Source organism: Bradyrhizobium japonicum USDA 6 (genome assembly GCF_000284375.1).
Taxonomy (GTDB): domain Bacteria; phylum Pseudomonadota; class Alphaproteobacteria; order Rhizobiales; family Xanthobacteraceae; genus Bradyrhizobium; species Bradyrhizobium japonicum.
The window spans coordinates 7,117,455-7,173,824 of record NC_017249.1; the positions used below are offsets into that span (position 1 = coordinate 7,117,455).

52 protein-coding genes (1 of these 52 cut by a window edge) are annotated in these 56,370 nt (G+C 64.3%); 18 read left to right on the forward strand and 34 right to left on the reverse strand.

Features of this window, described 5'->3' with window-relative positions:
- From BJ6T_RS33340 to BJ6T_RS33350, 3 genes are all read right to left on the reverse strand, one after another.
- Positions 1-5 carry the 5' end (the start) of an ABC transporter permease gene (locus BJ6T_RS33340; protein WP_014496981.1) on the reverse strand. It extends 805 nt beyond the left edge of the window, so only the first 5 of its 810 coding nucleotides appear in the window; its start codon is at positions 3-5; the stop codon falls past the left edge of the window.
- 361 nt (positions 6-366) lie between these two features.
- Positions 367-1,074 carry a TetR/AcrR family transcriptional regulator gene (locus BJ6T_RS33345; protein WP_014496982.1) on the reverse strand — a complete coding sequence of 236 codons (708 nt, stop codon included), beginning with the start codon at positions 1,072-1,074 and terminating at the stop codon, positions 367-369.
- 153 nt (positions 1,075-1,227) lie between these two features.
- Complete coding sequence (locus BJ6T_RS33350) at positions 1,228-2,076, reverse strand: VOC family protein (protein ID WP_028169756.1); 849 nt, start codon at positions 2,074-2,076, stop codon at positions 1,228-1,230.
- A 206-nt stretch (positions 2,077-2,282) separates the two neighbouring features.
- On the opposite strand from BJ6T_RS33350, the gene BJ6T_RS33355 reads away from it, so the two are divergent.
- Together BJ6T_RS33355 and rbsK are read left to right on the forward strand one after the other, a co-directional pair.
- Positions 2,283-3,176, forward strand: coding sequence for a sugar kinase (locus BJ6T_RS33355; protein ID WP_014496984.1), 894 nt, complete (start codon positions 2,283-2,285; stop codon positions 3,174-3,176).
- A 19-nt stretch (positions 3,177-3,195) separates the two neighbouring features.
- Positions 3,196-4,101, forward strand: coding sequence for a ribokinase (rbsK, locus tag BJ6T_RS33360; protein ID WP_014496985.1), 906 nt, complete (start codon positions 3,196-3,198; stop codon positions 4,099-4,101).
- A 164-nt stretch (positions 4,102-4,265) separates the two neighbouring features.
- On the opposite strand, the gene BJ6T_RS33365 is transcribed toward rbsK, so the two are convergent.
- On the reverse strand, positions 4,266-5,486 hold the full coding sequence (locus BJ6T_RS33365) for an NAD(P)/FAD-dependent oxidoreductase (RefSeq protein WP_014496986.1): 1,221 nt from the start codon (positions 5,484-5,486) through the stop codon (positions 4,266-4,268).
- 242 nt (positions 5,487-5,728) lie between these two features.
- On the opposite strand from BJ6T_RS33365, the gene BJ6T_RS33370 reads away from it, so the two are divergent.
- Both BJ6T_RS33370 and BJ6T_RS33375 read left to right on the forward strand, forming a co-directional pair.
- A complete protein-coding gene (locus BJ6T_RS33370; RefSeq protein ID WP_014496987.1) occupies positions 5,729-6,523 on the forward strand; it encodes an enoyl-CoA hydratase/isomerase family protein in 795 nt (264 codons plus the stop codon).
- Positions 6,520-7,101, forward strand: coding sequence for a histidine phosphatase family protein (locus tag BJ6T_RS33375; RefSeq protein ID WP_014496988.1), 582 nt, complete (start codon positions 6,520-6,522; stop codon positions 7,099-7,101). The genes BJ6T_RS33370 and BJ6T_RS33375 overlap by 4 nt, the downstream gene beginning before the upstream one ends.
- Here BJ6T_RS33375 and BJ6T_RS33380 read toward each other — a convergent pair.
- The 4 genes from BJ6T_RS33380 to BJ6T_RS33395 form a co-directional block, all read right to left on the reverse strand.
- A complete protein-coding gene (locus BJ6T_RS33380; protein ID WP_014496989.1) occupies positions 7,094-8,434 on the reverse strand; it encodes a TRAP transporter large permease in 1,341 nt (446 codons plus the stop codon). The two genes, BJ6T_RS33375 and BJ6T_RS33380, sit on opposite strands and share 8 nt — an antisense overlap.
- Complete coding sequence (locus BJ6T_RS33385) at positions 8,431-9,009, reverse strand: TRAP transporter small permease (protein WP_014496990.1); 579 nt, start codon at positions 9,007-9,009, stop codon at positions 8,431-8,433. Before BJ6T_RS33385 ends, BJ6T_RS33380 begins: the two co-directional genes overlap by 4 nt.
- Before the next feature lie 153 nt (positions 9,010-9,162).
- Complete coding sequence (locus BJ6T_RS33390; protein ID WP_028169757.1) at positions 9,163-10,158, reverse strand: TRAP transporter substrate-binding protein; 996 nt, start codon at positions 10,156-10,158, stop codon at positions 9,163-9,165.
- Between the two features lie 61 nt (positions 10,159-10,219).
- Positions 10,220-11,938, reverse strand: coding sequence for an IlvD/Edd family dehydratase (locus BJ6T_RS33395; RefSeq protein ID WP_039229569.1), 1,719 nt, complete (start codon positions 11,936-11,938; stop codon positions 10,220-10,222).
- 172 nt (positions 11,939-12,110) lie between these two features.
- On the opposite strand from BJ6T_RS33395, the gene BJ6T_RS33400 reads away from it, so the two are divergent.
- Positions 12,111-12,797, forward strand: a complete 687-nt coding sequence (locus tag BJ6T_RS33400; RefSeq protein WP_014496993.1) for a GntR family transcriptional regulator — start codon at positions 12,111-12,113, stop codon at positions 12,795-12,797.
- A 16-nt stretch (positions 12,798-12,813) separates the two neighbouring features.
- Here BJ6T_RS33400 and BJ6T_RS33405 read toward each other — a convergent pair whose 3' ends face one another.
- From BJ6T_RS33405 to BJ6T_RS33415, 3 genes are all read right to left on the reverse strand, one after another.
- On the reverse strand, positions 12,814-13,272 hold the full coding sequence (locus BJ6T_RS33405) for a MaoC/PaaZ C-terminal domain-containing protein (protein ID WP_014496994.1): 459 nt from the start codon (positions 13,270-13,272) through the stop codon (positions 12,814-12,816).
- A gap of 99 nt (positions 13,273-13,371) precedes the next feature.
- Positions 13,372-13,749 carry a hypothetical protein gene (locus BJ6T_RS33410; protein WP_225894998.1) on the reverse strand — a complete coding sequence of 126 codons (378 nt, stop codon included), beginning with the start codon at positions 13,747-13,749 and terminating at the stop codon, positions 13,372-13,374.
- A 32-nt stretch (positions 13,750-13,781) separates the two neighbouring features.
- The gene (locus BJ6T_RS33415) at positions 13,782-14,045 is read right to left on the reverse strand and encodes a GlsB/YeaQ/YmgE family stress response membrane protein (RefSeq protein ID WP_028169758.1); all 264 of its coding nucleotides are present in this window, start codon (positions 14,043-14,045) and stop codon (positions 13,782-13,784) included.
- 193 nt (positions 14,046-14,238) lie between these two features.
- Between BJ6T_RS33415 and BJ6T_RS33420 the strand changes: the two genes are divergently transcribed.
- Together BJ6T_RS33420 and BJ6T_RS33425 are read left to right on the forward strand one after the other, a co-directional pair.
- On the forward strand, positions 14,239-15,144 hold the full coding sequence (locus BJ6T_RS33420) for a transglutaminase family protein (protein WP_014496997.1): 906 nt from the start codon (positions 14,239-14,241) through the stop codon (positions 15,142-15,144).
- Between the two features lie 31 nt (positions 15,145-15,175).
- Complete coding sequence (locus tag BJ6T_RS33425) at positions 15,176-16,006, forward strand: potassium channel family protein (RefSeq protein ID WP_014496998.1); 831 nt, start codon at positions 15,176-15,178, stop codon at positions 16,004-16,006.
- A gap of 68 nt (positions 16,007-16,074) precedes the next feature.
- Here BJ6T_RS33425 and BJ6T_RS33430 read toward each other — a convergent pair whose 3' ends face one another.
- Positions 16,075-16,899, reverse strand: a complete 825-nt coding sequence (locus BJ6T_RS33430; RefSeq protein ID WP_014496999.1) for an NAD-dependent epimerase/dehydratase family protein — start codon at positions 16,897-16,899, stop codon at positions 16,075-16,077.
- A gap of 91 nt (positions 16,900-16,990) precedes the next feature.
- On the opposite strand from BJ6T_RS33430, the gene BJ6T_RS33435 reads away from it, so the two are divergent.
- A complete protein-coding gene (locus BJ6T_RS33435) occupies positions 16,991-17,959 on the forward strand; it encodes an SMP-30/gluconolactonase/LRE family protein (protein WP_014497000.1) in 969 nt (322 codons plus the stop codon).
- A 267-nt stretch (positions 17,960-18,226) separates the two neighbouring features.
- Here the strand turns inward: BJ6T_RS33435 and BJ6T_RS33440 are convergent, their stop codons facing one another.
- Both BJ6T_RS33440 and BJ6T_RS33445 read right to left on the reverse strand, forming a co-directional pair.
- A complete protein-coding gene (locus BJ6T_RS33440; protein ID WP_014497001.1) occupies positions 18,227-19,657 on the reverse strand; it encodes an aldehyde dehydrogenase family protein in 1,431 nt (476 codons plus the stop codon).
- A 267-nt stretch (positions 19,658-19,924) separates the two neighbouring features.
- The gene (locus BJ6T_RS33445; RefSeq protein ID WP_014497002.1) at positions 19,925-22,288 is read right to left on the reverse strand and encodes a thiamine pyrophosphate-binding protein; all 2,364 of its coding nucleotides are present in this window, start codon (positions 22,286-22,288) and stop codon (positions 19,925-19,927) included.
- Positions 22,289-22,423: 135 nt separating this feature from the next.
- Here BJ6T_RS33445 and BJ6T_RS33450 point away from each other — a divergent pair, with 135 nt between their 5' ends.
- Both BJ6T_RS33450 and ppk2 read left to right on the forward strand, forming a co-directional pair.
- Positions 22,424-22,885 (forward strand): Lrp/AsnC family transcriptional regulator, encoded by a 462-nt coding sequence (locus BJ6T_RS33450; protein WP_014497003.1) that lies wholly within the window; start codon positions 22,424-22,426, stop codon positions 22,883-22,885.
- Between the two features lie 96 nt (positions 22,886-22,981).
- Complete coding sequence (gene ppk2 / locus BJ6T_RS33455; RefSeq protein ID WP_014497004.1) at positions 22,982-23,902, forward strand: polyphosphate kinase 2; 921 nt, start codon at positions 22,982-22,984, stop codon at positions 23,900-23,902.
- 108 nt (positions 23,903-24,010) lie between these two features.
- Here ppk2 and BJ6T_RS33460 read toward each other — a convergent pair whose 3' ends face one another.
- The 11 genes from BJ6T_RS33460 to BJ6T_RS33510 all read right to left on the reverse strand — a co-directional run bounded on the left by BJ6T_RS33460 (position 24,011) and on the right by BJ6T_RS33510 (position 37,584).
- On the reverse strand, positions 24,011-25,090 hold the full coding sequence (locus tag BJ6T_RS33460; RefSeq protein ID WP_014497005.1) for a zinc-binding dehydrogenase: 1,080 nt from the start codon (positions 25,088-25,090) through the stop codon (positions 24,011-24,013).
- A gap of 60 nt (positions 25,091-25,150) precedes the next feature.
- The gene (locus tag BJ6T_RS33465) at positions 25,151-26,092 is read right to left on the reverse strand and encodes a DMT family transporter (protein WP_014497006.1); all 942 of its coding nucleotides are present in this window, start codon (positions 26,090-26,092) and stop codon (positions 25,151-25,153) included.
- Positions 26,093-26,279: 187 nt separating this feature from the next.
- A complete protein-coding gene (locus BJ6T_RS33470; protein ID WP_014497007.1) occupies positions 26,280-27,119 on the reverse strand; it encodes an aldo/keto reductase in 840 nt (279 codons plus the stop codon).
- An 8-nt stretch (positions 27,120-27,127) separates the two neighbouring features.
- Positions 27,128-28,024, reverse strand: coding sequence for an SMP-30/gluconolactonase/LRE family protein (locus tag BJ6T_RS33475; RefSeq protein WP_014497008.1), 897 nt, complete (start codon positions 28,022-28,024; stop codon positions 27,128-27,130).
- Positions 28,025-28,287: 263 nt separating this feature from the next.
- On the reverse strand, positions 28,288-30,987 hold the full coding sequence (locus tag BJ6T_RS33480; protein WP_014497009.1) for a nitrate reductase: 2,700 nt from the start codon (positions 30,985-30,987) through the stop codon (positions 28,288-28,290).
- A 14-nt stretch (positions 30,988-31,001) separates the two neighbouring features.
- Positions 31,002-32,219, reverse strand: a complete 1,218-nt coding sequence (locus BJ6T_RS33485; RefSeq protein WP_014497010.1) for an NAD(P)/FAD-dependent oxidoreductase — start codon at positions 32,217-32,219, stop codon at positions 31,002-31,004.
- A gap of 10 nt (positions 32,220-32,229) precedes the next feature.
- Complete coding sequence (locus BJ6T_RS33490; protein ID WP_014497011.1) at positions 32,230-32,658, reverse strand: globin family protein; 429 nt, start codon at positions 32,656-32,658, stop codon at positions 32,230-32,232.
- A 121-nt stretch (positions 32,659-32,779) separates the two neighbouring features.
- Positions 32,780-34,171, reverse strand: a complete 1,392-nt coding sequence (locus BJ6T_RS33495) for an MFS transporter (protein ID WP_014497012.1) — start codon at positions 34,169-34,171, stop codon at positions 32,780-32,782.
- 336 nt (positions 34,172-34,507) lie between these two features.
- Entirely contained in the window at positions 34,508-35,302 is a 795-nt protein-coding gene (locus BJ6T_RS33500) for an ABC transporter ATP-binding protein (RefSeq protein ID WP_014497013.1), read from the reverse strand.
- A gap of 13 nt (positions 35,303-35,315) precedes the next feature.
- Positions 35,316-36,212: a nitrate ABC transporter permease gene (gene ntrB, locus BJ6T_RS33505; protein ID WP_014497014.1), complete on the reverse strand. Its 897-nt coding sequence runs from the start codon at positions 36,210-36,212 to the stop codon at positions 35,316-35,318.
- Between the two features lie 61 nt (positions 36,213-36,273).
- Positions 36,274-37,584, reverse strand: a complete 1,311-nt coding sequence (locus BJ6T_RS33510) for a CmpA/NrtA family ABC transporter substrate-binding protein (protein WP_014497015.1) — start codon at positions 37,582-37,584, stop codon at positions 36,274-36,276.
- A gap of 673 nt (positions 37,585-38,257) precedes the next feature.
- On the opposite strand from BJ6T_RS33510, the gene BJ6T_RS33515 reads away from it, so the two are divergent.
- From BJ6T_RS33515 to BJ6T_RS46125, 3 genes are all read left to right on the forward strand, one after another.
- The gene (locus BJ6T_RS33515; protein ID WP_014497017.1) at positions 38,258-39,097 is read left to right on the forward strand and encodes a formate/nitrite transporter family protein; all 840 of its coding nucleotides are present in this window, start codon (positions 38,258-38,260) and stop codon (positions 39,095-39,097) included.
- 55 nt (positions 39,098-39,152) lie between these two features.
- Positions 39,153-40,889 (forward strand): bifunctional protein-serine/threonine kinase/phosphatase, encoded by a 1,737-nt coding sequence (locus BJ6T_RS33520; RefSeq protein ID WP_039228398.1) that lies wholly within the window; start codon positions 39,153-39,155, stop codon positions 40,887-40,889.
- Between the two features lie 232 nt (positions 40,890-41,121).
- Positions 41,122-41,415, forward strand: a complete 294-nt coding sequence (locus BJ6T_RS46125) for a hypothetical protein (RefSeq protein ID WP_014497019.1) — start codon at positions 41,122-41,124, stop codon at positions 41,413-41,415.
- 226 nt (positions 41,416-41,641) lie between these two features.
- Here the strand turns inward: BJ6T_RS46125 and BJ6T_RS33525 are convergent, their stop codons facing one another.
- Entirely contained in the window at positions 41,642-42,559 is a 918-nt protein-coding gene (locus tag BJ6T_RS33525; protein WP_014497020.1) for an intradiol ring-cleavage dioxygenase, read from the reverse strand.
- A 162-nt stretch (positions 42,560-42,721) separates the two neighbouring features.
- Between BJ6T_RS33525 and BJ6T_RS33530 the strand changes: the two genes are divergently transcribed.
- Positions 42,722-43,996 (forward strand): serine hydrolase domain-containing protein, encoded by a 1,275-nt coding sequence (locus BJ6T_RS33530; RefSeq protein WP_014497021.1) that lies wholly within the window; start codon positions 42,722-42,724, stop codon positions 43,994-43,996.
- A 42-nt stretch (positions 43,997-44,038) separates the two neighbouring features.
- On the opposite strand, the gene BJ6T_RS33535 is transcribed toward BJ6T_RS33530, so the two are convergent.
- The 3 genes from BJ6T_RS33535 to BJ6T_RS33545 form a co-directional block, all read right to left on the reverse strand.
- Positions 44,039-45,358: a TRAP transporter large permease gene (locus BJ6T_RS33535; RefSeq protein WP_014497022.1), complete on the reverse strand. Its 1,320-nt coding sequence runs from the start codon at positions 45,356-45,358 to the stop codon at positions 44,039-44,041.
- Positions 45,355-45,870 carry a TRAP transporter small permease gene (locus BJ6T_RS33540; RefSeq protein WP_014497023.1) on the reverse strand — a complete coding sequence of 172 codons (516 nt, stop codon included), beginning with the start codon at positions 45,868-45,870 and terminating at the stop codon, positions 45,355-45,357. The genes BJ6T_RS33535 and BJ6T_RS33540 overlap by 4 nt, the downstream gene beginning before the upstream one ends.
- An 81-nt stretch (positions 45,871-45,951) precedes the next feature.
- Complete coding sequence (locus BJ6T_RS33545; protein ID WP_014497024.1) at positions 45,952-46,950, reverse strand: TRAP transporter substrate-binding protein; 999 nt, start codon at positions 46,948-46,950, stop codon at positions 45,952-45,954.
- Between the two features lie 419 nt (positions 46,951-47,369).
- Between BJ6T_RS33545 and BJ6T_RS33550 the strand changes: the two genes are divergently transcribed.
- Together BJ6T_RS33550 and BJ6T_RS33555 are read left to right on the forward strand one after the other, a co-directional pair.
- Entirely contained in the window at positions 47,370-48,827 is a 1,458-nt protein-coding gene (locus BJ6T_RS33550) for a sensor histidine kinase (RefSeq protein ID WP_043900444.1), read from the forward strand.
- A 21-nt stretch (positions 48,828-48,848) separates the two neighbouring features.
- On the forward strand, positions 48,849-49,994 hold the full coding sequence (locus BJ6T_RS33555) for a mandelate racemase/muconate lactonizing enzyme family protein (protein WP_014497026.1): 1,146 nt from the start codon (positions 48,849-48,851) through the stop codon (positions 49,992-49,994).
- A 7-nt stretch (positions 49,995-50,001) separates the two neighbouring features.
- Here the strand turns inward: BJ6T_RS33555 and BJ6T_RS33560 are convergent, their stop codons facing one another.
- The 3 genes from BJ6T_RS33560 to BJ6T_RS33570 form a co-directional block, all read right to left on the reverse strand.
- Positions 50,002-50,466 carry a DoxX family protein gene (locus BJ6T_RS33560; protein WP_014497027.1) on the reverse strand — a complete coding sequence of 155 codons (465 nt, stop codon included), beginning with the start codon at positions 50,464-50,466 and terminating at the stop codon, positions 50,002-50,004.
- 86 nt (positions 50,467-50,552) lie between these two features.
- Entirely contained in the window at positions 50,553-51,911 is a 1,359-nt protein-coding gene (locus BJ6T_RS33565; RefSeq protein WP_014497028.1) for an MFS transporter, read from the reverse strand.
- The gene (locus BJ6T_RS33570; RefSeq protein WP_014497029.1) at positions 51,880-52,947 is read right to left on the reverse strand and encodes an amidohydrolase family protein; all 1,068 of its coding nucleotides are present in this window, start codon (positions 52,945-52,947) and stop codon (positions 51,880-51,882) included. The genes BJ6T_RS33565 and BJ6T_RS33570 overlap by 32 nt, the downstream gene beginning before the upstream one ends.
- Positions 52,948-53,112: 165 nt before the next feature.
- On the opposite strand from BJ6T_RS33570, the gene BJ6T_RS33575 reads away from it, so the two are divergent.
- The gene (locus BJ6T_RS33575; RefSeq protein ID WP_014497030.1) at positions 53,113-53,667 is read left to right on the forward strand and encodes a MarR family winged helix-turn-helix transcriptional regulator; all 555 of its coding nucleotides are present in this window, start codon (positions 53,113-53,115) and stop codon (positions 53,665-53,667) included.
- Positions 53,668-53,687: 20 nt separating this feature from the next.
- On the forward strand, positions 53,688-54,905 hold the full coding sequence (locus BJ6T_RS33580; protein ID WP_014497031.1) for a 3-hydroxybenzoate 6-monooxygenase: 1,218 nt from the start codon (positions 53,688-53,690) through the stop codon (positions 54,903-54,905).
- Positions 54,906-54,943: 38 nt separating this feature from the next.
- Here the strand turns inward: BJ6T_RS33580 and BJ6T_RS33585 are convergent, their stop codons facing one another.
- The gene (locus BJ6T_RS33585; RefSeq protein ID WP_014497032.1) at positions 54,944-55,675 is read right to left on the reverse strand and encodes a cytochrome c biogenesis CcdA family protein; all 732 of its coding nucleotides are present in this window, start codon (positions 55,673-55,675) and stop codon (positions 54,944-54,946) included.
- 207 nt (positions 55,676-55,882) lie between these two features.
- Positions 55,883-56,149, reverse strand: coding sequence for a hypothetical protein (locus tag BJ6T_RS33590; RefSeq protein ID WP_014497033.1), 267 nt, complete (start codon positions 56,147-56,149; stop codon positions 55,883-55,885).
- Between the last annotated feature and the right edge of the window lie 221 nt (positions 56,150-56,370).

The following is a 56,370-nucleotide window of genomic DNA, read 5'->3' on the forward strand; positions in this document are numbered from 1 at the left end:
GCCACGTCTCACTCCCGGCATTCTTCTTCGTTCGGAGGAGAAATTAACTCGTTGGATAAATACTGTCCAGAGCTTTCCCTGTGACGTTTTGTGCCGGTTCCTGACCTCCTCTCGTGTCCTGGACGCGCTGCAGCGCCCTTGCGCTGCTGCGCAGAGCAGGGACCCAGAGGCGCCGTTCGCCGCGGATATATCGGCCCCGGCTCTACAGCGCACCGCTAAGGGGGCGTTGCGCTGCGCCCGGGGCACGAGAGTGCCACACCCTCGTCATTGCGAGCGCAGCGAAGCAATCCAGACTGCCGCTGCGGAAAGATTCTGGATTGCTTCGCTGCGCTCGCAATGACGGAGCAAGGTGCGAGGTCTGCGTCTCTAAACCGTCTGCGCCACCGCGCTGCGCGACTTCGGCGCCTTGGCGATCTCGAACAGCGCGGTCGATCGGCCCGTCAGCGCGGCCAGCACGAGGCCGACCATGTGCGAAAGCCGCTCGTCCTTGGCGTCCTTGGCCAGCAGATCGCGGCCGAAGATCACGCTCAAAGTGGCCGAATTGGAGAGATAGAAGAAGCAGAGCCCCGCGATGGAGATATAGAGCTGCACCGGATCGACCGCGACCTGGAAATCGCCGCTGTCGACGCCGCGCAGCACCACGGTGCGGATCATCTCGACGAAGGGCGAGTGCATCGACTTGACCTTGGTCGAGCGCTTGAGGTGCTTTGCGCGTGCGAGATTCTCGGTCTGGAGCAGCGACAGAAATTCCGGGTTGCGCAGGAAGTAGTTCCAGGTGAACTCGATCAGCCGGCGGATCGCTTCGGGCGGATCGAGATGCTCGAGATCGAGCCCCCGCTCCTCGCTGCGGATCTTGTCATAGGCGCCTTCGAGCACCGCGAGATAGAGCTCGTCCTTGTTGCCGACGTGATAATAGAGCATGCGCTTGTTGGCGCCGGCCTTCGCCGCGATGCGGTCGACACGCGCTCCGGCAAGGCCGTGGGCCGAAAACTCCTGCTTGGCGGCTTCGAGAATGCGCAGCCGCATCCCCTCGGGATCGCGCTGCCATTTCAGAGTTCGCTTTGCCTTCGCCAAACCGGTTGCTCGCTGGGTGCTTACGGTATGCCATGTACCACGCGCCCGCCGTCATTGCGAGCGCAGCGAAGCAATCCAGAGTGCCTCTGCGGAAAGACTCTGGATTGCTTCGTCGCTTCGCTCCTCGCAATGACGGGTGGAGAGAGCGGAGCTTCAACCCGCCGGCTTCGGCGAGCGCTCCAGCAGCACCGTCTGGATCCCGCAGGTGCCGTTTCGCACCGTCATGATCCGCGTGCCCGGCTTGCGGCCGTTGCGCACCTCGGTGACGTCGAGGCCGGCGGCGAGCAGGCGGGCGCGGGTGGCGTCGATGTCGGCGACCCGCCAGCTCAGGCCCCAGAGACGGTCATGCAGGGAATCTCCGCCTGCCACGGGGCGGCGCACCACTTCGACGATGAGGTCGCCGCAGCGGAAGAACATCAGCTGGCCCCAATCCTGGTGCGAGCGGTCCAGTGCGAGATCAAGGCCGAGCCGCGCGCCATAGAGCGCGGCGGCGCGGTCGGAATCCTCGGTGGTGACCACGACGTGGTCGAGCCCATCGATCGGCGCGATGTCGGTCGCAGCCGACAGCGGCCGCTCCTCGGCGAGCTCGAGGAAGAACATGCGCACGCCGCGCGTCAATTCGGTCGCGGCACGCGTGCGTTTCCAGTGCAGGACCGCGCCGCTCTCGACGTCGCTGCTTTCGACCTCGGCGACCGGATCAGGCCTCAAGGCCACCCGCTCCAGCCGCCGGTGCATCTTGCCCATATCTGCGACACGAAAGCACAGGCTGGCGAGCACGCCCTCGCGGTCGTCGAGCAGCGCGCGGATCCGGTCTGCCGCAACGTTAAAGCCGCTCGGCGCCATCAGCTCGATCGTCATGTTCGCAAGCGTGAACAGCACGCGGTCGGCGCCCTCGCCGGAATTCTGCCAGGCCGGCGCGCGCCCGAGCAGCGTCTGATACGCCGCCTTGGCCGCACCGATATCCCTCACCAGGGCGACGACGTGATCGAGGCCGGTGATCATCATTCCCCCTTGATCGACCTGGAACCATGTTCCGAAGGACGGCGTTTGTCCGGGCTTGGCATGGACTGGTGATGGTCGTATTCCGGCCCCATGCCGACCTCAAGCGCTCGGGCGGCAGATTTGCGAATAATTTCAGCTTCCCCAGAGCGGAACCGGTGTTAGAGTAAGCCCGCCGGCCGGACCACCCAGCGCATCACGGACAACCAATGCAGGCTCTCTTTATCGGTCAGACCTATATCGACGTCGTCTTCATCACCGACCACATGCCGACAGGCGACGAAAAGCACGTGGCAACGGACTACGCGGTCTCCTTCGGCGGCAACGCGGTGACGGCGGCGTTCTGCTGCGCCAAGCTCGGCATCGTGCCCGATCTCATCGCCACGGCGGCCAATGACTGGCTGGGGCGCATGTTCCAGGACATGTGCGCGAAATACGCGATCTCGCTGCACGGGCGGAAGGTGAACCAGTCCTCGCTGTCCTTCATCATGCCCAAGGACGGCAAGCGCGCCATCGTCCGCTGCCGCGACGACGAGCACATCCATCCGTTCCCGATGCTCAATCTCGGCGGCTGCCGCGCCCTGCACATCGACGGCCATCAGCCCGATGCCGCGATCCATTATGCAAAGGTCTGCCGCGAGGCCGGCATCCTGACATCGCTCGACGGCGGCGGCCTGCGCACCAACACGCATGAGCTGCTCGCATTCATCGACGTCGCCATCGTCGCCGAACGCCTGTGCGAGCAGATGGACCTGACGCCGGAGAAGATGCTCGACTACCTCAAGAGCCGCGGCTGCAAGATCGGCGGCGTCACCATGGGTGAGAAGGGCCTGCTCTGGTACAATGAAACGGGTGCGGTCGAGGTCATGCCAGCGATGCCGATCCCGCGCGAGCGCGTGATCGACACCAACGGCGCCGGCGACGTCTTCCATGGCGCCTATGTCTATTCCTACCTCGCCCATCCCGGCAAAAGCTGGCGCGAGCATTTTGATTTTGCCCGCGCCGCCTCGACCTTCAAGATCCAGCGCCTCGGCAACGAGGCCGGGCTGCCGACCCTTGTGGACATCGCCAAAGTCAGGCACGAGTTCGAAGTCAGGGTCTAGGGTTTTGTAAGGGCATATCATGGGGCGCGTCTTTATCGCCGGCAGCATCAACATGGATGTGGTGGCGACCGCCGATCGCCATCCCAAGGTCGGTGAGACCGTCGCCGGCCGGCAGGTGCTGTATTTTCCCGGCGGCAAGGGCGCGAACCAGGCCGTCGCGGCGTCGCGACTCGGCGTGAAGACCACGCTGATCGGCCGGCTTGGCAAGGATTCCTTCGGCGCTGAGTTGCGGACGTTCCTCGGCGCGCAGGGCATCGATCTCGGCTCCGTTCGGGACGCCGACACGCATAGCGGCACCGCGATCATCACGGTCGCGGCCTCCGACAACACCATCGTCGTCATCCCCGGCAGCAATGCGCTGGTCGGCGCCGACGATGTCGCGGACGTTCCGCTGGCGAAGGGCGATGTGGCCGTCAGCCAGTTCGAGATTCCGCTGCCGACGATTGCCGCCTTCTTCCAACGCGCCCATAGCGCCGGCGCCACGACGCTGCTCAACCCGGCACCCGCGCAAAAGATGTCCTCCGAGCTGCTGGCGCTCGTCGACATCCTCGTGCTGAACGAGACCGAGCTCGGCTTCCTCGCGGGCGTGGAGCTTGCGGAGGAGGATACTGCGGCGCGCATCATCGAGGTCGCGCGAAAACTTCAGGCGCGCGCGGACCAGACCATCTGCATCACGCTCGGCAAACGCGGCGTGCTCGCGCTGGCAGGCCGCGAGGAGTTCGCGGTGCCCGGTCGCGCGGTGAAGGCGATCGACACCACAGGTGCCGGAGATTGTTTTGTGGGCGCGCTCGCGTCGCAGCTTGCGAGCGGAGTGCAACTGCGTGCCGCACTCGCCTTCGCCAACGCGGCCGCCTCGATCAGCGTGCAGCGGATGGGCGCAGGTCCCTCGATGCCGACGGCTGCGGAAGTGGCGGCTGTTCTGTAGCACGACGCACTTTCTTCACCTCGCCCCGCTTGCGGGGAGAGGTCGGATTGCATCGAAGATGCAATCCGGGTGAGGGGGAGTCTCCACGAGTCGAACGATCACCGTCCCCGTGGAGAGTCCCCCTCACCCCGACCCTCTCCCCGCAAGCGGGGCGAGGGAGAAGATCAGGCCAGCGCGCTCTTCAGGTCGAAGCCTTCATCCGCGGCCTGCTCCGGCGTGATCGAGCGCTCCAGTCCGAACAGCCGGCGGCCGAACATGTGGTCGCCGGCGCGGTTGACCGACTCGATGCCGAGCAGTCTGTCGCCCTTGTAGCAGAACGCCGAGAACGCTTTCTTCGCGGGATCGCCGCGCAGCACGACGCGGTCGTAGCCGGTGGTCAGCCCCGCCATCTGGAGCTTGTCGTCGCCCTGGTCGCTCCAGAACCAGGGATGGCTGTCGTAGGCCTTGCGGTCGCCGGTCAGCCGCGCCGCGAGGCAGCGGGCGTGATCGGTGGCGTTCTGCACCGATTCCAGCCGCTGCGATCCGCCAAAGCGCGGACTGGCGAACAGCGCGCAGTCGCCGATCGCGGAGATGTCAGGATCGGACGTCGAGAGATATGCGTCGACGATGATGCCGGCGGCGACGGGAAGCCCCGCCTCCGCCGCAAGCTCGATGTTCGGCAGCACGCCGACACCGACCACGACGAGGTCGGCCGGCAGATGCCTTCCGTCGCTCAAGGAAACGCCGGTGACCTTGCCGCCCTCCGCCTCGATCGAGGTTGCCTGCACACCGAGGTGAATGCGGATGCCGGCCTCGCGATGGCGCGCCTGAAAATACTCCGAGACCTCCGCCGTCACCGCGCGCGCCATCACGCGCGGGGCGAGCTCGAGCACGTCGACCTCGAGGCCCTTGATCCGCGCGGTGGCCGCGAATTCGAGGCCGATGAAGCCGGCGCCGATCACCACGACACGCGACTTCGACGGCATGATCTGTCGCAGCGCCTCGCTGTCGTCGAGGATGCGTAAGTATTTCACGTCGGGCAAATTCGCATTCGGCAAATCAAGCAGCCGGTTGCGCGCGCCCGTGGCCAGCACGAGGTGGCCGTAAGGCAGCGTCTCGCCGGATGCGAGATGCACCTTGTGGCCGGCGCGATCGATCGACACCGCGCGGCCCGCGATCAGCTCGATCTTCTGATCCTGGTAGAATTTCTCCGGCCGGAACATCAGGCTCTCCGGACCGGCCGAGCCCTTGATATAGGCCTTGGACAGCGGCGGCCGCTGATAGGGCAGATGCGCCTCGTCGTTGATCAGGCAGACGCGATCGGAGAAACCCGCCTGACGCAGGGATGCCGCGACCTGGTAGCCGCCATGGCCGGCTCCGACAATGATCACCGGACCACCCGTCATTGGAACAGCCCATTTCCGGAGACACGAGCGTCACCCATGTCGTCTCCTCTCTCGCTGATATTGGCTTGGCTTGCCCAGGAGGAGCCGGCGCTCGTGTCCGTTCCTAAACGAAGGCGGCCCATTTGAGCCCATCATTCCGTCCTGCGCAAGAGCGGCATGCGGGGCACTGGCGGCCGGGGATTGTCACCCCCGACCTTCTGCGATTTAGTTGCAGCAACGACCTCATGCCGGGGATATTCCAGATGCCAGCTCCCGTCTCCAAACCCGATGATCCCGCCCTGCTGCGGATCGACGGCCCGATCGCAACCATCACGCTCAACCGCCCCGCCGCGTTCAACTCGGTCAACCTTGCAATCGCGCAGAAGCTCGAACAGCTCGCGACCTATCTCGAAGGCGCCGACGACATCAGGGTCGTCGTGCTCGAAGGAGAAGGCCGCGCCTTCTCGGCCGGCGGCGATCTGCAGACCATCGGCGCTGCGGCCGAAGCCGGCACGGTCACGCCGGTCGTCGGCGAGCTGCTGAAGCATTATCACGCCTTCATCGAGATCATCCGGCGCATGCCGAAGATCTCGCTGTCCAGCGTGCACGGCTCGGCGGCCGGCGCCGGCATGGGCCTCGCCTTCGTCACCGATCTCTGCATCGCCGCGGAGGATGCCAAGTTCACGCCGGCCTATGCCAAGATCGGGGTGTCGCCGGACGGCGGCTCGACGGTCGGGATCGTCGGTACGGTCGGATCGCGACGTGCGCTCCAGATATTCCTGTCGGAGGACAATTTTACCGCGCAGCAGGCCTATGAATGGGGCCTGGTTGCGAAGGTCGTCCCCGCTGCGGAGCTGAAGGCCGCCACGCAAAAACTCGCCGAGCGCCTGGCGCAGAATCCGCCGGCGGCGATCGCCGGCACCAAGTCGCTGGTCTACCAGGCCGCGACCACGCCGGTGAAGCAGCAGCTCGATGCCGAGGAGCACAAGATCATCATGGCGATGAACACGGAGGATTTCCGCGTCGCCGTGAATAAATTCACGAGCAAGGGCAAGTGAGCGCGCCGGCACCGGCGCGCTCGTTCTGCGGCCTGCGCCATGGCGCGACCGACTGGAATAGGCAGGGGCTGTTCCAGGGACGAACCGACAACCCGCTGAACGCGGACGGCCTTGCGCAGGCGCACGAGGCCGCGGACATGTTGCGCGGTACCGGCATCAGCCGAATCGTCGCGAGCCCGCTGGTGCGCGCGGCACGAACGGCCGAGATCATCGCGGACGCCATCTCGGTGCCGCTCTCGATCGACGACGGCATCAGCGAGTTCGATTTCGGAAGCTTCGAGGGCCTCCCTGTCCGCGACCTCATGATCAAGCACGGCGTCAACTCGGCGACGGGCCTCGTCTCGATCCTGCCCGCCGACGGCGAAAACTGGGACGCAATGACCGAACGGTCGCTGGCTTGCGTCTCCGCATGGCTCGACCGTCATCCCGACGACGACTTCCTGTTCGTCTGCCACGACGCGGTGATGCAGGGAATGGCGAATTCGCTGTGCGGCAGCTATTTCAAGAACAGCCACGGCACGCCGTTTCGCTACCTCCGCGAAGGCAAGCAATGGCGCGTCGAGCGGCTCGTCACTTAGGACAGATGTAGCCCGTCCCTGCCGGCGATTTGAAGCACCCGACCGACTCCGGCAGCACGTGCTGCGGCAGCCACAGCACCACGCTCGGGAAATAGATCGCAAACGCGATCGTGGCCAGGAACACCACATAGATCGGCAAGGCGGCGCGTAAAGCCTTGGCGAAACTGATGCCGACAAATTTCGAGGCCATCAGCAGCACCAGGCCGTATGGCGGCGTGATCAGGCCGAAGGCGAGCGTGGCGATCAGCACCACGCCCATGTGCACGGCGTTGATGTCGCCGGCCTCGGTCAGCGCGTTGACCAGCGGCATGAAGATGATGATGGTCGGCACCGGCTCGATGAAGTCACCGACCACGGTGAAGAGCAGCACCATCAGCAGCATGATCAGATGCGGATCGTTGCCGGCGATCGAGGTGATCCACTCGGCGATATAGGTCGCACCGCGCAGATAGGCGAGCATCCAGCCGAAGGCGTTGGCGGCGCCGATGGTGATCAGCGGCAGCGAGAAGATCAGGCCGGCGAGACAGAAATCGTACGGGATCTTCCTGATATGCCCGCGGTTGAGCGCGGGGATCACGACGATGACGATCCAGGCGACGGCGACGACGCCGGCTTCCGTCGGTGTGAACCAGCCGGTGAGGATGCCGCCGAGCAGGATCACAGGGATCATCAGCGGCAGGGCAGCATCGCCGGCCGCGAACACGATCTGCCGCAGCGGCGCGCGCGGCTTTCGCAGACCGGACGGGCCGAAGAAATAGCAGTAGATCATCAGGCCGAAGCCGATCATCAGGCCCGGCACCACGCCCGCCATGAACAGGCCGGCGATCGAGACGTTGCCGACGGCGCCATAGACCACCGCCGTGATGCTCGGCGGCACCAGCGCAGCGATGGTCGAGGCAGAAGCGATGATGGCGGCGATGAAGGCGGGCTCATAGCCCTCGCGCTTCATCGGGCCGCCCAGCGCGCGGCTCATCACCGCGACGTCGGCCGTGGTCGAGCCGGACATTTCCGAGAAGAACATGCTGAAGACGACCACGACCTGCGACAGCCCGCCCCTGATATGCCCGACCAGCGACACCGAGAGATTGGCTATTCGCACCACCACATTGGCCGAGCTCATGAGTTCGCCGACCAGCAGGAAAAACGGGATCGCCAGCAGCGCCTCGGAATCGACGCCGTCGAAGATCTTCTGGATGATCGCGGCGAGCGAGACGTCGGACAGGATCGCACCGATGAACACGCCGGCCATCAGCGAGAACGGCACGGGCACGCCGAGATAGCCGAACGACAGGAAGCAGATCGACATCAATGCCAGGACAATTGGTGCGCTCACGGCTGCGCCCTCATCTGCACGTCCGTGATGACGGGCGCTCCGTCCTCTTCGGGCGGCTCGCGATGGTCAAAGCCGTTGCGCAAGCCGTTGACGAGCTGCTCGATGGTGAACAGGCCGATCAGCACGCCGGACAGCGGGATGATCGCATAAAGCGAGGCGATCGGGGTGCCCGATGGCAGGCGAAAACTGCCGAAGCCGCGGAGATAGTTCTGATAGCCGTACCAGACCAGGCAGAAGGCGACGCCGAGCACGACGAGGCGGATGATCACCTCGACGATCAGCCGCGATGTACCGTGCATGGCCTCGGAGATCGCGGTGAGATAGAGGTGGTCATTGCGCCGGGTCGCCGCCGCCGTTCCGATGAAGATCGCATAGATAAACAGCGTCGACGTCACCTCCTGGAGCCACAGCCAGGGATGGCCGATGGTGCGGGTGATGATGTCGGCGGTCACCGACAGCGAGAAGCCGAAGCAGAGCACGCCGCAGAGGATCATCAGCGCAAGTTCGAGCCAGTCGAGCGCGCGCCATTTCAGGTGGCGTTGCCGTTGCACCAGCAGTTTGTCGGCGATGGCCATTGTTGCTCCCGGCTGCAGCTTTCCGTCATGACCGGGCTTGTCCCGGCCATCCACGCACCTGGTGCGGGCTCGAAGGAAGAACGTGGATGCCCGGGGCATCTGGCGCGAAGGCGCGCTTCGCGCTTCCGCCCGGGCATGGCGAATTCGCTGGAACTAATTGACCGACCGGATCAAATTCTTGATCTTCTCGGCATGCGGGCCGAGATCCTTGGCGAGCTTGTCGAGATAGGGATCGGCGATCACCGTAAAACTCTTCTTGTCGACGTTGTCGACGATCTTCACGCCCATCTTCTTCAGCTTGTCGGCCGCGGTGCGCTCGAGGTCGAACGCCTTCTGCGGCTCCTTCGTGCTGATCTCGTTGGCAGCCGCCTGTACCCATCCCTTCTGCTCCGCCGATAGGCTCTGCCAGAGCTTGTCGGAGATGAACACCAGCGCGTTGTTGGCTTCGTGCTCCGTAATGTTGAGGACCGGGGCAACCTCGTAGTGCTTGTTGACGAGGTAGACGTTGATACTGTTCTCGGCGACGTCGACGACGCCGGTTTGCAAGCTGGTGTAGACGCTGCCGAACGGCATGTGCACGGTCTGGGCGCCATAGGCCGGGAACATCATGTCCTCGGTCGCGGTCGCCTGGACGCGGATCTTCAGCCCCTTGATGTCGCCGACATTGTGGATCTCCTTCTTGGAGTACATGTGGCGCACACCCTGCGAGCCGGTCGCGATCACGTGCAGGCCCTGCGTGGTCTCGTCGATCATGGCTTTCAGCGCCTCGAAGACGCGGGGATCGGCGAGGCCTTTGACCACGTGGTTTTCGTCGCGGAACAAATAGTGCAGCGACATGACGCCGGCTTGCGGCGAGATCGTCGCGGTATTGGCGGAGGAGATGATCGAGAACTCGACGTCGCCGGCTTTCACGAGCTGGAGCACCTGCGGCTCCTGCCCGAGTTGCGCGCCCGGATACTGGTCGATGATCATGGTGCCCTTGCTCAATTCCTTGAGCTTGTCGGCAAAGAGGTCGCCCGCGATGGAATAGCCGGTGTTGCGCGGCTGATCGTAGGCAAAGCGATAATGCTTCACCTCCTGCGCCCCGGCCCCGGTGACGAAGAGTACGGCGGCCATGGCCACCAACCCACGCATGGATCGTGCAATCATCGTTTCCCCCTGTTTTATCGCCCGCCGCTTGTGCGGTCTGAGCGCTCGTTCGGGTGGTTCGTCACCCCTTCCCAGTCTGCTTCCCGGTCCTCTGCATGAAATCGAAGTCGCAGCCCTCGTCGGCCTGCATGATGGTCTCGTTGAACAGCCAGGCGTAGCCGCGCCGCGCTTCCTCACGCGGCGCTGCCGGCTTCAATGCGGCACTGCGGCGCTCCAGCTCGGCGGCATCGACCAGCAGCTCGATGCTGCGCTTGGCCACATCCAGGCTGATCATGTCGCCGTTCTTCACCAGCGCCAGCGGCCCGCCGACGGCGGATTCCGGGGTGATGTGGAGCACGATGGTGCCGAACGCGGTGCCGCTCATGCGCGCATCGGAAATGCGCACCATGTCCTTGGTGCCGCTGCGCGCGAGCTTCTTCGGGATCGGCAGGTAGCCCGCCTCGGGCATGCCCGGCGCGCCCTTGGGGCCGGCATTGCGCAGCACCAGCACGTCGTCGGAGTTCACGTCGAGCTCGGGATCGTCGACCCGCAAGGTCATGTCCTCGACGGATTCGAACACCACCGCGCGTCCGGTGTGCTTCAACAATTTCGTGCTCGCGGCCGATTGCTTGATCACGGCACCGCGCGGGGCGAGATTGCCGTGCAGGACGGCAAGGCCGCCTTCCTTCTTGATCGGATTGTCGCGCGGACGGATCGCATCCTGGCCCGGCACGTCCTCCGCATTCGCGACGACATCGCGCAGCGTCTGGCCGCTGATGGTCTTCGCGTCGAGATCGACGAGATCGCCGAGCTGCGCCAGCAATTTTGGCACGCCGCCGGCGTGGTGGAAATGCTCCATGTAATGTTCGCCCGACGGCTTGAGGTCGACCAGCACCGGCACTTCGCGGCCGATCTGGTCGAACACCTCGAGATCGAGGCGGTGGGGCGAGCGGTGCGCCATTGCCGTCAAATGGATCAGGCCGTTGGTCGAGCCGCCGATCGCCTGGAGCACGACCTGCGCATTCCTGAACGAGGCCGACGTCAGCACTTCGCTCGGCTTCGGCCCCTTGGTCTTGGCCATCTCGGCGGCAACCCTGCCGCTCGCTTCGGCGAGGCGAAAGCGTTCGGCATGCGGCGCGGGAATCGTCGCGCTCATCGGCAGCGACAGGCCCATGGCTTCGATCATGCAGGCCATGGTCGACGCCGTGCCCATCACCATGCAGGTGCCGACCGACGGCGCGAGGCGGCCATTGACCGCCTCGATCTCGGCATCGTCCATTTCGCCGGCGCGGTACTTGCCCCAAAGACGGCGGCAGTCGGTGCAGGCGCCGAGCACCTCGCCCTTGTGGTGGCCGACGACCATGGGACCGACGGGAATGACCACGGTCGGCAAATCGGCGCTGATCGCGGCCATGACTTGCGCGGGGAGGGTCTTGTCGCAGCCGCCGATCACGATCACCGAATCCATCGGCTGGGCCCGGATCATCTCCTCGGTGTCCATCGCCATCAGGTTGCGCAGATACATCGAGGTCGGATGCGCAAAGCTCTCGGCGATCGAGATGGTCGGGAACACGAACGGCATCGCGCCCGACAGCATCACGCCGCGCTTGGCGGCTTCGATGATCTGCGGGACGTTGCCGTGGCAGGGATTGTAGTCGCTATAGGTGTTGGTGATGCCGACGATCGGGCGCTCCAGCGCGTCGTCGGAATAGCCCATGGCCTTGATGAACGCCTTGCGCAGGAACAGCGAGAAGCCGGCATCGCCATAGCTCGTCAGACCCTTGCGCAAACCACTCGTCATCATGCCACTCCTCTAGTTGCCATTGTGGTACAGCCTACCCCCCGATTGTCAATAAGATCGGTCCATATTGTCGCAGTTTCTGGCCTGGGACGCCGCTTGTGACACGAATTATTGACAATCTACCCCGTCCCTGCTCCACAAGACGGACCGGCCGAAGCCGGAGGCTGAGGGGATGTCCGACATTCGCACCGCTGAGGCAATGCCGGTCCGGCGCGACGACCCGGACGACGTCGTCGCGCGGCTGGAGGAGGACATCATCTTCGGCCGCCTGCCGCCGGGGGCGCGCCTGACCGAAGACGCGCTGATGTCGCGTTACGGCACCTCCCGCCACTTCGTGCGCCAGGCCTTGGTGGATGCGGAGCGCCGCGGCATCGTCCGCCGCGAGAAGAACGTCGGCGCCACCGTGCGGTTCTACTCGGCCGAGGAAGTCCGGCAGATCTACGAGGTCCGCGAGATGCTGACGCGACAGGCCGCGCTGATGATCCCCCTGCCCGCGCCGCAAGCCCTGATCGACGAACTCTCCGCCTTGCAGCGGGACTATTGCGCGAAGGCCGACATCCGCGACCTGCGCGGTATCCACGAAGCCAACGACGCCTTCCACGTCGCGCTGTTCGCAGCCTGCGGCAACCCCTATCTGGTGCGTTCGCTCCAGGACTACATGAACCTGACCCTGCCGATGCGCGCCAAGAACCTCGCCGATCGCGATGGCCTCGCGCAGTCGCGCCGTCAGCACGAATTGATGATCGAGCTGTTGAAGGGCCGCGACAGCTGGGCGCTGGCACAGCTGTGTGTGGATCACATGCAGTTCAGCAAGGCGGATTATCTGGCGCGGATTTCAGGGGGCGAGGCACGGCAATAAGCTTCGCTTCGACGTCTCAGGAGTTCGGAACCGGCCGGCACGCGACGAGGACTGTGCCGATGCATTGCAGCACGATTTCGCGTTTCTGATTACGGAGATGTATCTGGTTGCGGACGATCCCCCTGTCGGAATGCGACTTGGTTTCGCGCTTCTCCAGGATTGCCACCTCCAGACCAAGCTCGTCTCCGGGGCGCACCGGCGCAGGCAGCCTGAGTTCATCAAAACCGAGCCCGGCCATGACACGAAGCGAAAAGGGCTGTGTCTTGCTCAACAATGAAATGAGGATCGCGAAGGTGTGAGCACTTGATGCCGTCAGCCCCGCAAAAACCGAGCGCGCGGCAGCTTCCTCATCGACATGAAATGGTTGCGGGTCGAACTTCTTGGCAAATTCAATGATCTCGTCCTTCGATACCTGATACGGGCCCGCCGTCCGCAATCTGCCGACCTCAGCCTCGTCGAAATACAGGATGGCCATCAACGCCTCCCAAGCGCTGGCTTGATGTGATGCAACTCTACCCGTCCCGCCGCTCAAGGTCCGCAGATGGCGCGGATCGGCGCTACCGCACATGCACGTTCAGTACCGCCTCAGCAGACCGCGATCCACGCCGGCATCGCCATAGTCGGCGCAGGCCCTTTTCGGATCCCTGACCAAATCCGTCCGGACGCGCCTGAACGTCTTGGCGGCCGCGTCCGAAACCTCGGGACGAAATTTACCGGGATCGTAGCTCTCGCCGTCGCGGGCCTTGATGGCGGCGGCATAGGCGTCGATCATGGCCATCGCGGCCTCGGGGCTGCCGAGCAGCCGGGCGCCGAGCTGAACGCCCCCGGCGCCATCGACCTCGTAACCGTCGCATCGCTGCTCCAGCACGACGGATGCGGTCACGAGCTGGTCAAGGAATGTCGCCTCGGCATCGCTGAGGGCTGCGGCTCGCGCCGGTCCTGAAACGATCATGGCTAGCATTGCGACGGCTGATAGCGTGATTTTCAAGCGCGGCCCTGACGACCCATGACAAGCCCGTACAGGAAGAGGAGGATGATGGCTCCGACGACGCTGCCGATGAACCCGGCGCCCTCCCCGAACCGATACCATCCCACGGCCTGGCCGAGCCAGGTTGCGACGAATGCGCCGACGATTCCCAAAACCGTCGTCAGGATGAACCCCGTGGGCTCGGACTTGTCGCCGGGCATGATGAATTTCGCGACCACGCCGACGATAAATCCAATGATGATCGTCCAAAGGATACCCATGTCCATCGCTCCATTCGGTCGGTTTGCACATCAACGTCTGAAGGAATGCGTGATCGCTTGATGGGCCAGACGATCCCGGGAACGACGTTGATCTAGATCAATGGGCGGAAGCGGCCGGGCCGAAAGCTGGTGCCTGCTCTCTCTTGCGCGGGAAGGCGCTCAATGCGCTCCGCAATGCGAAGCGGATCAGTGCATGGCGATCATTGGCGAGATCACGCACACCACGACCTACCGCTATGCAAAGCCGGTGACGTTCGGCACGCACCGGGCGATGTTCCTGCCGCGGCGCGGCGCCTCGACCCGGCTGCTTCGCTGGTCCGCAGCTACCAGCCTGCCGTCAAAGGTGCATTGGGTCACCGACTCCCGCTCCAATGCCGTCACGGTGATGGACTTCAGCGAACCCGGCAGCGAGCTGACATTCACGTTCAAGGTTCGTGGCGTCTATTTCGGCATCAAGGGTCTGGAGACATTTCCGCTGGAGCCCCGGGCCGAGCAGGTCCCCGTGCAGTACACCCCGGACGAATGGACCGACCTTGCCGGCTACCTGTGCCCGCACGCCGACGATGCAGACGGCAGCCATGCGGCGTGGACCAAGAGCTTCGTTGCCGGCGATCAGGATCGGACCGCCGACGTGCTGCGCCGAATGCTCGGCATGTTTCGCAGCGACTTCAGCTATCGCGGCAGAGATGCCGAAGGCACACAGTCACCCGGCGAAACGCTGCGCACGAAATCGGGCACATGCCGGGACTTCGCCTGGCTGATGATCGAGACCTTGCGCCGGCTCGGCTTTGCCGCGCGCTTCGTCAGCGGCTATCTCTATGATGCGGCGCTCGATGGCGGCGCCGTGGGCATGACCGGCTCCGGCGCGACCCACGCATGGGTGCAGGTATTCCTGCCCGGCGCCGGCTGGCTGGATTACGATCCAACCAACAGTTTGAGCGTCGGCTTCGACCTCATTCCGGTGGCCATTGCGCGGCATCCGGGCCAGGCCGTGCCGCTGACCGGCTCGTGGTTCGGCGATCCCGGCGACTATTTGGGCATGTCGATCAATGTCGCCGTCAACAAGATCGGCGAAATGCTCGATCCTTCGGAAGCGTAGGCTACCGAGATAGGCGCGGCGGTCGCTGACCATGGCATTTTATCGCAACAGCACGAAGAGACATGGGCCGCTCGACGCCGTCGCCGTCCCGTTTGAGGCCCTGAAGGGCAGGATCCGGCAACTTTACGAAGGCGACACGTTCGGCTGCATAAAATTCCGATACGCCCTGCTCGCGCTGGACATCGTCACGGTTCTGTTCATCATCGCGACCTCGTTCCTGCCTCGCAACAGGGCCATCGAGTCCCTCGATGTCGTGTTCGGCGTGCTGATCCTTGCGGATTTCGCCGCACGGATGATCATCAGCCGTCAACCGCTGCATGACCTGGCGCGACTTTCGACCTGGACCGACATCGTCGTCATCATTTCGTTCCTTGCGCCGCTGGCCGGAGAGGCCGGCGGCTTCCTGCGCGCATTTCGAACTTTGCGGCTGCTGCGCGACTACCAAATGGTGGCGCGGCTCCGGATCGACAGCCCCTTCTTCCGGCGAAATGAGGAAGTGGTCTTTGCCGTCGCGAACCTCGGCGTGTTCATCTTCGTGATGACCGGGATCGTCTACGAGACGCAGAAGTCTCACAATCATCAGATCGCCAACTATGCCGACGCGCTCTACTTCACGGTCACCGCACTGACCACCACCGGCTTCGGCGACATCACCTTGCCCGGGACCGTCGGCCGCCTGATCACCGTCGTCATCATGATCTTTGGCGTGACCCTTTTCCTGAATCTCGCCAAGGCACTGCTCGCGCCCTCCAAGGTACGCTTCCCCTGTCCGGTTTGCGCCCTGCAGCGGCATGATGTGGACGCCGTGCATTGCAAAGCTTGTGGCACCGTATTGAACATTCCCGATGAAGGCATGGACTAGGCTGCATGCCGGCGAGTGCCGCGGAGAGGCCCCCTCACCTCATGACCGGGGAGAGGGGGCATGGCATTTCAGCGCTTATTCCAGTCGATGATCCGGCTCGCATCGCCGTCGAACTCGTTGCTGCAGAACGCGCCGCCCTGGTAATGGTCGCCGACCGGATCCGGCTTCAGCTTGGCCTGCTCGGCCATCGCGTGCTCGCGGAAATCCTCGGCGCGGCCGGTGGGGCGATAGCCGAATTCGTAGGCGCGGTGGTTGTCCCACCAGGCCCGCTCGTTGAGGGAGGCGCCGTAGAAGACCTCGAAATGGATGTCGGGATGTTCGAGCCCGATGCGGCAGAGCTGCACGAGGTCGTCGGGCTTCAGCCAGATCGAGAGCCGGCGCTGGTCGAGCGGCATGTCGCCGAAATTGCCGATGCGCAGGCAGGTCACCTTCAGGCCGTGCTTGTCGGCGTAGAGCGCACCGACGGCCTCGCCGAACACCTTGCTGACGCCATAACGACCGTCGGGGCGCGGGGTGACGTCGGTCCCGATCCTGTGGTGGCGGGGATAGAAGCCGACGGCGTGGTTGGACGAGGCGAACACCACGCGCTTGACGCCCTTGCGGTAGGCGGCCTCGAACAAATTGTAGCCGCCGATGATATTGGCCTGGAGGATTTGGTCCCAGGTGCCTTCGACCGAATAGCCGCCGAAATGGATGATGCCGTCGACGCCCTCGCAGATCGCCTCGCACTGCGCGAGATCGGCGAGATCCGCCGCCTTGAATTGTTCGTTCGCGCCGAGATCGGCGGGCGGCTTGATGTCGGAGAGCAGGAGATCCGGATAGATCGGCGGTAGCAGCTTTCGCAGGCTCGTGCCGATTCCGCCCGAAGCTCCCGTCATCAAAATACGCGGCATGTCTTCCCTCGCCTGTGGTGACCGATTTGCGGCCGTAGATAACTGATGCTAGCAGACTTGGACAGAGGGAACGCAACAAAGAGACCTGCACATGAACGATGCATCGTCCCACACTCAAGGCTGGCGACCGGCGACCTATTACCCCGATCCGGCGATAAAAGCACTGGACCCCCGCTTCGAAAAATACTGGCTGAAGCTGTCGGCCGTGGAGCGGCTGGCGACCGGCCTGCGCTGGGCCGAGGGTCCCGTGTGGTTCGGCGACGGGCGGTATCTGCTCTGCAGCGACATCCCGAACCAGCGCATCATCAAGTGGGAGGAGGAGACCGGCGCGGTCTCGAATTTCCGAAAACCCTCGAATTTCGCCAATGGTAACACCAGGGATCGCCAGGGCCGGCTGGTCACTTGCGAGCACGGCGGCCGTCGCGTGACCCGCACTGAGCATGACGGCGAGATCACCGTGCTGATGGATCAATTCAATGGCAAGCGATTGAACTCGCCGAACGATGTCGTTGTTAAATCGGACGGCTCGATCTGGTTCACCGATCCGATCTTCGGCATCCTCGGCAATTACGAGGGCTACAAGTCCGAGCCCGAGATCGACATGAACGTCTACAGGCTCGACCCGGAGACCCGCAAGGCCACCGTCGTCGCCGAGGGTGTGCTTGGGCCGAACGGGCTTGCCTTCTCGCCGGACGAGAAGATCCTCTACCTCATCGAATCCCGCGGCGTGCCGACCCGCAAAATTCTCGCCTATGACGTTTCACCTTCCGGCGACAAGCTTTCGAACAAACGCGTCTTCGTCGATGCCGGCCCCGGCACGCCGGACGGATTCCGCGTCGACATCGACGGCAATCTCTGGTGCGGCTGGGGCATGGGCGATCCCGAGCTCGACGGCGTCGTGGTGTTCGCGCCCGACGGCGTCATGATCGGCCGCATCGCGCTGCCCGAGCGCTGCGCCAATCTCTGCTTCGGCGGCGTCAAGCGCAACCGCCTGTTCATGGCGGCGAGCCAGTCGATCTACGCGCTGTATGTGAACACGCAGGGTGCGTTGGGGGGATAGGCTCTCCACAGCGACGGTCTCGTAGGGTGGGCAAAGCGAAAAGCGTGCCCACCATTCCTTGCCGACTCGTGATGGTGGGCACGTCGCTACGCGCCTTTGCCCACCCTACGAAATCTCTCCTCCGTCATTGCGAGCGAAGCGAAGCAATCCAGAATCTCTCCGCGGAGACAGTCTGGATTGCTTCGTCGCTCCGCTCCTCGCAATGACGGAACAAAAAACGCCGGAGCGGCTTCCCGCTCCGGCGTCTTGTTGTTCAGGCGCTAAAGCTCACGCCGCGTTGAAGCCCGCAACCGCCTTCACTTCGAGGAAGTCCTCGAGGCCGTACTTGCCCCACTCGCGGCCGTTGCCCGACTGCTTGTAGCCGCCGAACGGCGCGGTGCGGTCGTTCGGCACGCCCTGCAGGTTGACGTTGCCGGCGCGGATCTGCCGGCCGACGCGCTTGGCGTCCTCGACCGAAGCACCCGTGACGTAGCCAGCAAGGCCATAGGGCGTATCGTTGGCGATCTGCACCGCGTCGGCTTCGTCCTTGGAGCCGATGATGGTCAGCACCGGTCCGAAGATCTCTTCGCGCGCGATGGTCATCTCAGGCGTGACGTCGGCGAAGATGGTCGGACGGACATAGAAGCCCTTGTTGACGCCTTCGGGCAGGCCCGGGCCACCGGCGACGAGCGTTGCGCCCTCGTCGATGCCCTTCTTGATCAGGCCCTGGATCTTGTCCCACTGGCCGCGGTTGACGACCGGGCCGATGGTGGTGCCTTCGGCGCGCGGATCGCCCGCCTTGGTCTTGTCGGCGACAGCCTTCGCGATCGCGGCGACTTCCTTCATCTTCGACAGCGGCACGATCATGCGCGAGGGCGCGTTGCAGGACTGGCCGGAGTTGTTGAACATGTGCATCACGCCGCCGGTCACCGCCTTCGTGAGGTCGGCGCCTTCGAGAATGACGTTCGGCGACTTGCCGCCGAGCTCCTGGCTGACGCGCTTCACGGTCGGCGCGGCGCGCTTGGCCACGTCGATGCCGGCGCGGGTCGAGCCGGTGAACGAGATCATGTCGATGTCGGGATGCTCGCTCATGGCGGCGCCGACCTCGGGGCCGAGGCCGTTGACGAGGTTGAACACGCCCTTCGGCACGCCCGCTTCATGGAGGATTTCCGCGAAGATCAAAGCCGAGGTCGGAGTGAACTCCGACGGCTTCAGGATCATGGTGCAGCCGGCGGCAAGCGCGGGCGCGACCTTGCAGGCGATCTGGTTCAGCGGCCAGTTCCAGGGCGTGATCATGCCGACCACGCCGATCGGCTCGCGCAGCACCATGGCGGTGCCGACCGGTTCCTCGAAATGGTAGTTCTTGAGCACGTCGAGCGTGGTCATGAGATGGCCGAGGCCGGCGCCGGCCTGGAGCTTCTCCGCCATCGGCAGTGGCGCGCCCATCTCGTCGGAGACGGCAGCGCCGATCTCCTTGAGGCGGCCCTTGTAGATCTCGATGACTTTGGTGAGCAGCGCGACGCGCTCCTCGCGGCTGGTCTGGGAGAAGGTTGCAAAGGCGCGCTTGGCAGCAGTGACGGCCTTGTCGACGTCAGCCTTGGAGCCCAGCGCAACCTCGTACATCGCCTCTTCCGTCGCGGGATTGACCACGGCGGTGGACTTCTTGACGGCGGGATCGACCCAGGCGCCGTCGATGTAGAATTGCATGCGATTGACCATCGTTAACCTCTTCTTGGGGGCTTGGAGGGGGCGTTTCGGCAGGCATCCTTGCACGAAAGCGCCGGCAATTGAACCCGCCATATGCGGGGCCAGCGTTGCGGCGGACGGAGGATATATGAGCCGATGGCGGGAACGAGGCAAGGCTCCCGCCGATGTCATTCCGGGACGCGCCCCTTGGCGCGGGCCCGGAATCCATACTCGACCGTGGTTATGGATTCCGGGCTCGACGCTACGCGTCGCCCCGGAATGACGGGCTAGTTACCTCGACTACACCGCCATCTTCCGGTGCAGCACCGGCGCGCCGGTGGTGAGGCTTTCCGCCGCATCGATGATGGCGTTGGCATCGATGCCGTAATGGCGGTAGAGGTCCGCGATGGTGCCGGTCTGGCCGAACTGCTCGACGCCGAGCGCCTCGGCGCGATGGCCGCGGACGCTGCCGAGCCAGCCGAGCGCCGAGGGATGGCCGTCGATCACGGTCACGATGCCGCAGTCGCGCGGCAGCGGCGCGAGCAGCTTTTCGATGTGGCTGAGATGCTGTACGCCACGCCGATCGCGCCGCAATTTCCGCGCAGCGGTCCAACCCGCATGCAGGCGATCCGCCGAGGTGATCGCGAGCAGGCCGATGTCGCGGCGGCTCTCGCCGATGAAGCCGGTCGCCTCGATCGCTTCGGGCGCGACCGCGCCGGTATAGGCGATCACGACTTCGGCATTCGGCCCCGGCTTGCGCAGCCAATAGGCGCCGTCGGTGATGCCCTGCGCAAGCTCCGGCGTCATGATCCGCTGCGCCTGCTCGATGCCGCGCGTCGAGAGCCGTAAATAGACCGAGCCGCCCTCGCCCGGATCGCGCTGCATATGATCGAAGCCCCACGCCATGATCACGGCGAGCTCGTCGACGAAGGCCGGCTCGAACGAGGCGAGCCCGTCCTGCGCCATGCCGATCAACGGCGTCGCGATCGACTGGTGCGCGCCGCCTTCAGGCGCGAGCGTGATGCCCGATGGCGTCGCTGCCACCATGAAGCGCGCGTCCTGGTAGCAGGCGTAGTTCAGCGCATCGAGGCCGCGCTCGATGAAGGGATCGTAGAGCGTGCCGACCGGCAGCAGCCGCTCGCCATTGATCTGGTGCGACAGACCGAGCGCCGAGAGCATGATGAACAGGTTCATCTCGGCGATGCCGAGCTCGAGATGCTGGCCCTTGGGCGAGAAGTCCCAATTGAACGTGGAGGGAATTTTCTCGCTGCGGAATAAGTCAGCCTTCTCGCCGCGCGCGAACAGGCCGCGCCGGTTCACCCACGGACCGAGATTGGTCGAGACCGTGACGTCGGGCGAGGTCGTGACAATGCGTCTGGCCAATTCGCTGTCGCCGCGCGCGATCTCGTTCAGCACGAGGCCAAAGCCCTGCTGGGTGGACATCTGCGGCGACGGCTTGAACGCGAGTTGCTGGGGCACCTCGACGACGGGCGCGGTCAGCCGGCGGCCGTCCTGGTTGAACGGCACGCGCGCGAGGAAGGCGTCGAGCTCGGCAGCGTCCTGCGCGAGGCCTTCGTACTTGTCCCATTCGTGGCCTGGACGGATGTTCTGGCTCTCGCGATATTTCTCCATCTGCGCGACCGTCATCAGGCCGGCGTGGTTGTCCTTGTGGCCCTGGAACGGCAGGCCAACGCCCTTGATGGTGTAGGCGATGAAGCAGACCGGGCGATCGTGATCGATCGACTCGAACGCCTCCAGCATGCTCGCCATGTCGTGGCCGCCGAGGTTCGACATCAGCGCCAGCAGCTCCTCATCGCTCCGCCTGTCGATCAGCTTGGTGATCGGGCCCTGATCGCCGATCTCGTCGTGCAGATGCTTGCGGAAGGCGGCGCCGCCCTGAAAGCACAGCGCCGCGTAGAGCGCGTTCGGGCAATTGTCGATCCAAGCTTTGAGCGCCTCGCCGCCCGGCTCGGCAAAGGCTTCACGCATCAGGCGGCCATATTTCACGATCACCACGTCCCAACCGAAATTGCGGAACATGGTCTCGAACTTTTCCCAGAGCCCCTCGCGCACGACGGCGTCGAGCGACTGCCTGTTGTAGTCGACCACCCACCAGGTGTTGCGAAGGCCGTGCTTCCAGCCTTCGGCGAGCGCTTCGAAAATGTTGCCCTCGTCCATCTCGGCATCGCCGACAAGGGCAATCATCCGCCCTTCGCGGCGATCCTTCATCCAGCCATGCGCCTTGACATAGTCCTGCACCAGCGAGGCAAACAGCGTCTGCGCGACGCCGAGGCCGACGGAGCCGGTGGAGAAATCGACGTCGTCGACATCCTTGGTGCGCGAGGGATAGGACTGCGCGCCCTTGAACCCGCGAAAGTTCTCCAGCTTCTCGCGGGTCTGCCGGCCGAACAGATACTGGATGGCGTGGAACACCGGGCTCGCATGCGGCTTCACCGCGACGCGGTCTTCAGGGCGCAGCACGCTGAAATACAGCGCCGACATGATGGTGGCGAGCGAGGCGGACGAGGCCTGGTGTCCCCCGACCTTGAGCCCGTCCGCGTTGGCGCGAATGTGGTTGGCGTGATGGATGGTCCATGACGACAGCCACAGCGCCTTGCAGGCCAGCGCGGTCAATGTGTCCAGACGGGCGGTATCAACGGGCATGGCAATGGCTCCCGGAAACAGGTCGGACGATGATACGCCTGCCGGCGGCGCCAAACTTCTCAATTTTTCGCGCCATGCCTCAAAATATTGGGATATCTTACCAATAGATCCCCACTTCAGACAGGTTTCATCCCAATGCCGGACCTCGACGCCATCGACCGGAAAATCCTCGCTTTGCTCCAGAACGACAGCCGGCTGACCATGCAGGAGCTGGCCGACAAGGTCGGGCTCTCGGTGTCGCCCTGCCATCGCCGGGTCAAGCTGCTGGAGGAGCGCGGGGTCATCAGCCGCTACATCGCCACCGTCGACCAGAAGGCGCTGGGGCTGCATGTCAGCGTCTTCATCTCGATCAAGCTGGCGCGGCAGAAGGAGGAGGATCTCAACCGTTTCGCCCGCGCGATCTCGAAATGGGACGAGGTGCTGGAGTGCTATCTGATGACCGGCAATCGCGACTATCTCCTGCGCGTGGTGGCGGCCGACCTCGCCTCCTACGAGACCTTCCTAAAGACCAAGCTGACCCGGCTCGACGGCATTGCCTCGATCGAGTCGAGCTTTGCGCTGAGCCAGGTCAAATATTCGATCGCCCTGCCGGTCTGACGGCGCCGCCGGGCTATTTCGGAACCGGCGTCACATGGGCGCAATAAACCCCGCCGATGGTCACGGGCGACAGGCACCCTGCCGAAAGAAGGACCCATGACCGCATCCGATCGCACCCCTGAAATGGCCAAACGCGAGCGCATCATCCGGGAAATGACCGACGATCTCGACGAAGAGCTGGAGATGGAGCTCGATGACAGCAGGCTCGACGAACTGCTGGACGAGACGGACGCGCTCCGCCCGACGGTAGATCGCAGGATCTATTTCCGGGAATTGCTCCGCCTCCAGGGCGAACTGGTCAAGCTCCAGGACTGGGTACAGAGCGAGAAGAAGAAGGTCGTGGTGCTGTTCGAGGGCCGCGACTCCGCCGGCAAGGGCGGCGTCATCAAGCGCATCACCCAGCGCCTCAATCCCCGCATCTGCCGTGTCGCCGCGCTCCCCGCCCCGAGCGAGCGCGAGCGCACGCAATGGTATTTCCAGCGCTATGTGTCGCATTTGCCGGCCGGCGGCGAGATCGTGCTGTTCGACCGCAGCTGGTACAACCGCGCCGGCGTCGAGCGCGTGATGGGCTTCTGCACCGACGAGCAATACCAGGAATTCTTCAAGACGGTGCCTGAGTTCGAGCGGATGCTGATCCGCTCCGGCATCATCCTGGTCAAATACTGGTTCTCGATCACCGACGACGAACAGCAGTTCCGCTTCACCATGCGCATCAAGGATCCTCTGAAGCAGTGGAAGCTGAGCCCGATGGACGTCGAGGCGCGCAGCCGCTGGGAAGCCTACACCAAGGCCAAGGAGACGATGCTGGAGCACACGCATCTGCCGGACTCGCCGTGGTGGATCGTCGACGCCGTCGACAAGAAGCGCGCCCGCCTCAACTGCATCGCGCATCTGCTCAGCCAGATGCCGTACCAGGAGGTCGCCCGCGTGCCCGTGGTGCTGCCGCCCCGCGTCCGCAACCCCGACTATCACCGCGGCCCGATTCCGCCGGAGATGTACGTGCCGTCGAAATACTGACGGAGATTTCGTAGGGTGGGCAGAGGCGCAGCGCGCCGTGCCCGCCATGCGTCCGCGTTCGTGGTGAGAATGGTGGGCACGCTACGCTTTGCCCACCCTACGGCACCGTCACCGCCACGGCTGCACGATGATTTTGGTATGCGCCTCCGGATTGGCGAGATCAGCGAACGCCTTCGCGACACCGTCGATGCCCACTTCAGCGGTCACCATCGCGGCCGCATCCACCTGCCCTTCCGCGATCAGGCGCAGTGACGCCGCGAACTCATCCGGCGTGTAGCCGAGCACATATTGAACGTTGAGCTCCTTCATGATGCCGAGCATGGGTTCGCTCCTGTCGGTCTCCATGCAGACGCCGACCACCACGATGCGCGCGTCACGCGGGGCGCCCTCGAACACCTGCTGCAACAGGCCGGGCACGCCGACGCATTCGAAGATGATCGCGGGCTTCAGCGCCGGCAGCATGGCCTGGAACGGCGGCCGCGCCGCCTTCTCAGCCTCCGACATCTGCGCGTGCTCGGCCCAGGTCGCGTAGGGCTGCGACACCCTGGGATCGACGACGATATCGGCGCCGAGCCTTGCCGCCAGCGCACGCCGCGCTGGCGAATAGTCGGCGGCGACGATCGGGTGCAGGCCCTTGATCCTCAGCGCCGCGATCACCGCGAGGCCGACCGGGCCGCAGCCGATCACGAGCGGCACCTCGCCGCCCCGAATGTTGGCCTTCGCCACGGCGTGGACGCCGACGGCGAGCGGCTCGGTCAGCGCCGCATGTTCGGGCGCGAGACCGTTTGGCACTTCGAGCAGCAGCGGCTCGCTCAAAATCATCTGCTCCGCATAGCCGCCGACAAAATCGTTGGAATAGCCGATCCCCTTGATGCCCTCCGCCGTCACCAGCGCGGGCAGCGAGCAGACATGCGTCCCCGGCTTGAGCTTGCGTTCGGTGCCGGGGCCGTAATCGACGATCTCGCAGCAGAACTCGTGACCGAACACGACGTCGCGCGACAGGTCCATCGGTGTGCGCCCGGTCTTCTTCGCCATCTCCACCATGCGGGGAGCATGCTGGCGCGCGTGCAGGTCGGAGCCGCAGATGCCGCAGGCGAGCGTCCTGACCAGCACCTGACCGTTGCCCGGCTTCGGCTCGGCCATCCGGTCGACGACAATCTCACCGTTCCTGAAAATCGCAGCACGCATCCGGCTCCTCCCGTGTTGTTGGAGCCGTTGATAGCACGAAGCGGAAGCTGCGAACTTGCGTCAGGGGTTCGGGGAACGCTCTTCCAGCACCAGCAGCTGGGCGCGGCGGATGCGCTCGCGATGGGCGATGTAGAGACCGCTGGCGACGATGAAGGCAGCGCCAGTGACGGTCCAGACGTCAGGCAGTTCGCCGAACAGGAAGAAGCCCAGAATGCTGACCCACAGCAACTGCGTGTAGGAGAACGGCGCCAGCACCGAGGCATCGCCGTAGCGATAGGCCAGCACGATGATCCACTGGCCCACGGTGGACGCGACGCCGATCACGATGCCGAGCCCGATCGCGGTCCAGCTCGGCGCCACCCAGACGAACGGCACCATCAGGCTGAGGATCGCAACGCCCGTGAGCGCCGAATAGGCCATGGTGGTGAGGACGGCTTCGCGCCCGCTCATCATGCGCGTCAGGATCAGCGCAGCAGCCCAGCAGAATGCCGAGATGATCGGGAAGAACGCGGCGGCGTGAAACGCATTGGAGCCCGGACGCAGGATGATCAACACGCCGATGAGACCGATCGCGGTCGCGATCCAGCGGCGCATGCCGACCTTCTCGCTCAGGAAGATGATCGACAGCGCGGTGACGAACAGCGGCGAGACGAAGCCGGTGGCCGAGGCTTCCGCGATGGGGAGGAAACGGAGCCCGGTGATGAAGAACAGCGACGAGCCGAGCAGCGCCGCACCGCGCATCAGCTGAAGGCCGAGGCGCTCGGTGTGCATGGCATGCAGCGGCGAGCCCGGCAGCATCACCGGCGTGAACATCAGCGCGAACGTCACGAAGCGGATCCAGGTGATCTCGATCGACGGCAGGCTCGTCGACAGATACTTCGCGGTGACGTCGGAGCAGCCAAGGAATACCGTCGACAGCAGCACCAGCGCGATGCCCTTGAAGGGATGATCGACGCGCGCAGGCGCGCGGCGAGCCTCCTGCTTCTTCTCCGGCACGGGCATGGGAATACTGTCGAGCCTTGCGGCTGCGGCGGGCGGCGGTGTCACGGCTGGAACCTGGGAAAACGACGATTCGGGAACGATCGTAAAAACGACAATTGCGCCGCTTTCACAACTTCCGAAAACAGGATGCCGATATGCGCTGACGACCCCGCGCGTCAATACTCCATTAATAATAGGCGTTTGTGCACTACAGCATGGGCAGACTGCGCGGTTTCGGACCGCGCGGAAACGCCGCATCGAGCGCCGAAATCTCCTCTTTCGTCAGCACGAGCTCGCCGGCCGCCGCATTCTCGCCGGCATGTTCCGCGGACGAGGCCTTCGGGATCGCGAACACCGTAGTTGCACGGGTGAGGAAGCTCAGCGCGACCTGCCGCGGTGTCACACGACGCGCCTCCGCGATGCGTGCCAGCACCGCGCCTCCCTTGCTGCTGCTTGCGGGAAAATCGTCGTGGCCGAACGGAGAGTATGCGACGACAGCGACGCCATGCTTCTCGCACCACGGGATCACCGCATGCTCGATCGCGCGCTCCTTGAGATGATAGAGCACTTGATTGCACGCGATGCGGCCCTCGCCGGAGACGTCGAGAATGTCGTCGAGATCGTCGGCGTCGAAATTGGAGACGCCCCAGGATTTGATCTTGCCGTCCTTCACCAACTCCTCGAACGCCGCGACGGTGTCCTCGAGCGGATAGGAACCGCGCCAGTGCAGCAGATAGCAGTCGAGACGATCGGTCTTCAGCCGCCTCAGCGAACGTTCGCACGCCGTGATGGTGCCGCCGCGCGAGGCGTTGCTCGGCAGCACCTTCGAGACAAGGAACACCTCATCGCGGCGGCCTGCGATTGCATCCGCGATGACGAGCTCGGCATCGCCGTACATCTCGGCAGTGTCGATGTGGGTCATGCCGAGATCGAGCCCGCGCTGAAGCGCCGCGATCGCGCGCTTGCGGTCGCCATGATCGAGATACCAGGTGCCCTGCCCGATGACGGAGACGTTCGCGCCGGTCCTGCCGAAGGGTTTTGTGTTCATGTCAAAGCTCACAATCCGCTGATATCCGCAACCAGCACGCTGCCGGTCCCTGACTCCGTGATATAGAGCCGATCTTTCTTCGCGCCACCGATGGCGACATTGGTGCAGCTCGGACCCGCGCACGACTTGATCCGCGCGATCAGCTCTCCGTTCGGCGCGAACACGAAGACGTGGCCGAGCGAGGCGTGGCCGACGAACAGGCGACCGGCCGCGTCCATGGTCATGCCGTCAGGACCGCTGGTGCCGAACAGCGAGCAGAAGCGGCCGACCTTCGACACGCTGCCGTCCTTCATGAACGGCAACCGCCACACCGCATTGTCGCGGGTCATGGCGACGAACAGCACGGTTTCGCTGGGGTCGAGCACCAGGCCGTTCGGGCTGATGCCGGTGTCGAGCAGGCAATCGAGCCGGCCGCCCGGCGTCAGGCGATAGACACGGCCGCTTGCGTCGTGCAGGCCGGTCTGGCCCTGATCGGTGAACAAGATGTCGCCGTTGGAGGCGAGATGCAGATCGTTGCAGCCACGGAACGATTCCGAGTTGCGCGCGGTCAGGACGGGCCTGATGCGCCCTGCCCCGGCGTCGAGCTCCATGATGCCGTGCATGTAGTCGGCCACGAGGATGCGGCCGTCGGCGGCGATCTTCAACCCGTTTGGCCAGCCCTCATATTCGATCACGAGCGACCACGCGCCATCAGGCGCGATGCGGAAGATGCGGCCGAAGGGAATGTCGACGATGTAGAGGTTGCCGTCTTTGTCGAACGACGGCCCTTCGACAAAACTATCGGTCGGCACACCCGGGCGGTTGGCCTCCGCCCAATCGGTCCGCACGCCCTTGCGGCGGAATTGGTCCGGCATGGTGGAGAAGATCTTGGTTTCGATCAGGCGCGGCGGCGTTTCCAGGTACATCATTTGTTGTTTTTGTGACTGTTGAGGGGGAGTGCGCGGGAACATAGGGCACAATCGCGGGCGCGTCGATTGGGCGAAGGACATGGCTGCGTCCACGTCACTCTCGTGTCCCGGATGCGCTGCAGCGTGAAACGCTGCTGCGCAGAGTCGGGACCCAGAATGGCCAAACACTCTGCTGTTAGATGGGCCCGGCTCTGCAGCGCATCACTTCGTGCTGCGCAACGTCCGGGGCACGAGACCGCCTCCCAGTCTGGAGAGATCCCCTACCCCGCCGCGACCTTCGCCTGCTTCGCCGGAGCGACTTCCGTCGTCGCGATGAGCCGCTTCAGCTCGGGGATACATGACCCGCAATTGGTGCCGGCCTTGAGCTTGGCGCCGATCTCGGCCGCCGTGCGCGCGCCGCTCGCGATGGTGTCGCAGATGGTGCCGCGGCCGACGCCGAAGCAGGCGCAGACGATGGGGCCGGTCGAGGCCGCGCCCTCCGTCGATTTGCCTGACAGCAGCATGCGCCGCTGCTCGTCGGTGACGTGGTCGGCCACGAACAGGCTCTTCACCACCTCCCAGTCGCCGGCGTCATGCGCGGGGCCGACGAACAGGCATGTCTCGATGCGGTCGCCTGCGAACGAGGCCGCGCGATAAACGCCGCCGCCGAAGTCGCGATAGTCGGCGACGTCCTCACCGGCGACGCCGTCGAGCCAGGCCGGCCAGCGCGACAGATCCGCATTGTCGGCGAAGAGATAGCCGAAGCCGCCCGTAACCGTGACACGGGTCCACATCAGGTTCGGCGGCAGATCGAGCTGTTTGCGCGACAGCGCGAAGCCGCGGAAGACGTATTCATAGGGCGAGATCGCCGCCGGCGTGGCTTTCGACTCCGGCTGGCCCGAGAACGGATCGGTGAAGGACTGCACGAGCGCCCCGACGCGGCCGTGCGAGGCGTTCATCGCGCTCCAGTGGATCGGCGCGAACAGCGTGCCACGCTGCTGACGGTCGCTGACGACGACCTTCAGGATGCACTGGCCGTAATCGGTGGTGATGCGGGCGTAGCCGTCATGCAAGATGCCGTATTTGCTGGCATCATCAGGGTGGATCTCGACGAACGGTTCCGGCAGATGCGCGCCGAGACGCTGGCTCAGCCCCGTGCGCGTCATGGTGTGCCACTGGTCGCGGATGCGTCCGGTGTTGAGCCGCAGCGGGCGCGACGGGCCGGTCTCGCCGCGCAGTGACGGCACCTCCGGCGCGACGAAGCGGCCTTTGCCGTCATTGGTGAAGAAGCCGCCGCTCGCGAAGAAGCGCTCGCTCGACGCCTGCCCCTCGCGCACCGGCCACTGAACCGGCTTCAACGCATCGAACGCTTCATCGGACAGCGAGGTGAGCCCGCTGATGTCGAAATCGCGGCTACCATCGTTCTCGAACGCCGAGAGCGCGGCATGCTCGCGGAAAATATCAGCGGCGGATTTGTAGTTGAAGCTGTCGCCGAAGCCGAGCCGCTTTGCGGTCTCGCTCAGAATCCACCAGTCGGGCCGCGCCTCGCCCGGCGCCGGCAGGAACGAGCGCTGGCGCGAGATGCGCCGTTCGGAGTTGGTCACCGTGCCGGACTTCTCGCCCCAGGCTAGCGCGGGCAGCAGCACATGCGGCCCCGCCTCGACCGTGTCGTTGGAGAGCACGTTCTCGGAGACGACAAACAGCTCGAGCTTCTTCAGCGCCTCACGCACGAAATCCGCATCGGGAAGCGACACCGCGGGGTTGGTGCCCATCACCCACAGCGCCTTGACCTCGCCGCGGTTGATTGCCTCGAACAACTGCACCGCCTTCAATCCCTCATGGGTCGCGATGCGCGGCGCCTTCCAGAACCGCCGCACACGATCGATGTCCGGCGGCGTGAAGCTCATGTGTGCGGCGAGCATATTGGCGAGGCCGCCGACCTCGCGGCCGCCCATCGCGTTGGGCTGGCCGGTGAGCGAGAACGGCGAGGCGCCCGGCTTGCCGATGCGCCCCGTGGCGAGATGGCAGTTCAGGATCGCGTTGACCTTGTCGGTCCCCTGCGCCGACTGGTTGACGCCCTGCGAGTAGAGCGTGACGACGCGCTCGGTGTCGCGGAACATCTTGAAGAAGGCGGCGACGTCCTGTTCGGACAGGCCCGTCGCCAGCGCGGTCGCGGTGACACTGCCGGCGATGTTGCGCGCGCGCGCCAGCGCGTCATCGAAGCCCGACGTGTTCTGCGCGATGTAATCCTGGTCGAGCGCGCCATTGTCGGCGAGATGGACGAACAGGCCGGAGAACAGCGCGGTGTCGGTACCGGGCTTGAGGCCGAGGAACAGATCGACATCGCTGGCCGTGTCGGTACGGCGCGGATCGATCACGATCATGCGCGCGCCGCGCTCCTGCCGATTCTTCAACATGCGCTGGAACAGCACCGGATGGCACCAGGCGGCATTCGAGCCGACGAACACCAGAAGGTCGGCCTGGTCGAGATCCTCGTAGCAGCCCGGCACGGTGTCCGCACCGAAGGCACGGCGATGGCCGGCCACCGAGGACGACATGCAGAGCCGCGAATTGGTGTCGACATTGGCCGTGCCGACAAAGCCCTTCATCAGCTTGTTGGCGACGTAATAGTCCTCGGTCAGGAGCTGACCCGAGAGATAGAACGCGACCGCGTCGGCGCCGTCGCGCGCTACGATGTGCTGCATGCGATGGGCGACGTGGTCGAGTGCATCGCTCCAGGCGACGCGTTCCATCACCCCCTTGCAGCGGATCATCGGATAGAGCAGCCGGCTCTCCAGCCCGACGGTCTCGCCGAGCGCCGAGCCCTTGGAGCACAGCCGGCCGAAATTGGCGGGATGATCCGGGTCGCCCGCGATCGCCGCGCCACCGTTGCCGTCGGGCGTCGCCAGCACGCCGCAGCCGACGCCACAATAGGGACAGGTCGTCTTGGTGGCGCGGAGCGTGGGATCGATCGCCGTCATATCGAGCTGCCTTATCAAGCCGCCTTGGAGGGACGCGCCAGCGCGCGGCCGAACATCATGTCGGTGCGGATCGCCGTCACCTTGTCGCGATTGCGGATCAGCTCGAGATACCAGAGCGCATCGACGGTATCGCCGATCAGCACCGCGCCGGTGAGCCGGCCGTCGGCAATGACGAGCTTCTTGTAGGTGCCGCGCCTGCGGTCTGACAGCACCAGGCTCTCGCTGCCGTCCCCGCCCATGAAGTCGCCGGCGGAGAAGACGCTGACGCCGGATACCTTCAGATTGGTCGAGACCACGCTGCCCTGATAGGCGGCGGGACGTCCGGCGAGATGCCGCGCCAGCACGCGCGCCTGCTCGTAAGCGGGCTCGACCAGGCCGTAGCAGGTGCCGCGATGCTCGGCACATTCGCCGAGCGCGTAGATGTCGGGCGAGGCCGTCTGCATCTCGTCGTTGACGACGATACCGCGGTTGACCGCGATGCCCGCCTCTTTGGCAAGCGCCACATTCGGCCTGATGCCGGCGGCGAAGATCACGGCATCCGCCTCGATGCGCGTGCCGTCGGCAAGCTCGACGGCCTCGACATGGCCGTCGCCGTGAACGCGGGCGGTGGAGGCATTGAGCAGGATGCGGATGCCCTTGCGTTCGACCAGCGTCTTCAGCAGGTCCGCCGCCGGCAGATCGAGCTGGCGCTCCATCAGCCGGTCCATCAGGTGCAGCAGCGTCACCGGCGCGCCGGCTTTCGCGAGGCCATAGGCCGCTTCGAGCCCGAGCAGGCCGCCCCCGACCACGACGACGCGTTTCTTCGCCGCAGCCAGCGTCAGCAACAGATCGACGTCGCGCGTATCGCGAAAGGTGTGCACCCCGGTGAGATCGGCGCCCGGCACGTTGAGCCGCAGCGGCGTCGAGCCGGTGGCGAGCACGAGCTTGGAATATTCGACGCTCTCTTCACCTTCGATCTTGAGCTCGCGGCGGCCGGTGTCGATCTCGGTGACGCGGTAGCCGTAGCGCACGGTGACGCCGCGATGGCGCCACCAGTCGGCCGGCCTCAGCTCGATCTCGTGTGAGCCGGTCTCGCCGGCCAGCACGGAGGAGAGCAGCACGCGATTGTAAGCGAGCCGCGGCTCTTCGCCGATCACCGCGACCGCGTAGCGGCCGAGCGAGGTCTTGGCGAGCTCGTCGACCAGACGCGCGGCCGCCATACCGTTACCGACGATGACCAGCGGTTCACTCACAAGGCATCTCCTATTCGGCGGCCTGCGCCTGTGCGCCGTAGGCCTCGGAAATCATGTAGCCGGACAGGACGCCGTAGGCGTCGGTCCAGGCCGTGGCGAGTTCGGGCGTCCAGGCCTCGCCGAGGCCCTTCTCGAGGGTCCAGAGCAAGGTCGCGCCGACCACCGGATAGTGCTCGGCCTTGGCGCCATAGGCGACGTGACGCTTGGCGAGCGCCGAGGCCGCGGGAAGAATGGTCTCGAGCTTCGACAGGCCGCCGACCACGGCGGCGAGCATGCCCATCAGCTTCTTGCGCTGCTCGGTCATGTCCTCGGGAAACATCGCGCGCACGGACGGCGCCACCTCGAACAGGCGATCGTAGAACAGCACCGCGGCCGCCTCTGAAATCGGCGCGACCTTGGAAAAGCTCTGCTGGACGAGGGCGATCTGTTCTGAAGTCATGATGTTCTCCTGTCTGTTTCGGTCTGCCTTTGTCCGCGCCGTTGCGAACAAGGTTCATGGGTCAAACGTCATCAGAGAGTCTTCTCCCCGCGCACGGGGAGAAGCGACATTCGTGCCAAACTCAGACTCGCGCTTCCGCGAGGCTTGACGCGCCCTCACCCTGCGGGCTGCGACGCAGGTAGAACCACCAGGTCAGTCCGAGGCAGGACGCGTAGAAAGCGAGATAGATCGCGAGCGCGAGCGACGGTCCGCCGGTCATGGCAATCGACTTGCCGAAACCGGTTGGGATCAGATAGCCGCCGACCGCGCCGATCGCGCCGATGAAGCCGACCGCCGCACCGCTCTCGATGCTCGCGGTCTTCAAGGCCGCCGCGCGCGCCGCATCGCCCTTGCCGCGCACCCTGAACAGGTTCTGCTCGCGGAAGATCGAGGGGATCATGCGGTAGGTCGAGCCGTTGCCGATGCCCGTCGTCACGAACAGGATCAGGAACATCGCAAGGAAGCCGGTGAAGTCCTTGTGCCCGACGAAGTAGAGCACGCCGACCGTCGCCGCCGCCATCGCGATGAAATTCCAGAAGGTGAGGATGGAGCCGCCGATCTTGTCGGCGAGCAAGCCGCCGAGCGGTCGCGACAGCGAACCGACCAGCGGCCCGAGGAACGCGATCGAGATCGAGATCGCCGGAAACTGCGTCTTGATCAGCAGCGGGAACGCCGCCGAGTAGCCGATGAAGGAGCCGAACGTTCCGATATAGAGATACGCCATGATCCAGGTGTGCTTGCGCTTGACCACGGCAAGCTGGTTCTTGATCGACGCCTTGGCTGTGGTCAGGTTGTTCATGAAGAACACCGCGCCGAACACCGCGATCGCGATCGGCAGCACCCACATCAGGCCGGCGTTCTGAAGAAAGATGCCGTCGACGGGGGACGCCTGGAACAGGTTGATGACCGCGAGCGTCATCAGGATCGGGGTCAATAGCTGCACGCTGGAGACGCCGATATTGCCGCCGGCCGCGTTCAGCCCCAGCGCCCATCCCTTCATCCGGTCAGGAAAGAAGAAGGAGATGTTGGTCATGCTGGAGGCGAAATTGCCGCCGCCGAGACCCGCGGTCGATGCGATCAGCAGCATCAGCCAGAACGGCGTGTCGGGCTGGCTGACGAAATAGGCGAGCGACAGCGTCGGGATGAACAGGATAGCCGCGCTGAAAATGGTCCAGTTGCGGCCGCCGAAAGTCGTGACCGCGAACGTGTAGGGAAAGCGCATCAATGCGCCGATCAGCCCCGGCACCGCGACGAGCTGGAACAGCTGGTCGGTGGTGTAGTGGAAGCCCGCCTGCGGCAGCTTGGTGGTGACGATGCTCCAGATCAGCCAGACGGAGAAGCCGATATGCTCGGCCACGATCGACCAGATCAGGTTACGCCGGGCGATCACTTTGCCGCCCGCATTCCAGAACGCCTCGTCTTCGGGGCGCCAATCAGAAATCCACGTCGGATTTCGAGTCGGATTCGTCGTCATTGATAATCCCTTCTTGGCTCACCGCTGCGTCGTTGCAGGCTCAGCCTCCACGCGGAGGCGCGCGCCGAGGCCATGCCCCGGTGGCGAGTTCACGATGCTGATTGATGATGTTGAGGGACGTCGTCGTTGGCGTCGGAAAAGGTACTTCAATTTCCGTGCCAATTGCGCGCGTTCGGGAAATACAGGGAATTCAGGGGCTTGTTCGCGTTGCCCGAAATTCCTCCAGATGTATTTCGCTCGCAAATTTTGCGATTCGCTCAATCCTTGTGCGGCGCACAAGGATTGAGCGAGGTGTCGATTATTTAGGCGCGCTGATCTTCCACATTAAACCTTCGTTTACGCGGCCTCGACGAAGCGATGACGCTCGTAGAGGAATTCGAGCACGCGGTGGCGGCACTTCAAATAAGTGGAGTTGGTCGCGAGATCGAGCCGCTTGCGGGGACGTGCGAGCGGCACCTCCAGTACCTCGCCGATGCGCGCGCTCGGCCCGTTTGTCATCATCACGATGCGATCGGATAGCAGCACCGCCTCGTCGACGTCGTGGGTGATCATCAGAATGGTGTTGCCGAGCTTCTGATGCAGCGCCATCACCGAGTCCTGCAGATGCGCGCGGGTCAGCGCGTCGAGCGCGCCGAACGGCTCGTCGAGCAGCAGGACCTTCGGCTCCATCGCCAGCGCTCGGGCGATGCCGACGCGCTGCTTCATGCCGCCGGAGATTTCCGAGGGACGCTTGTCCCTGGCATGGGCCATCTGCACCAGGTTGAGATTGTGCATGACCCAGGCGTCGCGTTCGGCGCGGGACTTGGTCCTGGCAAAGACCTTGTCGACGCCGAGCTTGACGTTCTCGTAGACGGTCAGCCACGGCAGCAGGCTGTGGTTCTGGAACACCACGGCGCGATCGGGACCCGGCGAGTTGACCTCGCGGTTCTCGAGCAGCACGCCGCCGGTGGTGGCGCCGGTCAGGCCTGCGATGATGTTGAGCAGGGTCGACTTGCCGCAGCCGGAATGGCCGATGATCGAGACGTATTCGCCCTTCTCGATCGTCAGGTTGATGTCCTTCAGCACCTCCGTGGTGGCGGCGCCGCGGGTAAAGACCTTGTCGATATGGTCGAGCTTCAGATAGGCGGTCATGTGCCCTTCTCCCTCAGTTCTGCGCCGTGCCGCGGGTGACGATCTTGCCGAGGCCCGCGATCAGGCGGTCGAGCACGAAGCCGACGATGCCGACATAGAACAGCGCCAGGATGATCTCGCTGATATGCGAGGAATTCCAGGCGTCCCAGATGAAGAAGCCGATGCCGACGCCGCCGATCAGCATTTCGGCTGCGATGATGGCGAGCCAGGACAGGCCGATGCCGATGCGAAGGCCCGTGAAGATGTAGGGCGCCGCCGCCGGGATCATGATCTTGCCGAAGAACTCGAGCGGATTGAGCTGCACCACCGCGGCGACGTTGCGGTAGTCCTGCGGGATGTTGCGGATACCGACCGCGGTGTTGATGATGATCGGCCAGATCGAGGTGATGAAGATGACGAAGATCGCCGACGGCTGGCCGTCGCGGAACGCCGCGAGCGACAGCGGCAGCCAGGCCAGCGGCGGGATGGTGCGCAGCACCTGGAACAGCGGATCGAGCCCGCGCATCGCCCAGACCGACTGCCCGACCAGCACGCCGAGCCCGATGCCGGCGATGGCGGCGAGCGAGTAGCCTAGCGCGACGCGCTGGAGGCTGGCGGAGAGATGCCAGAACAGGCCCTTGTCGATGCCGCCATGATCGAAGAACGGATCGAAGATCAATTCCTTGGTGTCCTTGAACACCTTTGACGGCGGCGGCAGCGCCGAGCCGGCGCGGCGGCAGACTAGCTCCCACACCAGTGTCAGCAGCGCGATCACGACCAGCGGCGGAATCACGCGCACGGCGGTCTCCCTCGCCATACGCGCGTAGGCCTCGCTGCGCGGCGGCCGCTTCGGCGTCATCGCGACGACCGGCGCGGCAGCGCCCGCAAGCGTCGCAGTCTCAACCTCAATCTTCGTGGCAGGCATGTTCATTGAAAATCCCTCTCCGGCTTCAAAGGACGACGCGGCCGCCTGACGGCGGCCGCGGGCTCCATCAGACTTCGACGCGCTTGATCGCGAGCGATTTCAGATAGGCAGCCGGATTTTCGGGATCGAATACCTTGCCGTCGAAGAAGGTCTCCTTGCCGCGCGAGGTCGAGGCCGGGATATCAGCGGCCGCAACGCCCAGCGTCTTGGCCGCATCCTTCCAGAGGTCCTCGCGGTTCACCTTGGCAATCAGCGCCTTGGTGTCGAAGCCGGCTTCGTACTTGCCCCAGCGAATGTCCTCGGTGAGGAACCAGAGATCGTGGCTTTGGAACGGATAGGAAGCATTGTCTTTCCAGAAGCGCATTTGCTGCGGCGAGTTCTCGACCACACGACCGGTGCCGTAGTCGAATTTGCCCTTCATACGGTCGGTGACGTCCTCGACCGGGACGTTGATCCACTGCCGCTTGGCGCAGATCGCCGCCGTTTCCTCGCGATTCTCCATTTTCTCGCACCACTGCTGGGCTTCCATCACGGCCATCAGCAGCGCCTTCGCGGCCTTCGGATATTTGTCGACATAGGCAGCACGCATACCGAACGACTTCTCCGGATGCTTGTCCCAGAGTTCGCCCGTGGTCAGTGCCGTGTAGCCGATCTGCTGATGGATCAACTGCAAATTCCATGGCTCGCAGACGCAGAACGCGTCCATGGTGCCGACCTTCATGTTCGCCACCATCTGTGCCGGCGGAACCACAATGGTCTCGATATCCTTGTCGGGATCGATGCCGCCTGCGGCGAGCCAGTAGCGAATCCAGAGATCGTGCGTGCCGCCCGGGAAAGTCATGGCGGCCTTTACCGATTTGCCACCGGCCTTCTTCTTCTCGAGCGCAGCCTTGAACGGCGTCGTATCGACGCCAATCTTGAGGTCTGCATATTCCTTCGCGACCGAGATGCACTGGCCGTTCAGATTGAGCCGCGCCAAAATGTACATCGGCGTCGGCTGATTGTTCTGCGTCACCTTGCCCGATGAGATCAGGTAAGGCATCGGGGTCAGGATATGGGCACCGTCGATGCCGTTACCCTCGGAGCCGAGCACGAGATTGTCGCGCGTGGTGCCCCAGGAGGCCTGTTTCTGGACTTCGACATCAGGCATGCCGTATTTGGCGAAGATGCCCTTCTCCTTCGCAACGAACAGCGGCGAAGCATCAGTCAGCGCGATGAAGCCGAGCTTGGCGCCCTTGACCTCGGGGCCTGCGTCCTGCGCGAAGGCGCCGGCGGGGAAATTCAGCTTGGCGGCGGCGAGAAGAGCGGTGGTGCTGCCGGCGGCCTTCAACAATTGACGGCGGCTCAGGCCCGAGGGCTGGCGGGTGCGCTTGGTCATAGGCAGTGTCGTCCTTTGCATCGTTGCAGAATTGATGGCGTCAGTGCGCGCGAGCGGCCCGTCCGTCCGTGACGCCAGAAAGAGGCGCGTGCGAACGCATGGCGGGGGAGACCCCCGTCTGGTGGCGTCGGCAAATCGGATGAGAAGTCTCGCGGGACGGCTTCAATGGCGTCGGCTTGAATGATTCAAGCTTCATGCCAAGCCCGCCACTTCAAAAAATATCGAAGAATGAATGGGTTACTGACGCCGCGCCAGACTGTCGCAGGCTTGCTGCGCACGCGGAACTTGCGAATTGCTCATTCCTTGTGCGCCGCACAAATCTTATGCAGTCGCCCAAGCAAAAGGCCGCGCGTCCGCAAAAACCAGATCAACGCGCGCAGCATCCGATTGATATCGCTCGCCTTTTCCAACGCACCCACAGGGCACGCAACTTGCTTCTTCACCGACGTCAACGAAGACTGCGGCTTGCCGCATGGGTGCAGCCTCTGGCGGCTGCATCCCGGAAGCTCAACTGCCTCGCGGCCCTCCCGGCTCAGTCCTCGTGACGCGATTCCCAAGGCTTCCAGACCTTTCATAACCCTCGTGCGCGGCAGAGCTGTCCGCACGGCCAATGATGTTCAGCTGCGCTCTCTCGGGCGTGTCGATCTCACTTACGAAGCAAAAGGAACCATTGATGTCGTATCTCGCGCCTTCGGAATTCGTCACCAAGATGGTGGATGCGGGCGAGTCCAAGATCTTCATGTCCACCCGGGATACCATCATCCGGGCCTACATGGCCGGCGCCATCCTCGCCCTCGCCGCCTGGTTCGCCGTCACCATCAACGTGAACACCGGCCAGCCGCTGGTTGGCGCGCTCCTGTTTCCGGTCGGCTTCGTCATGCTCTATCTGCTGGGCTTCGACCTCCTGACCGGCGTGTTCGTGCTCTCGCCGCTCGCGCTGATCGACAAGCGCCCCGGCGTCACCCTTGGCGGCGTGCTGCGCAACTGGGGCCTCGTCTTCGCCGGCAACTTCGCCGGTGCCTTCACCGTGGCCTTCATGATGGCCTTCGTCACGACGTTCGGCTTCACGCAGGATCCCGACAAGATCGGCACCGCCATCGGCAATATCGGCGAAGGCCGAACGCTGGGCTATGCCGCGCACGGTGCGGCGGGCATGGCGACATTGTTCCTGCGCGGCATGCTCTGCAACTGGATGGTCTCGACCGGCGTCGTCGGCGCCATGATCTCGACCTCGGTCCCCGGCAAGGTCATCGCGATGTGGATGCCGATCCTGGTGTTCTTCTACATGGTGTTCGAGCACTCCGTCGTGAACATGTTCCTGTTCCCGTCGGGCCTGATGCTGCACGCAAAGTTCTCGATCATGGACTATCTGATCTGGAACGAGATCCCGACCGTGCTCGGCAACCTCGTCGGCGGCCTCGCCTTCACCGGCATGACCCTCTACACCACCCACGTCATGACCAAGCCGAAGCGTCAGGCCGGCAAGGCTGCACCGACCCGCGTCGCGGCCTGATACGTCTCGACAGAGGAGCCTTGCCCGACCAGGGTGAGGCTCCCTTTGCCTGGTGATGACGATGCCCCCCGGACTCCTGATCTCTGTCGGCCAGCACTCCGACAAGGGGCGCAAGCCCGTCAATCAGGATTTTCACGGCGTCCTGATTCCGGAAGAGCCGCTGCTGAGCCTGAAGGGCATCGCGGCCGTTCTCGCCGACGGCATCTCCAGCAGCACGGTGAGCCAGATCGCCAGCGAGTCGGCGGTCAAGAGCTTCCTGATGGACTATTACTGCACGTCGGAATCCTGGACGGTGAAGACCTCCGCCCGCCGCGTGCTGGACGCGACCAATTCCTGGCTGCACGCGCAGACGCGCAAGAGCCAATATGCCTATGACCGCGACAAGGGCTATGTCTGCACCCTGACCGCCATGGTCATCAAGGCGACCACCGCGCACATCTTCCATGTCGGCGACTGTCGCGTCTACCGCGTCGCCGGCAAGGCGCTCGAGCAGTTGACCGACGATCACCGCATCATCGTGTCGTCGGAGCAGACCTATCTCGGCCGCGCACTCGGCATCAATCCGCAGCTCGAGATCGACTACCAGACTTTCGAGATCGAGGCCGGCGACACCTTTATCCTGGCAACCGACGGTGCCTACGAATTCGTCGATCAGCGTTTCATGACGAGCGCAATCAGCGAGCACGCAGCCGAGCTCGACGGCGCGGCAAAGGCGATCGTCGAGGAAGCCTACCGGCGCGGCAGCGACGACAACATCACCGTCCAGATCCTGTGCATCGACGCGGTGCCGCAGCGCGAGCCGGCCGGCATCTTCAATCAGACGTCACAGTTGCCGCTTCCGCCGCTGCCGGAGCCGCGAGCGGTCTTCGACGGCTACAGGATCATCAGGGAAATCCACGGGAGCAGCCGCAGTCATATCTATCTCGCCGTCGATGTGGAGACCGAGACGCCGGTCGCGCTCAAGCTGCCTTCGATCGATTTGCGCGACGACGCCGCCTATCTCAAGCGCTTCCTGATGGAGGAGTGGATCGCGCGCAGGATCGACAGCCCGCACGTGCTCAAGCCGCTGTCACAGTCGAGACGGCGCAGCTACCTCTATGTCGCGACCGAATTCGTGGAGGGGCAGACCCTGAAACAGTGGATGACCGACAATCCGCGCCCCGATCTCGAAACCGTCCGCGGCATCGTCGAGCAGATCGCCGCGGGCCTGCGCGCCTTCCACCGCATGGAAATGCTGCATCAGGACCTCAGGCCCGACAACATCCTGATCGACAAGACGGGCACCGCGAAGATCATCGACTTCGGGTCGGTCAGGGTCGCGGGCGTCGCGGAGGCTGCGCCGCAAGACGAGGCCGACGACATCCTGGGAACGGTCCAGTACACGGCGCCGGAGTATTTTCTTGGGCAAGGCGGCTCGCCGCGCTCTGACATGTTTTCGCTGGCCGTGATCTGTTACCAGATGCTGACGGGAAAGCTGCCCTATGGCACCCAGATCGCCAGGATCCGGCGCAAGGCGGACGCGCGGAGACTGCAATATCGCCCGGCCGACGACGACCGCAACGTGCCGGCCTGGGTCGACGGCGCGCTCAGGCGCGCGCTCCATCCCGATCCCTACAAGCGGCACGAGGATCTGTCCGAATTCATCTTCGAGCTTCGCACGCCCAATCCGGCCTATCTCGACACGCGGATCACGCCGCTCCTGGAGCGCAGCCCGCTGATGTTCTGGAAGCTGACCACGGCGGCGCTGGCGTGCGCGGTGGTCGTTCTGCTGGCGCTGCTGCACGGGCGCTAGGGCGCGGAGGCGCAGACGTCCGCTTCTGGCGGCCAAGTGGAAACATTATCGTTCGTCAGAGCATTGCCGCTGGTGACCCATATGCGACATCGGCCAAATAGCCCAAACATCGCGCGATTAGCCGGGTTTAAAGGTTGATTGCGGCTAGACGTTTTTGCGCTCGACTATGCCGTCGCGACGACGTTGAATCCGCTACGCGGGCTCTTTTGTTTCAAGGAGGGAGGACCGAAAAGTGAAGACAACGATCATCGCACTTTGTGCCGCCGCTCTCATCGCCGCCGCACCAGCCGCGCTTGCGCAGGGTGTACCAGGCAAAGCACTTGGTCTGCAGCACAAGATCTCCAAGAGACATCACCCGGGCATCCCCGGCTACGCTCCGCTGCGTGAGCTGCAAACAATGGGATCGAAGAAGGGCTATCCAGGAGCTTTCGGTTACGCGCCTAATGAACCCGGTCGTTTAGACAGAAATCTCGAAGCGTCCAGACAAGCTGGTGGCGGCGGCGGTAGCGGAGGGAGTGGCATGTGAACCCACGCGCTGCACGAACAGGCGATATCCGTCCTGCTTGATCGGGACGCTCCGGGCGCGTTAAGGCCGGCTCGCCTCGCGACTTCTCTATGGTCGCAGCATGTTTGTTGTTGGCCCAACTCGGACATCCAGTGAGGTCCGCTGTTGCGCAGCTACCAGAAGCACAGCGGACGTCGCACGCGCCCTGACTACCGAGCGGCCGAATGTGCGCTCCAGCGGGGAGCCCTCACGCGGGCTCCTCCGCCTTCACCCCGAGCGGCTTCGGCGCCATGCCGCCGCCGGGCTTGAGGTGGAATTCGTAGGTCATCAGGTGCCACTGCCCGCTTGCCTTGGAGCCGTCGGGCATCGCGGGATCGTTGCGCGGCTCGACCTTGGCGACGAGGTCGTCCTTGACGCCGAACACGACGTCGGAATCGAGATATTTGTCACCGTCCATGAAGACGTGGGTGATCAGCGGCTCGTAACCCTTCGCATTGACGAGGAAGTGCACATGCGCGGGCCGCATCGGATGCCGCTTGGTCTGCATGATCATCTCGCCGACAGGGCCATCGGTCGGGATCGGATAGCTGCACGGCAGGATGGTGCGGAAGAAGAAGCGGCCGTCGCTGTCGGTGATGAAGCGCGCCCGCGCCGAGGCACCGACCTCGTCGTAGTTCGGTTTCTGTGAATCGTAGAAGCCGTCATCGTCGGCATGCCAGACGTCGACGGGAACGCCCGCGAGCGGCTTGCCCTTGAGGTCGGTGACGCGGCTCTGCACGAACATCCGCTCGCCGGTCTGGTTGTTCGGAGAGATGTCGGTGCCGTGGGCCGTGATCTTGTGCTCGCCGACATAGAACGGGCCGAGCACCGTGGTCTGGGTGGCGCCCTCGCGATCCCTGTGGTTGACCGCGTCGACCAGCATGGAGACCCCGAGCACGTCGGACAGCAGGATGAATTCCTGCCTAGTGTCAGTGCATTTGTGGCCGGTGCGGGTCAGGAAATCGATGGCGTATTCCCATTCCTCGAAGGTGAGACCGGTCTTGCTCACGTAATCGTGCAGCGACTTCACCAATTCCTGGAGCAGGAATTTTGCTCGCGGGTTGGGTGTATTGTCGAAGCTCTTGACGACGGCTTCGGTGAGTTCGGTCTCGTTGAACTGGGTCATGGTGCGCTTGCCCTGAGTTTTCTCGTTGGCCCGGACGGGCTCCTTGGAGGCGTTCCAGAGTGCAGCCTACACCAGTCGGCGGGGCCGCGTTAAGCGCAACCGGCTTGGAATGGGGCCGGCATTTCGCTATCAACTTTCCGACAAAACGCCCCGGAGGAACTGATGCTCGCCCCTACCCCCGCCTCGCCCGAATCCGTCGGCATGTCCAAGGCTGCGCTCGACCGCGTCGATGCGCATCTGAAGACCCGCTACATCGATGCCGGCCGCTTTCCGGGCACGCACCTGCTGGTCTACCGCCGCGGCAAGGTCGCCCACAGCTCGGTGCAGGGCTTTGCCGACGTCGAGCGCAAGGCGCCGGTCAAGGACGACACCATCTACCGCATCTATTCCATGACCAAGCCGCTCACCAGCGTCGCCTTCATGATGCTGGTCGAGCAGGGCCTCGTCGCGATCGACGAGCCTGTCGCCAAATACATTCCGGAATGGAAGGATCTCGGCGTGTTCGTCGCCGGCACCGCGCCGGCCTTCCTGACCCGGCCGCCGTCCCGGCCGATGCTGATCGTCGACCTGCTGCGGCACACCGCCGGCCTCACCTACGGCTTCCAGCAGCGCTCCAACGTCGATGCCGCCTATCGCTCCGAGAAGATCGGCGAGGTCGAGAAAGCCGGCACGCTTCAGAGCATGATCGAGGCGCTGGCGAAAATTCCTCTGGAATTCTCGCCGGGCGAATCCTGGAACTACTCGGTGGCGACCGACGTGCTCGGCTATCTCGTCGGCAAGATCTCCGGGATTCCCTTCGAGCAGTTCCTTAAAACGCGCATCCTCGATCCGCTCGGCATGACCGACACTGATTTTCACGTGCCGGTCGCCAAGGCGCATCGCTTTGCGGCCTGCTATTCGGCCGATCCGGGTGGCGGAATGACCTTCCATGCCGGCCAGCGCCGCGAGGGCCTGACGCTCCAGGACGATCCGACCAAGAGCTCGTTCCTGTCCCCGCCCTCGTTCATCTCGGGCGGCGGCGGGTTATGCTCGACGGTCGCCGACTATCTCACCTTCTGCCGTGCGCTGCTCAATGGCGGCGAGCTGGGCGGCGTCCGCCTGCTCGGGCCGAAAACGCTGGCGCTGATGACGAGCAACCACATTCCGGGCGGCCGCGCGCTGCCGGAAGTGTCGCGCTCGCTGTTCTCCGAAGCCACCTATAACGGCATCGGCTTCGGCCTCGGCTTCGCTGTGACCATGCGCCCGGCGGAGACGCTGATCGCCGGCAGCCCGGGCGAATATAATTGGGGCGGCGCGGCCACGACCTCGTTCTGGATCGACCCGGCCGAAGAGCTGATCACCATCTTCATGACGCAGGTGCTGCCGTCGAGCGCCTATCCGCTCCGGCGCGAACTGCGCAGCATGGTCTATGCCGCGATCACCGAGAGCAATCTGTAACGCAAATGAAGGGACCCCGCGGCCACCGGGCCGCGGGCCCGCTCACTTCAACATCTCCGGCACGATCAGGCGCGGCAGGAACAGCGACACGCTGGGCCAGATGATGACGGCTGCCAGCACGAGCAGCATCGGCACCAGCATGATCACCGTATCCTTCAGGGCGTAGCGCAGCCGCACGCCAGCGATCGAACAGGCGATCATCAGGCACAGTCCGTAAGGCGGCGTCACCAACCCGAAAGCCAGTGAGACGATCGAGATGATCGCAAACTGCACCGGATGCAGATCGACGGACCTGGCCAGCGGCTCGAGCACGGTGCCGACGATGACGATCGCCGGGATGGCATCGAGAAAGCAGCCAACGACCAGAAAGCAGAAGGCGATGAAGAAACCCGCTGTGACCGTACCCATGCCCCAGGTCGAGACATTGGCCAAAAGCTCCTGCGGAATCTTGTAGTAGGCCAGCAACCAGCCGAATGCGCTCGCAGTCCCCACGCAGAACAGCGCGACGCCGGCAAGGCGTCCAGTGTCGAGCAGTGCCTTGTACAGTTCGCGCCAACCGGTCTCGCGATAGAAGAACGCCGACAACGCCACGGAATAGAGCACCGCAACGCAGGCGGATTCGGTCGCGGTGAACCATCCAAGCAGGATGCCGCCGACGATGATGAACGGCGTTATCAGCGCCGGGATCGACCGCCAGATCGCGCAGCGCATGTCCCGCCAGCTATCCTTCGGATAGGTCGGATAGCCTCGTCGCACGGCGTAGACGTGCACGGTCGCCATCTGAGCGCCGGCAATCAGGAGGCCCGGGACGATGCCGGCCAGATACATCGCGGCGATCGACGTCGAGATCAGCCCGCCCCACACGATCATCAGGATCGACGGCGGGATGATGACGGCGAGCACCGCGGACACCGCGGTGATGGCGATGGAGAACGAGAGATCGTAGCCTTCCTTGGTCTGGGCATCGATGAAGATCTTCGACTGACTCGCCGCATCGGCGGTCGAGGAGCCGGAGATGCCCGCGAAGAACACCGAGAGCACAACGTTGATCTGCGCCAGCGATCCCGGCCAGTGTCCGACCATCGAACGCGACAGCGCGACCAGCCGGTCGGTGATGCCGCCGATGCTCATCAGATTGGCGGTGAGCAGGAAGAACGGCACTGCCAAGAGGATGAATGAATTGTAGGCGTTGAAGGTTTCCTGCGCGAGCATCATCATCGAGAGGTGAGGCTCGATCAAAAGAATCGGTACGCAGGCAAGGCCAAGTGCAAAGGCAACCGGCACGCGGACGACCACCAGGCCAACGAAAACCCCGAACAGGATGATCGCCGCCTGTCCGGCGGACAGAACATTCCCGCTCATGGCTTCACCCCAACCAGAATGCGCACTTCGTCGAGAATCTGCTCGCCCGCAAACACGATCCACGTTACGCCGGCCACCGGCCAGGCGACGTGGATCAGCCAGAGCGGCAGATCAGCCAGCTCCGACGTCCTGTTCCAGGCGAACCGCGTGAATTCGAGACCAGCCGACACGAATACAAATGCAAGCGCCAGCACGCCGAGACGGGCGAGGATTCGCACCAGAGCCTCCGACCGCCGTGACAGGTCGGGCCAGACGTCAACCTCGAAATGCTGGGCCTCCCGGATGCCGACCATGGCGCCGATCATGATGGTCCAGACGAACAGGAAGCGCGCCATCTCCTCCGTCCAGATGTAGGAGGGAATGAGCGGGGTGTAGCGCGATATGATCTGCAGCGTCACCGGGATGACGAGAATGCCGACACAGGCCGCGAGCAGGATTTCGAGCAATTTCGCATAGGCCGCCGTTGCTCGGCGCCATAGCGACGGGTTCGCCGCAACAGGTATTTCGGTCATTGGAGCTCCGCGGTGGCAATCATCACAAAAGGGGCAAGCCGCAAGGCTTGCCCCGATATTGCGTCGGTAGACATGGAGAGGTCAGGCGACGTTGATCTTCTCGAAAATGCCTTCCGCGCCGATTTCCTTGGCGTAGGTGGCCATCACGGGGTCGGCGAGTTTCTTCATGGCGTCCCGCTCCTCGAACGGAACGCGCTTGAGCTTGCCGGCCTTCTCAAGCGTGTCGAGCTTGATCACCTCTTCGCTCGACTCCAGTTGACGGCCATAGTCGCCGGCTTCCTTGCCGGCCTTCATGATCGCGTCCTGCAAATCCTTCGGCAACGTCTTCAACGTCTTCACCGAGAAGCAGATCGGCCGGATCGAGACGGCGTGCTGGGTCAAATTGAGATGCGGGGCCACTTCGTAGAACTTCATCGCCTCGACACCGGCGGCTTCGTTTTCGCCGGCCGATATCACACCGTTCTGGATCGCGTTGTAGATTTCGTTATAGGCGATCACCGTCGGGCTCATGCCGACTGCAGCAAAGGTCTTCGACCAGATCGGCGCGCCCTGCACGCGAACCTTGAGGCCCTTGAGATCGGCGAGATTCTTGAGCGGCTTGTTGGCGAAGATATTGCGGATGCCACCGCCGGAATAACCGATCAGAACGACCTCGGCTTTCGCCGCGACTTCGTCGGCGATCGGCGCCAGGATGTTGGCTTCGACGACCTTGTTCATGTGCTCGATGCCCTTGAACACGAAGGGCGCATCGATGAACGGAGCCGCCTTGGCGAAGGTCGACATGTGAGCCGGCGAGACGATGCCGTAATCGACCGCTTTGCCCTGCGACATATACTCGAAATACTGTTTCTCGAGGCCGAGCGAGGAGTTCTTGTGCAGGGTGAAGTTGACGGGCTTGCCATAGTACTTCTTCACCAGCTCCTCGAACCGGATCAATGCCCGGTTGAAGGCGTGATCGTCGTTGAACTGGACCGCGCCGTTCAGCGTGATCGGCGCTTGCGCCCTGAGGATCGACGGCATGCCAATCGTGGCCGCCGCAGTGGTCGCACCGATACCAGCGAGAAATGATCTCCGCTTCATCGTCTCCCCTCCCTGTGATGCTCCGCCCCTGTAACCGGGGCGTGAGCGCAGCCGGCACGCGGCCGGCGTTCGGTGAGGGTATGAAAAACTACGGCGGGACGGAAGCCAATTCGCGTGCCCTGGAGGTACTCTTCGTCGCAGTCTCCTCCCGCACGATCTGCTGCACTGCAACTCGAACGACCCCGACAGCAGGCCACAGCGGCGCTTCACTCCCGCGGGCGAAAGGAAGGAAGACAGGCGGGCCTGCGCGCCGCACGCCGAGGTCGGCCCGCCGGCCGCGAAAATCGTGGCGCGGTGCAAGTCTCACCCGTATGGTCTCCCCAAAATCATAATCCGGCGCCGCTGCGCCGGAACCGGGACGCCCGCGTTTGTCAAAGCTCACTCTGCCGGTCCGGCTCGCTCTTCTGGTCGCGGGAACGATGTTGCCGCTGATCGTCTTTGCGGTCGGTATTGCCTATTCCAACTACCGCCAGGACCGCAGCGACGCGACACGACGCGTGCTGGAGACGGTGCGAAGCATGCGCCTCGTGCTCGATTCCGAAGTGCAGCGGATGACCGGTGGCTTGCAGGTGCTGGCGCTCAGCAACGCCCTGCAAAGCGGCGACTTCGACGACTTCCGCCGGCTGGCGACCGGGTTCATCAGCCAATATGGCGAGGACAGCGTCCTGCTGGTGGCGGACGGGAGCGGGCACCAGCTGTTCTCGACCGTCACGCGTGAAACGACAAACCTGCCGCCCCGCAACAATCGCGAGATCGTCGAGCGGGTATTCGCGAGCAAGTCGCCGCAATATTCCGACCTGTTCACCGGCTCGACCAAGCAACGGCCGATCGTGACCGTGGAGGTTCCCGTGCTGCGCAACGATGAGGTCGTCTACGCGCTCTCCTTCAGCCCGCCGATCGCGACCTTCCAGAAACTGGTCGAGCAGCAACGGCCGAACGATCAATGGACGGTGTCGCTGCTGGACACCAAGGGGCGCGTGTTCGCGCGCGCGCCCAATCCTGCCGAGACGTTCGGCAAGCAGGCCTCCGGCGCGCTGAACGATGCGATGGCCCGGACGCCGGAGGCGACGCTCTCCAGCGTTTCGCTCGACGGCGTCGCGCTGTCCTCCGCCTATACGCGGTCACGGCTGACCGGCTGGACGGTCGTGGCCGGTGTCGCCGAGAGCTCGCTGATCGCCCCGCTCTGGCGCGACATCGCGATCACCAGCCTGATCGGCGGCGTCCTGCTGCTGACCGGCCTGACCTTCGCGGTGCGGATGGCGACCACGATCGCGCGCGGCGAGATGCTGCACAATCTGCTGATCGAGGAGCTCAACCATCGCGTCAAGAACACGCTGGCCTTGATGCAGGCGATCGCGGTGCAGACCTTCCGAAGTTCAAGTCGGGACGAGCGGACCAAGTTCGAGGGACGGCTCGGTGCGCTCGCCGAGGCGCATAATCTCCTCAGCCAGGAGAAATGGGCGGGCTCGGAGCTGAGGGATGTGATCGCGCGCGTGCTCCAGCCGTTCCTGCTGAGCAATCCCGAGCGCATCCGCATGGCCGGCCCCGCCGTGCCGCTGTCGCCGCGGCTCGCCGTGGTTCTGTCGATGATCGTGCACGAGATCGCCACCAACGCCGCGAAATACGGCGCGCTGTCGAACGAGACCGGCCGGGTCACGCTGGATTGGGAGGTCATCGCCGACACGCCGAAGTCGCGGCTGCGGCTGATCTGGAGCGAGATCGGCGGACCGCCGGTGACGGAGCCGGTGCAGCGCGGCTTCGGCTCGCGCCTGATCGAGCGCAGCGCGCGCGACCAGCTCGGCGGCGAGGCAACCGTCGACTTCCTGCCGCGCGGCGTCGTCTGCACGGTGACGTGCGTGCTGGACGAGGCGCGGTAAGGGATTGAAGGAACATCGGCAATGAAGATCACCAAGGTGCGCACACACATCCTCGAAGCAAAGCTCTCGCAGCCCTTCGCCTATTCGCGCGCCTGGTACGACACGCGCACCGCGATGCTGGTCGAGATCGAGACGGATGACGGCCTGACCGGCTGGGGCGAATGCTACGGGCCGGCGCGGATGACGGCGGCGGTGGTGCAGAGCATCGCGCCCTGGCTGATCGGCGAGGATCCGCTGCGCACCGACGTGCTGTGGCAGATGGTCTACGCGCGCTTGCGCGATCACGGCCAGAAGGGTGTCGTGATCCAGGGCCTGAGCGGAATCGACATCGCGTTGTGGGACATCAAGGGCAAGCATTTCGGCGTGCCCGCGCATCAGCTTCTCGGCGGTGCTGCGCGCAAGGAGATAGCGGCCTATGTGACCGGGCTCTACCGGCGCAAATCAGGCGATCCGCTCAAATACCTGCCGGAGGAAGCGGCCGGCTACGCCGCGGAAGGTTTCCGCGCCGTGAAGCTGAAGGTCGGCTTCGGCATCGCCGAGGATGCCGCGGTCACCGGCGCGGTGCGCGAGGCGATCGGCCCGGATGTCGCGCTGATGGTCGATGCGAACCACGCCTATGACGCCGTTGCGGCGATCCGGCTCGGCCGCCTGATCGAGCCCTGCGACATCGGCTGGTTCGAGGAGCCGGTGCCGCCGGAGGACGTCGCGGGCTATCGCGCGGTGCGATCCGCGCTGACGATTCCAATCGCCGGCGGCGAATGCGAGTTCACGCGCTTCGGCTTCCGCGACCTGTTCGCATCGCATGCGCTGGACATCGCCCAGCCCGACACCTGCGCGGCAGGTGGCCTCTCCGAATGCAAGAAGATCGCCGACATGAGCGAGGCGTTCGGCATCCGCTATAATCCGCATGTCTGGGGCACCGGGATTGCGATCGCGGCCTCGCTGCAGCTTCTCGCCGTGCTGCCGTCACACACGCCGACCTCGCTTGCGCCGATCGAGCCGATGCTCGAATTCGACCGCACCGAGCATCCGATCCGCCAGGCGATCTTGAAGGAGCCGATCGAGCACGAGAAGGGTGTCGTGCGAGTGCCCGACAGACCGGGGCTGGGCATCGATATCGACCGCGAGGCGCTCGCGCGCTTCGCCGTGAGCTCCTCGGCGGCGTAGCGGAAGATCACGAGAGTCCGGGGGCACCTTTGGGGCCAGCCTTTATCGCGGTCTGAATGGCATACGCGCCCGGTCCATAGAAGGCGATGAGAGCAAGAGCGCCGAGCAGGCCGAGGTTCTTCAGGAAGTTGATGGTCTGCATCACGACCTGCGCTTCCGGCACGGCCCAGAAATTGTGAAACATCAGCGTCGCGGCGATGGTGAACGGGAACAGGACCGCGGCCGCCTGACGCGAGAACAGGCCGAGCAGCAGGGCCATGCCGCCTCCGAGCTCAACCGCGATCGCGCCTGCGGCGAGAACGGCGCCCAGCCCGTCCGCTCCTCCCGGAAGCCTGCCTGCGGTTACGGCAAATGCCAGCACCTTTCCGACGCCGCTGTAGAGAAACAGCGGCGCGATCGCGACGCGCGCGAACAGAAGCACCCAGGCATCGGGCAGGCCTGCGGTCTCGGCGGAACGAGTGGATGTCGGCATTTCGGCTCTCCTCTGGCGAAGTTTCGTCGGTGAAGGCGGACGGCCAATCGACGTCGACCGCCCCGTGGATGGATCAACGTGCCCCGTCACTCCGCGGCTGCAACATCGGCCCTCGGGAAGCGCTTTGCGGCGGCCAGCCCAAGCGATCCAATCGCCAGCGCGCCGACGATCGACGCTCCACCGATTGCCCAGAACACAGCGTCAGGACCGCCGGTGAGCTGCTGCAGGAGGCCGATGACGTAGGGCCCGAGGATCGCTCCGACCCGGCCGACGCCCAGCTCCATCCCGACGCCGCTGGCGCGGAAGCAGGTCTCGTACGAACCGGCGGTGAAGTTGTTGAGGACATGCTGCGCACCGATGATGCAGAACCCTGCAATGGCGACAATGGCGAGATTGACGCCATGACCGCTGACGAAGACGAGCGCCAGCACGGCGATCCCACCGCTCAGCCACCACGTCGCGAGATAGCGCGGCGTCAGTGTAAAATTGCGGTCGGCCAGCATCGCCAGCGTAAGACCGCCGATGAAGGACATCGCCTGCATCAGGGCTCCGAAGCCGAACGAGGCGGCAAATGTCTCGCCACGCTTCAGCATCACCGTCGGAATCCAGCCGGTGAGACCGAAGATCGCGAACAGGCTGAGGAACGCCGTGATCCAGATGGTCAGCGAGACGCGACGATAGCGTGGGGTGAGCAAGGCGCCGATCGTGCTCTGCGGCGCCCCGCGGTCGACTGAAGCGAACGTCGCATTCTGGTAGGCGGGCGCCCGTTCCGGGCGCAATCGTGCGAGCAGCGCGCGCAGCTCGGGGATCCGCGACCGGGTGGCCAGGAATTGCGGGCTCTCGGGCAGGATGGCATGGGCCACGAAAGTCAGCGGGATCGACAGCGCACCGATGTAATAGAGGATCTGCCAGCCATGCTGCGGCGTCAGGAAAACGCCGACGAGGCCAGCGCAGACGCCGCCGAGTGACCAGCCCAACGTGACGCCCCAGAGCGAGAACGTATTGCTGACACGCTTGGGCGCGAGTTCGTTGATGAAGGTCGTGCCGAGCGGCAACAGCACGCCGAGACCGAGCCCGGTGGCGAAGCGCAGGGCGCAATAGCTCCAGAAATCGTTCGCCAGCATGGCGGTCAGCAAGGTGAAGACGTTGACGATCCACAAACCCGCAAGCAGCGTGCCGCGCCGGCCGAAGCGATCCGCCACAGTGCCGTGGCCGACCGCGCCGAACAGGAATCCGACGAGACCCGAGCTCACCAGAAAGCCCGCCTGGCTTGGCGCGAGTCCCCAGGGCTGCACCACGTAGTGGATGACATAGGCCGGATTGAAGGTGTCATAGCCGTCGAACAGCGTGATGAGCGTGATGAGAATGCCGAGCAGCTTGTGGAACGGGCCGATCGAAGCGCCGGACAGTTCTTCATGCACGTCGATTTCGGACGAGATGTTCACGGGGTTCCTCCATTGAAATTGATGACGTGTTCTGCTCTGCGGCAGATTGGATTGATGCCTCGCCGAGCCCGAACAGGGCGCGCGCGTTGTCGCGGCCGATCTTGATGCGGTCGCCTTCGGAGATCGCGGCCGTGTCGAACCATTCGGCGGCGTGGTCGATGTTCTCGAACGGCCAGTCGGCGGAGAAGAGGATGCGGTCGGCGCCGATCTCGAGCATCGCGTCGATCAACGTCTGGGTACGGAAATTGCCCGACGTGGTGATGTAGAAGTTCTCCCCGAAATAATCGGCGATCTTGCGCCGCGCGGGATAGGCATTCTGCGCCCGCATCCACTTGTTGTGATTGTCGACACGCCACATCGAGTAAGGCAGCCCCTCCCCCATGTGACCGAGGATGATCTGTAGCCGCGGATAGGCGTCGAACAGACCGGAGCCCATCAGGCGCAAGGCATGCACTGCGGTTTCCTGCCCGAACGCCCAGGTCGGGCCCAACAGCCAGCGATGCCCCTCGTAGATCGCCGCGTCCTTCGCAAGCGGATTGCGCGGGTGCAGGTAGAAGGGAACGCCGAGACGCTCGACCTCCGACCAGAACGGCCAGAACTCCTTGCGATCGTAATAGATGGCATGATCGACGCCGGCGAGCTCGCTGAAGCCGTTGACGAGCGCGCCGCGAAAGCGAAGCGCGCCGACACAACGATCGAGCTCGCGAGCCGCTGCCTCCGGATCCTGCATCGGCAGCGCGGCGAGCCCCTGGAAACGGTCGGGCCGCCTTGCAACCTGCTCGGCGAGAAAGTCGTTGGCGCGGCGCGACAGCTCCGTCGCGCGATGACGGTCGGGAATGGCCTGCACGGCCGGCGCGTTCAGCGACAGCAGCATCATCTCAATGCCGTGGGCGTCCATCTCGGCGAGCCGGCGGTCATGGATGTCGAGCAACCGCGCCTTCAGCTCGACCCAGTCATCGATGGGAGCGAAGCCCGCACTGTCCTGGACGGTATCGTCCATCGCGAAGTGCTCCTCGAGCGCAATCTTTCCCTGCATGGCGTCGTTCCTTCGGCTGTGCTTTCGGCGTTGACAAAGCAAAGCATCGGGCGCAAACACTTGTCAATGACAAAGTTGCATTTGCAAATGATTGATACGCAAATATTGCGTCTGCGAGGGTTGACGTCTATTCCCGGCGGAGCTCTCCCGCCAGGATCCAACCCCATGTATCGATTTTCGAATTCGCTTCCCTATCTGCTCGCCCGGCTGGGCGTACGGATGGGCGACCTCTTCGCGCGCGTGATCCGTCACGAGAGGTTGACGCTTCCGATGTATCGCGTGCTGGCCGCGCTGTCGGAGCAAGGCCGCCCGCTCCGCCTCGGAGAGATCGCCGAGCTGACCTCGGCCGATGTCTCCACCTTGTCGCGCATCGTCGCGGAGATGAGCCGCGCGGGCCTGTTGACACGCGACCGGCCCGAGAACGACCAGCGCAGCCTCCAGGTCGTGCTGACGCCCGACGGTGCGGAGCTCGCGGCGCGGCTGATGCCGCTCGCCGCCTATTATGAAGAGGTCGCGACCGGCAGCATGTCCGCCAAGGAGGCGGCGGAGCTCAAGCGCGTGCTGGTGGAGCTCTACAAGAACATCGACCGGCTCGAGCAGGAAGTCGAAGCCGGATCGATCAAGGTCCCGCCGCCGGCAAGGCCGAAAGAGATCCGTGACGAGCGGCCCGAGGCGAAGGCCAGGACGAACCGGCCACGCGGCAAGACAGCGAGAAAATAGGAAACAACCAAGGAGAGGCCATGCGACAGGATCCCATCATCATTGCAGGCGGCGGCATCGGCGGGCTTGCAGCCGCGATCGCGCTGGCACGGAAGGGTTTCCAGGTCACGGTCCTCGAGCGCGCGTCGCGCTACCAGGAGATCGGCGCGGGCATCCAACTCGGCCCCAACGCGTTTCACGCCTTCGATCGCCTCGAGCTCGGCGATGCGGCACGCTCGATCGCCGTCTTCATCGACCGGCTCCGCCTGATGGACGCAATCTCGGCGGAGGAAATCACCAATATCGATCTCACCGACTATTTCCGCCGGCGCTTCGGCAATCCCTACGCCGTGGTTCACCGCGGCGATCTGCACGGCATCTTCGTCCGGGCCTGTGAGGCGCACGCCAATGTCACGCTTCGGACCGATTGCGACGTCGTCGGCTACGAGCAGAACGGTGCGCAGGCCTCGGCTCTGCTCAAGTCCGGCGAGCGCGTCACCGGGTGCCTGCTGATCGGCGCGGACGGGCTGCGCTCCCGCATCCGCCAGCAGATGGTCGGCGACGGCGCGCCGCGGATTGCCGGCCACACCACCTATCGCTCCGTCATCCCGACCGAACAGATGCCGGAGGATCTGCGCTGGAACGCAGCGACGCTATGGGCCGGTGCCAAGTGTCATCTCGTGCACTATCCGCTTTCGGGCTGGAAGGTGTTCAATCTCGCGATCACCTGCCACAACGATCCCGCCGAGGCTTTCGCCGCCAGGCCCGTGACCCACGAGGAAGTCCTCGCAGGTTTTCGCGACGTGCATCCGCGCGCAAAGGCAATCATTCATCACGGCCGGGACTGGAAAGCGTGGGTGACCAGCGACCGCGATCCGACGGATCGCTGGGTCGACGGGCGCGTCGTCCTCCTCGGCGATGCCGCGCATCCGATGCTGCAATATTTTGCGCAAGGCGCCTGCATGGCGCTCGAAGACGCCATTTGGCTCGCCGAAGAGCTCGACGAGCGGAAAGGCGACATCGCACATGCGCTCGATCGATACAGGAATGCGCGACTGCTGCGCACCGCGCGCGTCCAGCTCCAGGCCCGGGAGCTCGGCACTCACGTCTATCATCCGGCCGGCGTCCACGCGCTGCTGCGCAATCAGCTCATTCGCGAGACCAGCCTGGAGCGCTTCTGCGAGAACCTGGCCTGGCTCTATCAGGATCCGTTCCCCGAGCGGAGGTCGAACACCGCGAGGAAGATCGCGCAATCCTGAGCCGGGACGACTTGTGATCGGCAAACGTCTGCCGTGAGCTAACCGATCGTCTGCAACGCCGGGAACGTCTCGAGCAGCCAGATGCTGACATTCGAGACGGCACCGGTGAGGAAGCCGATGCCGGTGATCACCATCAGGACGCCCATGGCGCGCTCGACATTGACGAGCTGGCCCTTCATCCGCGCGAACAGCTTCGAGAACTGCTCGATCATCAGGGCAGCGATCAGGAAGGGAATGCCGAGGCCGGCCGAATAGACTGCGAGCAGGCCCGCCCCCTTCGTCACCGTCGCCTCCGCCGCGGCGATCGAGAGGATCGCGGCGAGGATCGGGCCGATGCACGGCGTCCAGCCGAACGCGAAGGCGAGGCCCATCACATAGGCGCCCCACAGGCCGACAGGCTTGGGCGCGGTCAGGCGCCCCTCGCGCATCAACAGGCCGATCCGCGTCAGCCCCAGGAAGTGCAGGCCCATGATGATGATGACGATGCCGGCGAGGATCGACAGCTCGGCCGACCAGGCACGGATCAGTCCGCCGATCAGCGAAGCGCTGGCGCCGAGCGCCACGAACACCGTGGAGAAGCCGAGCACGAACAGGAGCGCCGACATCATGATGGCGCGCTTGGACGCCGAGGCCGGCTCCTTGTTCTCGACATGCTCGATCGTGGCGCCCGTGAGATAGATCAGATAGGGCGGAACCAGGGGCAGAACGCAGGGAGAGAGGAAGCTGACGAGGCCGGCAATCAATGCCGCCGGGATCGAGACATTTTGCATGATGCAGTCGGAGCCATCTCAGGCTCTTTGGCCGCGCGCCGGGAATGCGCGCGGGCGGGAGCCGAACCGGCTCTGGTGTAGCCGATGCCGGGGAATGCGCACAACAGAGGCGCACGAAACCAGGCTCCTCCCGATGCCGTCTGCGATCACAGATGCGGCATCGGGACGCGCACAAACCTCGCCAAAAAGCGAGACTCGGCGGCGCGGCTACTTCACCACGCGGAGCAGCGGACGCCGGGGCTGGTCCTGCGTCTGCTTGGAGGGGGGCTGCGGTTCGCTTCCAGCGCTCCGCAGCATTTCGTCGCACAGCGCCTTGAGATCGGCACTGTCAATTCCTTTGAGTTTCATCCGCACGTCGAGGATGACGATGGACAGCAGCTCGGCCGACTCGCGGTTGTTGCTCTCGTTGAGAGCCTTGCGGCACTCCTCAAGCGTTTCCAGCACCGACTGCAACTGTTCGTCTGAATGCGACACCGGCGTTCTTTCCGTTAGTTCGGCCTGCGAGACGTGTTTGTGGAAATCCCCTCGGCCCCCATGGGATACCGAGAATAACACGAGGCGCCGACGCCTCCGAACATGATTTCAGTATGATTTTGCCGGGAAACCGTGGTTCCCGCGAACATCGACCCGCTGCGCGGGACGCCATTATCGTCGTGGCGTGGAAACGAACGCGCGGCACCGGATGATCGACCCAT

Excerpts from the sequence above, each read along its gene's own strand:
- rbsK (WP_014496985.1), top strand. The coding sequence starts at position 3,196 with ATGGGGCGCGTCTTTATCGCCGGCAGCATCAACATGGATGTGGTGGCG.
- BJ6T_RS33410 (WP_225894998.1), bottom strand. The coding sequence starts at position 13,749 with ATGATCGTTTCAGGACCGGCGCGAGCCGCAGCCCTCAGCGATGCCGAG.
- ntrB (WP_014497014.1), bottom strand. The coding sequence starts at position 36,212 with ATGAACATGCCTGCCACGAAGATTGAGGTTGAGACTGCGACGCTTGCG.
- BJ6T_RS33450 (WP_014497003.1), top strand. The coding sequence starts at position 22,424 with ATGCCGGACCTCGACGCCATCGACCGGAAAATCCTCGCTTTGCTCCAG.
- BJ6T_RS33575 (WP_014497030.1), top strand. The coding sequence starts at position 53,113 with ATGTATCGATTTTCGAATTCGCTTCCCTATCTGCTCGCCCGGCTGGGC.
- BJ6T_RS33460 (WP_014497005.1), bottom strand. The coding sequence starts at position 25,090 with ATGCGTGCTGCGATTTTCAGGAACGGTGAGATTGTCGTCGACCGGATG.
- BJ6T_RS33480 (WP_014497009.1), bottom strand. The coding sequence starts at position 30,987 with ATGACGGCGATCGATCCCACGCTCCGCGCCACCAAGACGACCTGTCCC.
- BJ6T_RS33395 (WP_039229569.1), bottom strand. The coding sequence starts at position 11,938 with ATGACGAGTGGTTTGCGCAAGGGTCTGACGAGCTATGGCGATGCCGGC.
- BJ6T_RS33385 (WP_014496990.1), bottom strand. The coding sequence starts at position 9,009 with ATGGCCATCGCCGACAAACTGCTGGTGCAACGGCAACGCCACCTGAAA.
- BJ6T_RS33515 (WP_014497017.1), top strand. The coding sequence starts at position 38,258 with ATGTCGTATCTCGCGCCTTCGGAATTCGTCACCAAGATGGTGGATGCG.
- BJ6T_RS33585 (WP_014497032.1), bottom strand. The coding sequence starts at position 55,675 with ATGCAAAATGTCTCGATCCCGGCGGCATTGATTGCCGGCCTCGTCAGC.
- BJ6T_RS33415 (WP_028169758.1), bottom strand. The coding sequence starts at position 14,045 with ATGGGTATCCTTTGGACGATCATCATTGGATTTATCGTCGGCGTGGTC.
- BJ6T_RS33390 (WP_028169757.1), bottom strand. The coding sequence starts at position 10,158 with ATGATTGCACGATCCATGCGTGGGTTGGTGGCCATGGCCGCCGTACTC.
- BJ6T_RS33545 (WP_014497024.1), bottom strand. The coding sequence starts at position 46,950 with ATGAAGCGGAGATCATTTCTCGCTGGTATCGGTGCGACCACTGCGGCG.
- BJ6T_RS33405 (WP_014496994.1), bottom strand. The coding sequence starts at position 13,272 with ATGGCCATCCTGTATTTCGACGAGGCTGAGGTCGGCAGATTGCGGACG.
- ppk2 (WP_014497004.1), top strand. The coding sequence starts at position 22,982 with ATGACCGCATCCGATCGCACCCCTGAAATGGCCAAACGCGAGCGCATC.
- BJ6T_RS33560 (WP_014497027.1), bottom strand. The coding sequence starts at position 50,466 with ATGCCGACATCCACTCGTTCCGCCGAGACCGCAGGCCTGCCCGATGCC.
- BJ6T_RS33500 (WP_014497013.1), bottom strand. The coding sequence starts at position 35,302 with ATGACCGCCTATCTGAAGCTCGACCATATCGACAAGGTCTTTACCCGC.
- BJ6T_RS33465 (WP_014497006.1), bottom strand. The coding sequence starts at position 26,092 with ATGCCCGTGCCGGAGAAGAAGCAGGAGGCTCGCCGCGCGCCTGCGCGC.
- BJ6T_RS33440 (WP_014497001.1), bottom strand. The coding sequence starts at position 19,657 with ATGGTCAATCGCATGCAATTCTACATCGACGGCGCCTGGGTCGATCCC.
- BJ6T_RS33445 (WP_014497002.1), bottom strand. The coding sequence starts at position 22,288 with ATGCCCGTTGATACCGCCCGTCTGGACACATTGACCGCGCTGGCCTGC.
- BJ6T_RS33400 (WP_014496993.1), top strand. The coding sequence starts at position 12,111 with ATGTCCGACATTCGCACCGCTGAGGCAATGCCGGTCCGGCGCGACGAC.
- BJ6T_RS33495 (WP_014497012.1), bottom strand. The coding sequence starts at position 34,171 with ATGACGACGAATCCGACTCGAAATCCGACGTGGATTTCTGATTGGCGC.
- BJ6T_RS33570 (WP_014497029.1), bottom strand. The coding sequence starts at position 52,947 with ATGCAGGGAAAGATTGCGCTCGAGGAGCACTTCGCGATGGACGATACC.
- BJ6T_RS33350 (WP_028169756.1), bottom strand. The coding sequence starts at position 2,076 with ATGATCACCGGCCTCGATCACGTCGTCGCCCTGGTGAGGGATATCGGT.
- BJ6T_RS33420 (WP_014496997.1), top strand. The coding sequence starts at position 14,239 with ATGGCGATCATTGGCGAGATCACGCACACCACGACCTACCGCTATGCA.
- BJ6T_RS33540 (WP_014497023.1), bottom strand. The coding sequence starts at position 45,870 with ATGACCGAAATACCTGTTGCGGCGAACCCGTCGCTATGGCGCCGAGCA.
- BJ6T_RS33550 (WP_043900444.1), top strand. The coding sequence starts at position 47,370 with ATGTTGCCGCTGATCGTCTTTGCGGTCGGTATTGCCTATTCCAACTAC.
- BJ6T_RS33525 (WP_014497020.1), bottom strand. The coding sequence starts at position 42,559 with ATGACCCAGTTCAACGAGACCGAACTCACCGAAGCCGTCGTCAAGAGC.
- BJ6T_RS33435 (WP_014497000.1), top strand. The coding sequence starts at position 16,991 with ATGAACGATGCATCGTCCCACACTCAAGGCTGGCGACCGGCGACCTAT.
- BJ6T_RS33470 (WP_014497007.1), bottom strand. The coding sequence starts at position 27,119 with ATGAACACAAAACCCTTCGGCAGGACCGGCGCGAACGTCTCCGTCATC.
- BJ6T_RS33580 (WP_014497031.1), top strand. The coding sequence starts at position 53,688 with ATGCGACAGGATCCCATCATCATTGCAGGCGGCGGCATCGGCGGGCTT.
- BJ6T_RS33530 (WP_014497021.1), top strand. The coding sequence starts at position 42,722 with ATGCTCGCCCCTACCCCCGCCTCGCCCGAATCCGTCGGCATGTCCAAG.
- BJ6T_RS33355 (WP_014496984.1), top strand. The coding sequence starts at position 2,283 with ATGCAGGCTCTCTTTATCGGTCAGACCTATATCGACGTCGTCTTCATC.
- BJ6T_RS33490 (WP_014497011.1), bottom strand. The coding sequence starts at position 32,658 with ATGACTTCAGAACAGATCGCCCTCGTCCAGCAGAGCTTTTCCAAGGTC.
- BJ6T_RS33370 (WP_014496987.1), top strand. The coding sequence starts at position 5,729 with ATGCCAGCTCCCGTCTCCAAACCCGATGATCCCGCCCTGCTGCGGATC.
- BJ6T_RS33365 (WP_014496986.1), bottom strand. The coding sequence starts at position 5,486 with ATGACGGGTGGTCCGGTGATCATTGTCGGAGCCGGCCATGGCGGCTAC.
- BJ6T_RS33535 (WP_014497022.1), bottom strand. The coding sequence starts at position 45,358 with ATGAGCGGGAATGTTCTGTCCGCCGGACAGGCGGCGATCATCCTGTTC.
- BJ6T_RS33510 (WP_014497015.1), bottom strand. The coding sequence starts at position 37,584 with ATGACCAAGCGCACCCGCCAGCCCTCGGGCCTGAGCCGCCGTCAATTG.
- BJ6T_RS33520 (WP_039228398.1), top strand. The coding sequence starts at position 39,153 with ATGACGATGCCCCCCGGACTCCTGATCTCTGTCGGCCAGCACTCCGAC.
- BJ6T_RS33555 (WP_014497026.1), top strand. The coding sequence starts at position 48,849 with ATGAAGATCACCAAGGTGCGCACACACATCCTCGAAGCAAAGCTCTCG.
- BJ6T_RS33475 (WP_014497008.1), bottom strand. The coding sequence starts at position 28,024 with ATGTACCTGGAAACGCCGCCGCGCCTGATCGAAACCAAGATCTTCTCC.
- BJ6T_RS33425 (WP_014496998.1), top strand. The coding sequence starts at position 15,176 with ATGGCATTTTATCGCAACAGCACGAAGAGACATGGGCCGCTCGACGCC.
- BJ6T_RS33430 (WP_014496999.1), bottom strand. The coding sequence starts at position 16,899 with ATGCCGCGTATTTTGATGACGGGAGCTTCGGGCGGAATCGGCACGAGC.